Source organism: Nocardia sp. NPDC101769 (assembly GCF_044766925.1).
In the GTDB taxonomy this organism is placed as follows: Bacteria; Actinomycetota; Actinomycetes; order Mycobacteriales; family Mycobacteriaceae; genus Nocardia.
Genome location: NZ_JBIWMX010000045.1, coordinates 1 through 45,259 on the forward strand (window position 1 = coordinate 1; position 45,259 = coordinate 45,259).

Here is a 45,259-nt window from a genome sequence, read left to right on the forward strand (position 1 = left end):
ATGCCACAAGCTGTGCCACGCCTGACACACTTTCAGCGCATGACGCTGAATACGCGGGAAATATGGTGAGCCCGCCACCCCCGTAATGGCCGGTTCGGCCCGGGGCTACTCGGCAGTACACGACGATCCTTCTGCCTCAGCGCGACAAGGGGTCCGGGAGTCCCTGTGCACCCCGCAGCCCATAGGCCGCCCACTGAACCACCCGCAGAATGCACGGAACTCGGCGATAGCGGACGTTCCGCCGGCCTCGGATCGGCACGGCCAGTTGATCTTCCGGCGCCCCGCGCTGGCCGGTTCGGTCAGCGCGGTATGCGGCACTACAGTGCATTCGATACGCGGATAGCGGAACTGCTCGAGAACCTCGATCCTCACGGCTTGCTATTCGATGCCGAAGTCGGCCAGCAAGGAGACGAGCTGGTCGCGCGGGGTGCGGGCCAGTTGTCCGCCAGTGAAGCGCGGATCGTCGGTGACTTCGGCGATGGCATATATCGGTGGAGTGAACGCGAGCATGTCGTCGTCGTTGCTGAACTCAGCTTCGGCGATGACGAGGCCGCGGAGCTGCAAGGCGAAGACGTCGATCCCGAAAGGCGGAATGCTGTAGCGGGTCTTGGTCAGCACGTTGCCCGGAAGTGTGGCGAACAGGCGGTATTCTCCGCCGGTCAGATAGGTGTTGGTGATCAGTCCTTGAACCGGTCCCGGGCTTGGGGCTGGGATCTTTTGGGTCAGCTTATATTGGTGGCTGCCGTCGTGGTCGGCGATATGCCGAAGGCGCAGTGTGGTTTCGGGCCAGTAGCAGTCAGTGATCGCACGTATGGTGGTGGGCGTTGGATTGCTGGGGAGGTTGGCGAGAAGGAACCGGCGTTCTCGCTCGATACGAGCGTATTTGCCGGGCTGGAGCAGGCTGTCACCGTTCACCACGCAACGGTATCGGGCCGCCGGACGAAGCACAGGCGTCGAACCGTCTACTGGCACACGCCATTCGGCAATAGCGGACGTTCTGTGCCGCACCAGGTTCCGGGTGCCGTGCCCCGCGCTGGCCGGTTCGGTCAGCGCGGTATGCGGCAATATCGGACATCGCGAGATCGGCCGATGGCCTGTGTCCACGGGGTTCCTACAGTGCGTTCAGGGCGTCGATGTTCTTCCCCGGACCGGCAGGAAAAGGTGGCGCCGACGCGCGTGAGACCGACGGGCAGAGGTTGTTCAGGATCAGCGCGAGGGTGAATGCGAAGCGGTCGGGCCCGGTGCCGGAGGTGAGTTCGGCGGCATAGCGCCGGGTTTGAGGGAAGGTGTCGGCGGGCAGCGCGGTGAACCGGCGCAACAACGCGACTGCCGTCATCTGCGACGCTGCTGATGTTCACGAGATAGCGCTGAACGATCTGGACCCGCGGTTCACCGTCATCGACGTCAGCGGTGATGGAATCGTTGTCGGAGCATCGAGTATCCCCTCCGTCGGCGTCCATGCCCGGACATACGCGGGTTCCTGCCCGCGGAGGAACTCGACTGGGTATCCGCGCGGATCGCGGGGGCAGGTTAGTTAGGGAGCTGGTAGGTGCAGGCGCGGACGGGAGCCCGGCCCCCTCCCTTCTCCAGGCGTGTTTGTCTCTTGTCTTTTCGTCCTCGGGTCTTGCCGCTTTTACGCGAGGGCGGCGTAAAGGTCGACCCCATTCCCGTCCGGGTCGAGGACTGTGGCATACCGCTGGCCCCAGAACGCATCGAACGGCTTCAGCTCGGCTCGGTAGCCTGCGCCGACCAGCTCTTCGAACTTCTGGTCCACCCCGGCCGGCGAGCCGCAGTCGCACGCGAGGCCGATTCGCCCGGCTCCGGGCACGGCCTTCCAGTCCGGATGGAATGACCGAACTGTTTCCTCGGTGTCGAGCATCAGCTTGATACCGCCGCCAAGGTCGGCGTCCACGTGTGGCTGCTGCTCGGAGCCGTCGGCGAACTCCACTCCCAGCCGCCGATAGAACTCCAGCGACGCACCCATGTCCGTCACCACGATCCCGATCACATTCAGTCGAATAGCCATACCCGAACGGTATGCGCCCCCATCGCGATCGGTCTTGAAGAAATCGGACAGTCACCGAGCGTGGACCGCGGCCAGCCGTGCGGCCCGGATCGCGTTCCAGAGTGGTCGGAGTAGCGCCTCCTGTGCGGCCACGGCGGTCGCGGAGGTCGGGGCGGAGGCTGGTTCGCGTTCGGCGACGGTGAGGATGGCGGCCACCTGGTCGGCGGTGTCGAGGATCCGCTGGGCGCGCAGGGGCATCGAATCCGGGTACTTGTGTTTGGTATGTCCGGCCAGTTCGGCTTCGACGAGTTCGCGAGGCCCGACTCCGCCGGACCCGAGCCTGGTGGTCTGGAGCTGCTGGAGTGCGTCGGCGGCGTCGCGGACCGCCTCCCGCATGGTGTATTCGGCTTCGCCCAGCGGCATTTCGGGTACGTGCGCGAAGGGGATCGGGGTCGAGTAGACCCGCCATTGCAGTGCGTCGTCGTGGGTCCAGACCGGGACCAGCCCGGTGCCGGCCGACCCTGCGGTCCCGATCAGAATGCCTTCCTCGGCTTCGGTTGCGGCGGCGGCGAATTCGGTGCCGACCGGGAGTCCGCGCACGTCTCCGGGAATCGGCAGCACCAGCCGCATCTGCGCCTCGGGTCCGTCGATCGCTTCCCGGATGACCTTGAGCAGCACCATGATTCCCGCCCCGGCCACCGCGGCGGGCTCGTCGTCGGATGCCCACGGTAATCCGGTGTGCCCTCCGGTCACGGGATCCCCGGCGGCCACCGTCTGCTGGGGAGCCCAGGTACGCAGCGCGTCCAGCACGTCGTCGGGGGCGCTGCGGCCGGCCAGCCAGGCGCCGGCCCAGACCGTCAGCGATGCACTCGGGGAACTCATGCATTCGAGGATAACTGGCGGGCTACTCCTGCTCCGTGACGAAATCGATCAGTCGTTCGACCGCGCCGATGAGCGGGGTCTCCAGGTCGCGATAGGAGTTGACCGCGTTGTAGACGCGCCGCCACCCCTCCTGCGGCGTGCCCCAGCGTAACCGCTGGCAGATGCCTGTTTTCCAGTCCTCCCCGCGCGGGACGTCGGGCCAGGCGGGGATGCCGACGGCCTGCGGGCGGACGGCCTGCCACACGTCGATGTAGGGGTGGCCGGTGACGAGGACGTGCGCGCCGAGGCCCTGGGTCAGGCCGGATTCCTTGGAGCCGGTGACCAAATGGTCGACCAGGACTCCGACGCGCCGGGTCGGTCCGGGCTGGAATTCGGCGAGTTTGGCGCCGAGATGGTCGAGGCCCTCGAGTTGTTCGACCACCACGCCCTCGACCCGCAGGTCGTGTCCCCACACCCGTTCGACCAGCGCGGCGTCGTGCACACCCTCCACCCAGATGCGGCTGGCCTGCGCGACGCGCGCCTTCAGCCCTTCGACGCGGGTGGATCCCGAGGCGGATCGGGTGGGCTGCTCGGGCGCGGCTGCGGTCGGCTTCACGAGTGTCACCGGCTGCCCGTCGATCAGAAACGCGGCTTCCCGCAGCGCGAACAGCCGGACCCGCCCGCCGCGATCCTCGAGTTTGACGAAGTCGCCGTCGTAGCTGCGATCGAAACCCACTACGGCGCCGCAGAATCCGGTGGCCGCGTCCTCGGCGACGAGGTCGCGTTCGGCGACCACGCGGGGCACCTCTCGTTTCTGCTTGCGCGCGTGCCCGGAGAAGATGTCGCCGTACCGTTGGTGCCCACTCACCGCGTGAAGGTTACCGGCGATGAGCGGGAATCCCCCTCGCGCCGCGCCCATTCCGGTATGTCGGGTACGAAGCGCGGAGTGATCACGAATACCGGCCGTAACCCGCGATTACGGTTACTGTTGGTGGCGTGGCCGCAATAGTTTGGCTGGTCGCGGGGATTCTGCTCGCGGCAGCTGAGATGCTCACGGGCAGTCTCGTGCTGATCATGCTGGGTGTTGCCGCGCTCATCACTGCGGGCGCCAACGAGCTCACCGGCTCGTCGGTGCTCATCGACGCGGTGGTATTCAGTGTCTCGTCGATCGCCCTCCTGGTGCTGGTCCGCCCATTCCTGTTGCGGCGCTACGCAATTCCGCCGCCGCATCAGACCGGGGTGGACGCGCTGCCAGGAAAGACCGCGAAGGTGCTCGAAACGGTCGACGAGCACGGCGGTCGCGTGAAGCTCGGTGGCGAGGTGTGGAGCGCGCGTCCCTATGACGCCGCGGAGTCCTATCCCGTCGGTTCGACCGTGTACATCATGAGGATCGACGGCGCCCACGCCGTCGTCATGAAAGGGCCGTGATGGCTGTACTGATAGTCGCCGTCGTACTCATCCTCCTGGTCGTGGTGGTGGTCTTCAAATCGGTGGCCCTGGTGCCGCAGGCCGAGGCCGCCGTGATCGAGCGGCTGGGCCGCTATTCGCGGACGGTGTCCGGGCAACTGACCTTCCTGGTGCCGTTCGCCGATCGGGTGCGCGCCAAGGTGGATCTGCGCGAGCGGGTGGTGTCGTTCCCGCCGCAGCCGGTCATCACCCAGGACAACCTGACCGTCCAGATCGACTCGGTGGTCTACTTCCAGGTCACCAGTCCGCAGGCCGCGGTCTACGAGATCTCCAATTACATTGCCGCCGTGGAACAGTTGACGATCACCACGCTGCGCAACGTGGTCGGCGGCATGACCCTCGAAGAGACCCTGACCTCCCGCGACCAGATCAACAGCCAGCTGCGCGGGGTGCTCGACGAGGCCACCGGCCGCTGGGGTCTGCGGGTGTCGCGCGTCGAGCTCAAGGCCATCGATCCGCCACCGTCGATTCAGGAATCGATGGAGAAGCAGATGAAGGCCGACCGTGAGAAGCGCGCCATGATCCTCACCGCGGAAGGTCAGCGGGAGGCATCGATCAAGACGGCCGAGGGCCAGAAGCAGGCGCAGATCCTCTCGGCCGAGGGCTCCAAGCAGGCGGCTATCCTCTCCGCCGAGGGTGAGCGGCAATCCCGCATCCTGCGCGCGCAGGGTGAGCGGGCCGCCGCCTACCTCCAGGCGCAGGGCCAGGCCAAGGCCATCGAGAAGGTGTTCGCCGCCATCAAGAACGGCAAGCCGACCCCCGAGCTGCTGGCCTACCAGTACATGCAGACCCTGCCGCAGGTGGCCAAGGGCGATGCCAACAAGGTGTGGCTGGTGCCCAGCGATTTCGGCAAGGCCCTCGAGGGCTTCGCGCGCGGTTTCGGCAAGCAGGGTGAGGACGGTGTGTTCCGGTACGAGCCGTCTGAGGACGGTGCGGCCGCGGAAGCGCCCGAGAACGATGCCGACGAGGTGGCCGACTGGTTCGAAACCGCCACCGACCCGGCCACCCAGCGGGCCGTCCGGGCGGCCGAGGCGGATGCACGGACGCCGGTCGAGCCGGTCGGTTTGCCGCAGACCGCGACACGGCCCAATCTGGAGCAGCGGCCACCGCAGCAGCAGCCGGTACAGCCGCAGTACCGCCAGGAGCCCCCGGACCAGCGCTGGCAGAACCCGCCTCCGCCGCCGCGTCCGCTGGGCCGCTGACGGTCCGGGGATCCAAGCAGAATCGAATCAGGAACTGAGCGGGGCCCTCTCGACACTGTCGAGAGGGCCCCGCTGATTCCGCGGTGAGCGCCGCGGGATCAGTCCTGCGAGCCGCCGAAGTGCTCACCGGCGATGGAGCGTGAAGGCTCGCCGTCGACGCCGACCGGCACGTCGCCCTCCAGGGTCGTGCGGTAGAGCACGCGGGTCACGTTCAGGTGGGTGAGGTCGCCGGGTGCGAGGTGCGCGGTGGCCCGGTTGTCCCAGAACGCGACACTGCCCTTCTCCCAACGGAATCGGACCGTGTACGCCGGATCGGAGAGTTCGGCGTACAGCAGTTCCAGCAGCGCGTCGCTCTGGCGCGGGCTGAGGCCGACGATGCGGGTGGTGAAGCCCGGGTTCACGAACAGCACGCGTTCACCGGTCACCGGATGCACCCGCACCACCGGGTGTTCGGTGATCAGCGGTGCGGCCGCGACCCGCTTGGCGTAGTCGCTCTCCGTGTCCCAGGCGGGCAGCTTGCCGCCGAATCGGTGCTCGGCGCGCAGTCCGTCGAGGAAGGATTTGAGCGAATCCGGCAGGCCCGCGTAGGCGGCGGCGAGGTTGGTCCACTGGGTGTCGCCGCCGCGCTCGGGCGCGATCTCGGCCCGCAGCAGGGAGGCCGCCGGCGGGTTGATGAGCGGCGAGACATCGGTGTGCCAATGGTTGGTGTAGCTGAATTTCTTCTTCCCGAACCGCTTTTCGTACAGGCGGCTGTCGACGGCGAGGATCTCGGGGTACTCGGTGGGCGCGTCATCGTCGTACGGATGCGAGGGCGTGACTGCGCCGAATCGCCGGGAGAAGGTGATCTGTTCGGCGTGCCCGATGTGCTGATCCCGGAAGAACAGCACCTTGTATTGGTGCAGCGCGGCGGTGAGTACCGCGATCTGCTCGTCGGTGAAGTTGCCGCGCAGGTCGATGCCGGTGATCTCGGCGCCGATATGCCCGGCGACGGGTTCGATGCGGAAGGTGCCGACCGGGTTCTCGGTTGCGGTGGTCATGAGCGGTCCTCTCAGATCTCAGGCGGTCGCCTGGGTACGGGCGGGGGCGAATTGGCTTTCCACGGGCGCGAGTCCGTAGTGGCCGCGCAGGGTCGGTGCGGTGTAGTCGGTGCGGAACAGCCCGCGCTCCTGCAGGATCGGGACCACGCGGTCGACGAAGTCCTCGAGCCCGCCGGGCAGATAGGGCGGCATGATGTTGAAGCCGTCGGCCGCGCCCTGGTCGAACCAGGACTGGAGTTCGTCGGCGATCTGCTCGGGCGTGCCGGCGAAGGTGCGGTGACCGCGGCCGCCGCCGAGTTTGCCGATGAGCTGGCGGACGGTGAGGTCCTCCTTTTCGGCGAGCTCCTTGACGAGGGTGAATCTGCTCTTGCCGCCTTGGATGTCGCTTTCCTGTGGCAACGGCGGCAGCGGTGCGTCGAGGGCGTGCTCGGTGAGGTCGACGCCGAGCAGGGTGGACAGTTGCCGCAGCGCGTAGTCGGGGGAGATGAGGTCGGTGAATTCCTGTTCGAGTGCCCGGGCTTCGGCCTCGGTGTCGGCGATGAAGGGAACCAGGCCGGGCAGCACCTTGAGGTCGTCGGCGGAGCGGCCGTACTTGGGCAGCCGGGACTCGAGGTCGCGGTAGAACCGCCGGCCCTCCTCGAGGGTGCGCTGCGCGGTGAACACCGCTTCGGCGTGGCGGGCGGCGAATTCCTTTCCGCTCTCGGAGGATCCGGCCTGCACCAGCAGCGGCCGGCCCTGGGGGCTGCGGGGCGAATTCAGCGGGCCCCGGACCTGGAAGCGTTCGCCGCGGTGGTCGAGGGTGTGGACCTTGTCAGGGTCGGCGAAGATGCCGGTCTCCGGGTCGAGCACGATGGCATCGGATTCCCAGCTGTCCCAGAGCCGTACCGCCAGGTCGACGAACTCGTCGGCGCGCTCGTAGCGGCGGGCGTGCTCGGGGATGGCCTCGTAACCGAAGTTGAACGCCTCGTCCTCGCTACCCGAGGTGACGATGTTCCAGCCGGCCCGGCCGCCGCTGATGTGGTCCAGGGACGCGAATTTCCGTGCCAGGTTGAAGGGTTCGTTGTAGGTGGTGGAGGCGGTCGCGATCAATCCGACGTGCTCGGTGACGGCGGCGATGGCGGCGAGCAGGGTGATCGGCTCGAAGACGGAGAGCGCGTTGCGCTTGATCCGGGGTCCGACGGCCAGCCCGTCGGCGAAGAACACCGAGTCGAGCTTGCCGCGTTCGGCGATGCGGCCCAGTTCCTGGAAGTGCTTCACATCCAGGACCCGGTGTTCCTCGGTGCGCGGATGCCGCCAGGCGGCCTCGTGGTGGCCGACGCCCATGAGGAAGGCGTTCAGATGGAAGGTCTTGCGTGTGTTGGACATGGAAGAGGTTCTTTCGACGGATTTCAGTGGGCGCGCCAGCGGGACAGCCGTCGCTCGATGGCCACGAGCACGCCGTTGTAGGCGAGTCCGACCAGGGCGATGGCCACGATCCCGGCGTACATGTCCGGAATCTGGAAGTTCTGCTGGGCGGCGGTGATCAGGTAGCCGAGCCCGGAACGCGCCCCGAACATCTCGGCGGCGATGAGCACGAGTATCGATCCGGAGGCGGCCATGCGGATGCCGGTGAAGATCGACGGCACGGCGGCGGGCAGGATCACCTTCTGGAACAGGCGGATCGGTGAGAACCCGAGCGAGACGGCCGATTTCACGAGCAGCGGATCGACCGTACGCACCCCGCTTATGGTGTTGAGCAGGATCGGGAAGAATCCGGCGTACACCACCAGCGCGATCTTGGAGGTCTCGCCGATGCCGAGGATCAGGATGAACACCGGCAGCAGCGCGAGGGCGGCGGTATTGCGGAACAGTTCCAGCACCGGGCTCAGGAATTCCGCGACCGGTCGGTACCAGGCAATGGCCACACCCACCGGAACGGCCGCGACCAGGGCGATGGAGAAGCCGATGAGCGAGCGGGTCACGCTGGTCGAGACGTGTTCCCACAGTTGGCCATTGCGGATGAGCTCCAGCCCGGCCTGCACGACCGCCGAGAACGGCGGCAGGAACACCTCGTCCACCAGCCCCAGCCGCGGCGCGGCTTCCCACAGGGCGAGAAAGGCCGCGATCACGATGGCGGGCTTGCCGATTCGCCATGCGATTCTGGCGACGGCGGTCAGCACGGCCGCAGCGTGCCGGGTTTTCGTGCGGGTCGCATCGCCGGTGGCGGCGGGCTCGCCACGGAGATCGATGGATGCTTCGACGAATTGCAGTGCGCTAGACATGGGAACTCCTCTTGTCGCCGGTGAGCGCGGCCTGCTCGAGGTCCTGTGCCCGCGCGACCTCGTCGTGCAGCAGGGACCAGACGTGATGGCGCAGTTCGCGGAATCGTTCGCTGGAACGGATATCCGGATCCCCGTCCCGGTCGAGGTCGATGTCCACGACCGCCTTGATCCGCCCGGGCCGCGAGGTCAGCACCGCCACGCGCTGCCCCAGGTACACCGCCTCGTCGATGCCGTGGGTGATGAACAGGACCGTCTTACCGGTGGCCCGCCAGATTCGTAACAGCTCGTCCTGCAACGACTCCCGGGTCTGGGCGTCGAGGGCGGCGAAGGGCTCGTCCATCAGCAGCACCTCCGGGTCGAAGGCCAGGCTCCGGGCAATGGCGACCCGCTGCTTCATACCGCCGGACAATTCGTGCGGATAGCGGTTCCCGAATCCGGCCAGGCCCACGAGCTCGAGATAGTGCTCGGCGATCTCGCGGCGTTCGCGACGGCGAATGCCCTTGGCCTCCAGCCCGAATTCGATATTCGCCCGAGCGGTGCGCCAGGGCAGCAGCGCATACTGCTGGAAGACGATTCCGCGGTCCAGGCCGGGTCCCGTGACCGGTGCCCCGTCCAGCAGGATCTGCCCGGAGGTGGGTTTGCCGAGCCCGCCGAGCAGATCCAGCAGGGTGGACTTGCCCGAGCCGCTCGGCCCGACCAGGACCAGGAACTCACCGTCGCGCACATCGACGCTGATATCGGCGAGCGCGGTGAAACTCTCCTGCTCCCCGCGCACGGGGAACTCCTTGCGGACCCCGGTGAGCGCGAGTTTGATGGTCGCGGAACTCATTTCGCCACCGCCTCGCCGCTGGGACCGCTGGTGGCCGGGTAGGTGCCGTTGGCGTACGGATTGTCCCTGTTGGTGTAGAGGTCCTTGGCGGCGAGCTTGCCCGCGGGCAGTTCCCCGTTGCGGACCAGCCAGTCGATCCAGATCTGCAGTTCGCGTTCGGCGATCACGCCGCCGGGGACGGGGATACCCGAGCTCTTGTAGTACTGCAGCAGCGCGGTGTTCTCGTTGCGCCCGCGCTTGTGGATGATGTCGGCGAACCGCGCCACCACCTCGTCGCGCGGCGTGACCTGCAGCCAGCGGGTGGCGCGTGCGGTGCCCTGCACGAAATCGGCGACGGCCGCGGCATGGGACTTCAGGTAGTCGTTGCGGAAAACGTAAGTGCCGTAATCGAACTGCCCGAACAGATCCTTGTCGGTGTAGAGGGGGTGCACCCCGCCCCGCCCGACGGCGGTGTCCCGGAAGACGCCGCCGAGGGCGGCCACGTCGATCTGCCCATTGCGCAGCGCGTCCTCGGTACTGGCGGGCGGCAGTACGACCAGCTGGACCTGTTTGATCTCCTGATCGCTGAGCCCCTGGTCGTGCAGCCACTGCCGGGTGATGAACTCGTGGTGCGCGCCCAGGGTATTGACGCCGACCTTCTTGCCGATGAGGTCGCGCGCGGAGGTGATGCCCGAATCGTCGCGCACGAAGTAGCCGGTGAAGTTGAGTTCGTCGGCCCCGTAGGAGCTGAGTACGGCGGTGACGGGAGCGCCGCCAGCGACCAGCTTGATGACCGCGCCGTTGAAGGCGCTGCCGAATTCGACCTGCTTGGTGGCGGCGGCCTGAATATTGGCCGGGCCGCTGGTGGTGTCGCCCTCCCAATGGAGGTCGATCTTGCTGAAGTAGCCGAGGTCGGCGGCCAGTTCGAAGGCGGAGACCTGGCCGGTCGATCCCTGATAGCGGATGACGGTTCTACCGTCGGCGGTCGTGCCCGGGTCGGTTTTCGCGCAGCCGGTGAGCAGGACGACCGCACTGGAGACGGCGAACGCGGCGGCGAGGGCGCGGCGCACCCTGGTCCGGCGGGGAGGGAATGCCATGGGGGAGTCTTTCGGTGAATACGACTGTCGCTCGGTGGGATTCGAGGGCGGGGCGACAACAGAGCGTCATGGGGATTCCTTTGCCGGACAGGGGAACTGGCGATGATTCGGCGGTGGTCACATGCTGCGATGGGGGCCGCGGCGCGGCAACCGGCTTTTCACCATGTGGAAATCAGCGTGAGCGAAACCCGGCGGCGGAGGGCGCCGCGCCGTCGGTGGTCTGGAACAGCGGTGCGATCCGGCCCGCGGCGATCCGCATGGCGGGCACGACGGCCCGGATCAGCTCACCGTCCAGGCGGGCCGAACGGGCCTGCACCGCCAGTGCCCCGTGCACCTGCCGGCCCGGCCCGACGATGGGCACCGCCAGGGCGCGGATGGGGTCGTCGGTCTCGATCAGCTCGGAGGCGAAGCCGGTGCGGCGGACCCGGTCCAGGTCGATGTCGGCGGCGGCGCGGGCGGGGGAGTGGGCCAGCAGGGCGTGGCCCGCCGCGCTGGCGTGCAGGGATTGCCGGGACCGCGGCACCTGGTGGTGGCAGAAGTGGATCGGCGGGCGGGCCTGGAAGACGGTGAGCGCGTCGCTGTCGTCCATCACGCTCACGCTGACCGTGATCCGGATGCCCGCGGCGAGCGCGTACAGATGCGGCGCCGCGGACTCGAGGCCCAACCGGGCGAGGGCGGGCCGGGCCAGGGTCGCCAACCCGTGCCCGACGCGGTAGCGATCACCGGCCGGCCCCTGCTCGAGCAGGCCGCCGCGCACCAGCGCCTGGGCGAGACGGTGTGCGGTGCTGACGGGCAGCCGGGCCCGCTGGGCGAGTTCGCTCAGCGACAGCTCCGGATCGTCGCCGTGGAAGCAATTCAACACCTGGATCGCGCGGTCCACAGCGCGTGCTCCGGAACGGGGTTCATCGGCCATGTTGGCACTATGGTCAGGGCTCTGACCTGGAGCAATGGTTGTGCGCACCGCGATCCGAGCCGGTCGGAAGGCGATTTCCGACGGGGATCGTTTTGTTTCGAGTTTGTATTGCGCGATCGAGGTCACTATCTTCGCGTGACCTCCGTCACAAAATTGTTTACGAATTCCAGAAATGTCATTCGTCAAAACGGCGATGCGAACAGCGAAAACGCATTGAGTATCCTCGATATCGATCCGTCAACTGGCCGTGATCGTTACGTGATCTAACGTGATTGATCCGTTACCGTCGGTCTCGGCTCGGATTCAACCGGGCCCGAACTCGAATCGACGAACACCGGCAACTCCGTCCCGCGATTCGAGAGCAACCGATAACCCTGGGGACGGGGACCCGCAGCCGAGAGCGCGGGCCGGCGGGCGCAGGCGAGGAAACACTCTATGCATCGCAACCGGAAGCTCACCACCCGCACATTCGCTGCCGCCGCGGCCATCGGTGCGCTCGTGTCCGTCCCGTTCGCGCTGTCCACCGCGACCGCTTCGGCCGCCGGGCACAACTGGGACGCTGTCGCGCAGTGCGAGAGCAGCGGCAACTGGGGCGCCAACACCGGCAACGGGTTCTTCGGCGGTCTGCAGTTCACCCAGAGCACCTGGAACGCCTACGGTGGCGGCGGCAGTGCCGCCAACGCCAGCCGTGAGGAGCAGATCCGCGTCGCGGAGAACGTGCTCGCCGGTCAGGGTCCGGGCGCCTGGCCCGTGTGCGGCGCCTACCTGTAATTCAGGTTTCGCGTCGATTCGAAACGTCCGATGGCCCGTCCCGCAAATGCGCGGCACGGGCCATCGTCGTATTCATGATCAGACGTGGGCTGCGTGGATCGCCTTCGTCAATTCGGTTTCGAGGGCCTGGAATTCGGGTGTCGCGGTGACAGTGATGGCCCGGACGCCCACCTCGTCATCGCCCGGTAATACCACCTCCCGGTACACGATGATCAGTCCGGGACGGGCACTCATGATCAGGACCCGGGTGGGCGGGAATGCCTCCTCCACCGAATGCGTCACGAACGCAATGGTTTTGCCCGATTTGGGCCGCGGTCGCTGCGGCTCCACCCGCGGCCGCTCCCGAGTGAGTTGATCCAGCGCCCCGAATGGCTCGTCCATCGCGGACCGTCGGCCACGGGTGGAGGGTGGCCTGGAAGACCGCATCGCGTTCGGGGCTCGGCCCGGCGATGGGGCCGTGGCCGACCATCAGCGTCCCGTCGCTGGTTTCGAGGAAGCCGCGACGATGCTCACGAACTCCGGAGTCGGCCCTCTTTCCGCGGTCTCCGCATGTGGCTAGAGTAACCGCGTTACTCGAGTAACGGTGTTACTCGCGAGTCCGCAGAGAAAGCAGAAAATGTCTGGACAACGCCGTCCGAATCCTCGGAAGCGACAGACGTCCCGGAAGATCGATCACGCCCTCGCCATCACGGCGGCGTTGTGCGTGACCGCTGCCGGTGCCGCCGCCGTTCCGGGGTCGGCCTCCGCCGATCCGGTCAACGACTTCTATGTTCCGCCGTCGCAAATCGATGCGACACGCGGAGCGATCATCAAGACCACCGATATCTCGGCCTACCTGGCGCAGGCGGCGGACAGTGGGACCTGGCCGTTGCCGGCCGAACAGGTCATGTACACGACGCAGATGCAGGACGGCATGCCCGTCGCGGCGACCGGTGTCTTCCTCGATTCCACCCAGCCCTGGCGCGGGTCCGGGCCGCGGCCCACCATTGTCATCGCGCCCGGCACCACCGGTCAGGGCGATCAATGCGCGGTGTCGCTGGCCTTCTCGACCGGGATGTACGCGAGCATCACGCCGCCGACCTTCTCCGCGAACCAGGAGGCGATCTCGGCGCTTGCGTGGAATTCGCTGGGCGCCCGGGTCTTCGTGGCGGACTACATCGGCATGGGCACACCGGGGACCCATACCTATGTCAACCGCGTCGAAGAGGCTCATGCCGTCCTCGATGCCGCGCGTGCGGCCAACAACCTCGCCGGTTCCGGCGATGACACACCGCTGGCGTTGTGGGGGTACTCCCAGGGCGGCGGCGCCACGGCCGCCGCGGTCGAGATGCAACCCGACTACGCGCCCGAACTGAACCTGAAGGGAACGTGGGCCGGCGCGCCGGTCGCGGATCTGACCGAGGTGCTGAAGAGGGCCGACGGCAGTCTGATCAGCGGCGTAATCGGGTTCGCGCTCAACGGTTTCGTCGCGCGCTACCCCGATCTGCAGTCGATTCTGGACGAACGCACCACGCCGGAGGGCAAGGCGCTGCTGAGCGACCTGGGCAACGAGTGCATCGGTGACGTGATCCTGAAGCACCCGTTCCTGCGCAGCACCGAATTCACCGTCGATCATCGGCCGATGATCGACCACCTGCAGGAGGTCCCCGAGGCCGAGGACATCCTGCGGCAGCAGCACATCGGAAACCTCACTCCGGCAAGCCCGGTCCTGATCACCAGCGGTCGCAATGACGACACTGTCCCCTACGGTCAGGCCCGCCAACTGGCCATCGACTGGTGCGGCAAGGGCGCCACCGTGAGCTTCCGGACCGACGAGCTGCCCCCGATCCTGCCCGGGGCCACCCTCCCGAACCACTTCGGCCCCGAGTTGATCGACGGCTTCGGCACCAACAATGCGATCGGCTACCTGGTCGATCGCCTCAACGACGTACCGATCTCGGGCTGCACCCTCGGCTGACTCCCGCCGCGAAAACCCCCGCGCTGCTGTCCATTTCGTCCTGACCGCAGTGGCGCGGGGGCGCAGTGCGGGGTTGGGACCGGCTCGCGAATCGCGACCGTGCCGGACACCCACGGGGGAACGGAAAGCGCCGCGTTATGCCCACGGTTGGCCCGTCCTGCCGGACCGCCTGGCGCGCAGCGGAACCCACCCGTTGGCGCTGGGCGCGGCGGACCCCGGCTGCGGCCGGTGACCGCAGCCGCTGTCCGATCAGGCGACCGGCTCCGGCTGAGCCTCCGGTTCCGAAACGGTCACCCTCGCGTCCACGACCAGCCCGATCACGCCAACCGCCAAACAGGCTGCCGTGACGATCAATTGGGCGGGGGAGGTGCGATTGGTGAGGGCGTCGCCCAGCAGCACCGTGCCCACGGTGCCCGGGATGATGCCGATGAACGTGGCGATCAGGTACGGGGTGAACCGGATCGAAGACAGTGCCGCGCAATAGTTCACGATCGAGAACGGCGCGAACGCGATCAGCCGCAGCGATCCGATCGCCAGCCAGCCCCGCCGCGCCAACCGGGTGTCGACCGCCTGCACGGTCGGATGGGTGAGCCGCGCACGCACCCGCTCGTGATCGAGGGCGCGCACCAGCCACAGCGCCAGCACCGCACTCAGTGTCGTGGCGGCGAGGGCCAGCGTGAGCCCCTCCACCGAGCCGAACAGCATGCCCGCGCTGAGGGTGAAGATGGTGCGCGGGAAGGGCGCGACACAGATCAGTGTGTGCACTGCGAAGAACACCAGCGGCAGCAGCGGCCCGACCGAGTCGGCCCACTGCCGGACCTGCTGGGGCGCCGGGTGCGGTGCGAAGGCGGCCAGCGCGAAAAGTAGCCCGCAGCCGATCAGCAAGGCCAGATTTCGCGGTTGACGGAGGCGGCTGAGCAGCCCGGATACGCGCTCGAGCGGCACACGCACGGTTGTTGGCACCGCGCCAGGTTACCCGCTGGTAGTGAGACTCCGGAGACCGTTATCTCGAGGCTGCCGCTAGCATCAGGGGAAAGACGATGAATGCTCGTTAACCAAAGTGGCCGTTGAGCTGGGTGAATGCCGGTGCAACGGCCATCCGGTCAGGGAGTGGAAGAAGGAACAGCAGCTATGCCGATTGCTTCCGACTCGGACACCGATCCGGTGCCCGAGTATGCCGCCTGGCGCAAGGGTGTCGCCGGGGTGCTGGCGAAGGCCCGCAGGGTGGATGCGAGCGACTTGCCGGATGAGCCGGAGAAGCTGCTCGCGGTCACGACCTATGACGGCCTGACCGTCAACCCGCTCTACACGCGCCGCGACGAACTGCCCGAGCAGCCGCTGCCTGGGCAGTTCCCCTACGTGCGCGGTGGCGACGCCACCCGCGACGTGCACCGTGGCTGGTTCGTCAGCCAGCGTTTCGGCGGCCCCGATGCCGAGGCCGTCAACGCGGACATCCTCTTCGCGCTCGACAACGGCGTGAGCGCGGTGTGGCTGGGCGTCGCCGAGCGCGGCGTGCCTGTCGACGGGCTGGCCACCGCAGTGCAGGGCTTCCTGTTCGAGCTGGCGCCGCTCACCCTCGACGCCGGGCCGGCCGCCAATGAGGCTGCGGCCGCACTGTTCTCGGTGCTGGACGGCTATGAAGCCCCGAACCGCAAGGACATTCGGGTCTCGCTGGGCGCCACCCCGCTGACGAGCCTGTTCGCCGGCTCCTCGGCCATCGACCTGGACGGCGCGGTCGCGTTGGCCCAGCAGGCGGTGGCCCGCACCGAGACGGTCCGCGCGATCACCGTGTGCGGCGTGGCCTTCCACAATGCCGGCGCTTCCGACGCCCAGGAGCTGGGTGCGGCTGTGGCCGCGGGCCTGGAGTACCTGCGTTCGCTCACCGACGCCGGGGCCGATATCGCGGATGCGCTGGAGCAGCTGGAGTTCCGCTTCGCGGCCACCGACGACCAGTTCGAGACCATCGCGAAATTCCGTGCCGCCCGGCGACTCTGGGCGCGCGTGGCGCAGGTCTGCGGGGCCCCGGCCTTCGGCAACGCTCCCCAACAGGCGATCACGTCCGCGGCCATGATGAGCCAGCGCGACCCCTGGGTGAACATGCTGCGCACCACCCTCGCCGCCTTCGGCGCGGGCGTCGGTGGCGCGGACATCGTCACCGTGCTGCCCTTCGACGACGCGCTGCCCGCCGGGGAACTCGAGGTGTCCAAGGCGTTCTCGGAGCGCATGGCGCGCAACACCCAGCTGTTGCTGCTCGAGGAATCCCGCCTCGGCCACGTGCAGGACCCGGGCGCGGGCTCCTGGTTCGTGGAGTCGCTGACCGATGAGCTCGCCGCCAAGGCGTGGGAGTTCATGCAGGAGATCGAGGCCGCCGGCGGCTACCTGGCCGCGCTGCAGGCGGGCCTGCTCGCCGAGCGCATCGGCGCGACCAAGGCGAAGCGCGATTCCGATGTGGCGCACCGCAAGACGGCCGTCACCGGCGTCAACGAGTTCCCGAACCTGAGCGAGAAGCCGCTGTCGGAGGCCGCGCGTGCCAAGACCTCTCCGGCCCGCTACGGCACGGCCTTCGAGGCGCTGCGCAACCGCTCCGACGCCTACCTGGCCGCCAACGGCGCGCGCCCGCAGGTGCGCCTGGTTCCGCTGGGCCCGGTGTCGGAGAACAATGTTCGTGTCACCTTCACCACCAACCTGCTGGCCTCCGGCGGCATCGAGGCGGTCACCGACACCGGCCCGTCGATCGCCGTGCTGTGCGGCTCCGACACCCGCTACGGCACCGATGCCGCGGCGGCCGTGGACGAATTGCGGGCGGCCGGTGTGACCACCGTGCTGCTGGCCGGACCCGAGAAGGCGGTCGCGGAGCTGACCGGCGTGCAGCGCCCGGATGACTTCGTGACGGCCCGCATGGATGCTGTGGCGGCTCTGACCGGCCTGCTCGAAAAGCTGGGAGCGTAGAGATGAGCGATATCAAACATCGCATCGGCAATTTCGCCGAAGTACCGCTGACCGAGGGCGACACCGCGCCCGCCGACGTCAGCGCCGCGCAGGTCGACGCCTTCGTCGCCGAGGCCGCTAGCGCGAATCACTATGCGCCCGAACAGCTCACCTGGTCGACCCCCGAGGGCATCGAGGTGCCGCCGGTGTTCACCAAGGCCGACCGGGACGCCATCGCCGCCGCGGGCTACCCGCTCGACAGCGTGCCGGGTGTGGCGCCGTTCGTGCGCGGTCCGTACCCGACCATGTACGTGAACCAGCCGTGGACGATCCGCCAGTACGCGGGCTTCTCCACCGCCGCCGACTCGAACGCCTTCTACCGCCGCAACCTGCAGGCGGGCCAGAAGGGCCTGTCGGTCGCGTTCGACCTGGCGACCCACCGTGGCTACGACTCGGACCACCCGCGCGTCACCGGTGACGTCGGCATGGCCGGTGTCGCCATCGACTCCATCCTGGACATGCGGGAACTGTTCGATCAGATTCCGCTGGACCAGGTTTCGGTGTCGATGACCATGAACGGCGCGGTGCTGCCGATCCTGGCGCTCTACGTCGTCGCCGCCGAGGAGCAGGGCGTCAAGCCCGAGCAGCTGGCCGGAACCATTCAGAACGACATTCTGAAGGAGTTCATGGTCCGCAACACCTACATCTATCCGCCCAAGCCCTCGATGCGGATCATCTCCGACATCTTCGCCTACACCTCCGCGAAGATGCCGAAGTTCAACTCGATCTCCATCTCCGGCTACCACATCCAGGAGGCCGGAGCCACGGCCGACCTGGAGCTGGCCTATACCCTCGCCGACGGCGTGGAGTACATCAAGGCCGGTCTGGACGCGGGCATGGAGGTCGACAAGTTCGCGCCGCGACTGTCGTTCTTCTGGGCCATCGGCATGAACTTCTTCATGGAGGTCGCGAAACTCCGTGCGGGCCGGCTGCTCTGGAGCGAGCTGGTCGCCAAGTTCGAGCCCAAGAACTCCAAGTCGCTGGCGCTGCGCACCCACTCGCAGACCTCGGGCTGGTCGCTGACCGCGCAGGACGTGTTCAACAACGTCGCGCGCACCTGCGTCGAGGCGATGGCCGCCACCCAGGGCCACACCCAGTCGCTGCACACCAACGCGCTGGACGAGGCGCTGGCCCTGCCGACGGACTTCTCCGCCCGCATCGCCCGCAACACCCAGCTGCTCATCCAGCAGGAGTCCAACACCACCCGTCCGGCCGACCCGTGGGGCGGCTCGTACTACGTGGAGTGGCTGACCCACCAGCTGGCCGAGCGCGCCCGCGCCCACATCGCCGAGATCGAGGCGCACGGCGGTATGGCGCAGGCGATTTCGGAGGGCATCCCGAAGCTGCGCATCGAAGAGGCCGCGGCTCGCACCCAGGCGCGCATCGACACCGGTCAGCAGCCGGTGATCGGCGTCAACAAGTACCTGGTCGAGGAAGACACCCCGATCGAGGTGCTCAAGGTCGAGAACTCGCGCGTGCGCGCCGAGCAGAACGCCAAGCTGGAAAAGCTGCGGGCGGAACGCGATTCGGCCGAGGTCGAGAGGGCGCTGGCCGAATTGACCCGTGCGGCAGCCTCTTCGGAGGGCGGCATGGACAACAACCTGCTCGCCCTGGCCATCAACGCCGCGCGCGCCAAGGCCACCGTGGGTGAGATCTCCGACGCGCTGGAGCAGGTATACGGCCGCCACCAGGCCGAAATCCGCACGCTCTCCGGCGTTTACCGTGAGGAGGCCGGCAAGGTGACCAACATCAGCAAGGCCATCGAACTGGTCGAGGCCTTCGCCGAGGCCGAGGGCCGCCGCCCGCGCATCCTGGTCGCCAAGATGGGTCAGGACGGCCACGACCGCGGCCAGAAGGTGATCGCCACGGCCTTCGCCGACCTCGGCATGGACGTCGACGTGGGCCCGCTGTTCCAGACCCCCGAGGAGGTGGCGCAGCAGGCGGCCGACAACGACGTGCACGTCGTCGGTGTCTCGTCGCTGGCCGCAGGCCACCTCACGCTGGTGCCCGCCCTGCGGCAGGCATTGGCCGATGTCGGACGCCCCGACATCATGGTCACCGTCGGCGGCGTCATCCCGCCCGGTGACTACGACGAGCTGTACGCCGCGGGTGCCGCCGGCATCTTCGGCCCCGGCACCATCATCGCCGACGCCGCGATCGACCTGATCAAGAAGCTGGCCGCACAGCTCGGCCACGAGATCGGCCCCGGCGCAACGGAATGAGCGACGCCGCACGCGGGACCGAGGGTGGCGGAGTCCACCCTCGGCTCGGCACCACCGCCGGCGTCGGCCTGCCCGGCCCCGCCGGCGCAGAAACGCCCGGCCCCGGCACCCAGCCCGCCACTCCGGTGGCGCGCCGAGTGATCGACGTCGACCAGCTGGCCGCGCAGGTCCGGGCAGGGGAGCGGGCCGGCCTGGCGCGCGCCATCACCCTGGTCGAATCGACCCGCACCGACCACCGGGAACTGGCCCAGCAGTTGCTGCTGCGGCTGACCCCCGAGGCGGGCAGGGTGGTGTCCAATCGCGTTGGCATCACCGGTGTTCCGGGTGTCGGCAAGTCGACGTTCATCGACGCGCTGGGCATGTACCTCATCGGCCAGGGCCACCGCGTGGCGGTGCTCGCCGTGGATCCGTCCTCGACCCGGACCGGCGGCTCGATCCTCGGCGACAAGACCCGCATGGCGCGACTGTCGGTGGAACGGGATGCCTTCATCCGCCCGTCCCCCACGGCCGGAACCCTCGGCGGCGTGGCGAAAGCCACCCGCGAGACCATCGTGCTGCTGGAGGCGGCAGGCTACGACGTCATCCTGGTGGAGACCGTCGGTGTCGGCCAGTCCGAGGTCACCGTCGCCAATATGGTCGACGTCTTCTGCTTCCTCACCCTGGCCCGCACCGGCGACCAGCTGCAAGGAATCAAGAAGGGCGTCCTCGAACTCGCCGACCTGGTGGCCGTGAACAAGGCCGACGGCCGCCACGAGCTGGAGGCCAAGGCCGCCGCCCGGGAACTTCAAGGGGCCATGCGGCTCATCCACCCACGCGAATCCCTGTGGCGCCCACCGGTTCTCACCATGTCCGGCCTGAACGGCATCGGACTGGATTCGTTCTGGGACACGGTCCTCACCCACCGTCGCGTCCTCACCGAAGCAGGCGAGTTCGCCGAGAAGCGCCGCCGCCAGCAGGTCGACTGGACCTGGACCATGGTCCACGACAACCTGCTCCGTCGCCTCACCGAGAACCCGAACGTCAAGGCCCTGCGCACCCAGGTGGAAAAGCAGGTCCGCGACGGCTCACTGACCCCCGCCCTCGCCGCCGAAGAAATCCTCCGGGCCTTCGACGAGCGGGCATGAGCCCCATGGACATTCGGATCCGACCGGGTACCGAATCCGACGCGGAAGCGGTCGCCACGCTGCACACCGCCAGCTGGCGCACCGCCTACGCGAGCATCATGCCCGAGGGTTATCTGAACGGTGCGCTCGCCGCCGACCACAAGGCGCTCTGGCACCGACGCCTGACCGACGACCGATCCGAAGGTGATCTGTTCATCGCCGAATCCGGCTCGGAAATACTCGGATTCATCTACCTGGCACCCCGCGCGGATGGCCGCGTCCTCATCGACAATCTGCACGTCAGCCCGACCCTCGTGCGGGGCGGCATCGGTTCCCGCCTCCTGCATCACGGATTCGAATGGGCCGCTGCCGAATACCCGGGTCGCCCCGTCTACCTCGAAGTCCTCCAGGCCAATACACCCGCCATCGCCTTCTACGAGCGCCACGGCGGTCGCCTCGCCGAGCCCCGAATCGCCCACTTCCCCCAGGGCTTTGATCTCCAGGAGCTGGAAATTACCTGGTCACGCAGCTGACGCGGGCATCGCGATCAGTCGATGCCTTCACCATCACCAGAGTCGGCGTGATCGCTCCGGTGGCGCGCATCCATACCTGCTCATCCACACGACCGTTTTCACCGTGACGGTCCGTACTGTGCTCAGGCCGGGTGGATCGTAAGAGTCTGCGAGCCGATCCACCCGACCGCCGAGCACGGTGCCCGCTCGAGTTGGTGAAGCGGGCACCGATTCCGGAGCCGTCCAACTACGACCCCGGCCGGATGATCCGAAGTGAGAGTGCGCCGGGTCGACCGCCGCGTTCCACCATCAGCTCACCCGCTCCAGCACAGTAATGAGTTCCTGTGCGGAGCGGCCCGAATACCGCGCTGGTGGCACGAATCGAGAGTGTCCAGGCACGGAAGGTCGCAGATATCTCCGAATTAGCTGCGTGATCGAGCATCCGTCCTCGGCCGGACCTCTGGATATTCCGTGTAGGCATCACCTACCGGAACAGCCTGGAAGTGTGGCCGCTGAGCGCGGAAACAGTGCCGGCCGACCGGGCGGTTGTCAGATCATGGCGCGCAGCGGGCCCTCGGGCTCGATGCCCATGATGGTCAATGCCGTTGAGTGGTACAGCGATCCGGGCGTGTGGATGGCGTGTTGCAGGCCCACGTGCGCGTCCCGCCAGAACCGCTGCATGACGTTCTGCCGCCGCACCGCATTGCCGCCGGACCGGGCGAAGATCTCGTCCACCGCCGACACCGCCCGCCAGGCGCAGCGAACTTGATTGCGGCGCACCAGGGAACGATCCTCGAAGGTGATGGTCTTCCCGGCCTCGGCCTGGTCGTAGAGACGGCTGATGCCGTCCAGCAGCTGAGTGCGTGAGGCCGCGATATCTGCCGCCGCCTCGGAGATGGCCGACAGCACGTACGGATCGTCCTTGATCTTGGTGCCCATGGCCGTGACCCGGTCGCGCTGATAGTCCAGGTGCGCCGCGAGCGCGCCCTCGGCGATGCCGATCACCGCGGAGGTGATGCCCAGCGGGAACATGGCCCAGAACGGCAGCTTGTAGACGGTCTCGGTGCGGCCCGCCCGCTCGGCCGCGATCTCACCGGCCGCCACGGCATCGAATTCGATGGTCCGGTAGGCCGGAATGAACGCGCCGTCCACGATGACGTCCTTGCTGCCGGTGCCCTGCAGCCCGATGACATCCCACGAGTCGTCGACGATCGTGTAGTCCCTGCGCGGCAGCACCACGTGCAGCACGGTCGGCGGCATGACCGGATTGCCGTCGGCGTCACTGAGCAGCGCGCCCAGGAAGATCCAGTCGCAGTGATCGGTGCCGGAGGAGAAGTTCCAGCGGCCGCGCAGGGTGTACCCGCCGTCGACCGGCGTCGCCACGCCCTGGGCGGCATACGGCGAGGCGATCCAGGTGTCGGGGTTCTCGCCCCACACCTCGTTCTGCAGCCGCCGGTCCATCAGCGCCATCTCCCACGGGTGCACACCGCCGACGCCACATACCCAGCCGGTGGATCCACAGTGCTGGGCCACGGCCATGACCGCCTCCGCGAAATCCCGCGGATGCGCTGCGTACCCGCCGAAATCGGCGGGCTGCAGCAGCCGCATCACCCCGGCCCGACGGATCAGCTTGACGCTCTCGTCGGAGAGCTTGCCCAGCCGCTCGGTCTCCTCGGCAGTCGCCGCCAACTGGCCCGACAGCTCCGCGACCCGGCTCACTACCTCGTGCGTCATCGCAACTCCCACTGGTTCGGTGTGCCCCTATTAGAACGCGTTCTAGCGGTGGTGTCCGGGAATCCGCCTGCCCGCGAGCGAGATTCCCGATGATCGGAACCCGCCCTGCGGTCGGGTCCGGGCGATGTTATCGCCGGGTGTGACGGAGCATACGGTCAGATAGATTGTGCACAATATAATTGCTGGCTACCGTATTGGACATGACCGATGAGCTGGCGCTGGAAAACCAGCTGTGCTTCGCGCTCTACTCGGCGTCCCGGGCCATGACCGCCATGTACCGGCCCCAGCTGGACGCCCTGGGCATCACCTATCCGCAATACCTGGTGCTGCTCGCGCTCTGGCAGCGCGACGACCGCACCGTCGGCGATCTGTGCTCGGCCCTGGAACTGGACTCGGGCACGCTGTCGCCACTGCTCAAGCGGCTCGAGGCGGCGGGTTTCGTGGCACGCCGCCGCTCGACCGCCGACGAACGCCGCGTGGAGATCACGCTGACCGACCGCGGACGCGAATTGCGTTCGGCCGCATGCCGGATCCCGGCGCGATCGGCCGAGATCGCCGGTCTGCCCGGCGAGGAACTGATCCAACTGCGGGAAACCCTGCACCGACTCACCGAAGCGCTCACCGCGCACACCCGATCCAAGGAGATCCCTCGATGAACGTGCTCTACACCGCCGAAGCCCTCGCCACCGGCGACGGCCGCAACGGCCAGGTCCGCACCGACGACGGCAAGATCGAGGCCACGCTGTCGATTCCGAAGGAGATGGGCGGCAACGGTCTCGGCACCAACCCGGAGCAGCTCTTCGCCGCCGGCTACGCGGCCTGCTTCCACTCGGCGCTGCGCACCGTGGCACGGTCGCTGAAGGCGAATGTGGACGACTCGGCCGTGGGCGCGAAGGTCGGCATCGGCCCCAATGACGCCGGCGGATTCGGCCTGGCCGTTACCCTCGAGGTGTCGCTGCCGCACCTGCCCCTGGACGAGGCGCGGGTGCTGGCGGACAAGGCACACCAGGTGTGCCCGTACTCCAATGCCACTCGCGGCAATATCGAGGTCGACGTCATCGTGGTCGAAGACTGAGGAGGCTGAGCATGCGTGCGGTAATCATCGAACAGTTCGGCGAGCCCGAGCAGGTCCTGACCACGGCCGAGCGGCCGGTGCCCGAGCCCGGGCCGGGTGAGGTGCGGATCGCGACCACGCTGGCTCCGATCCACAATCACGACCTGGCCATCATCCGGGGCGTCTACGGCTACCGGCCCGAGCTGCCCGCCATCCCGGGCACCGAGGCCGTCGGGCACATCGACGCCCTGGGCCTCGGGGTCACCGGCCTGGAAATCGGTCAGCGCGTGACGGTTTCGGGTGTGCAGGGGGCGTGGGCGGAGTACTTCGTGGCCAAGGCGGGCGGGATCGTCCCGGTGCCGGATACGGTGTCCGACGCCACCGCGAGTCAGCTGCTGGCCATGCCGCTGAGCGCCCTCATGCTGCTCGAGGACCTCGATGTCGAACCCGGCCAATGGATCGCGATCAATGCCGCCAATGGCGCGGTGGGACGACTGGTGAACCAGCTCGCCCGCGCCCGCGGTGTCCACGTCCTGAACCTGGTGCGTAGCGCGGCGGCCGCGAAGTCGTTGCGGGAGCTGGGCTTCGAACCGGTGCTGGAAACCGAGTCGGGGGACTGGCAGCGGCAGGTCGCGGAGGTCACCGGCGGCGAACCCATCGCCCGCGCGGTGGACCAGGTCGGCGGGCCGGCCGCCAACGACCTGCTGTCGGTGCTCGGCCCGCGTGGTGAGCTCATCACCTTCGGCGCGCTGTCGGGCCAGCCTCTGGTGCTCAACCCCGGCCCGATCATCTTCAAACAGGCCGTGGTGAAGGGCTTCTGGGGTTCCAAGCGCGCCGAGGAGATCGGCGGCGACGAACGCCGCCGCCTCATCACCGAGCTGGTGACCCTGGCCGCCCGCGGCGAACTGGACCTGGCTGTCGAGGCCACCTACCCGCTCGCGGAGGCCGCTGAGGCCGCGGCCGCGAGCGAACGCCCGGGCCGCAATGCCAAGATCGCGCTCAGCGCGGCGGCGCTACCCGGCCAGTAGGACCGCGATCAGCGTGAGCGCGCCGGGCAGCGCCTGCCCGAAGAAGATCCGGCGGCTCGCGGTGGCCCCACCATAGAGTCCGGCCACCACGACGCAGGCCGCGAAGAAGATCTTCGCGGCCTGGCCGACCGGATCGGCGGCGATCAGACCCCAGATCAGCCCCGCCGCCAGAAAGCCGTTGTAGAGGCCCTGATTCGCGGCGAACACCTTGGACTCCTCGGCGAACTCGGCCGTGACGCCGAAGCCCGCGCGCACCCGCGGCGTGGTCCACAGGAACATCTCCATGATCAGGATGTAGATGTGCAGCGCGGCGAGCAATCCGACCAGGATGTCCGCGACCAAACGCATGACCGACCCGCCTTCCGTGGGGTTTCAGCCGACACCGGCCATCGCGTCTCATCGTGTCAGACCGGTCCCGCTGGAGGCCCGAGCGCATCGCCGGAACGCGGAGTGTCGCGCGCCCGGTGCGCTATCCGATGGCGAAGAGGTCCGCGGCATTGCGGTAGCAGACCGCCCGCAGCCAGTCGTCACCGAGACCGAGCCGTTCCAGAGCGAACAGCGCATGGCCGTAGGAATAGGGAATGTTCGGGAAGTCGCTGCCGAACAGGATGCGATCCCCGAAGTCGCGCAGGCGCCCCAGGTCGGTGGCGGGGAAGGGGTCGCCGGCTTCGAAGAAGTCGGTGAAGTTCATGGTGGTGTCGAGTAGGACGCCGGGGTTGTCCGCGGCGATGTCGAGGAACTCGCTGTACTCGGGCGCCCCCATGTGCGCGATGATCAGGCGCAGTCGCGGGAACCGCCGCAGCAGTCGGGCGATCGGCTCGGGTCCGGTGAATCGCCCGGCGGCAGGCCCGGATCCGCAGTGCGTGACCACCGGAATGCCAGCCTCCTGTACCAGTCCCCACACCTCGTCCAGCAGCGGATCCGCCGGGTGGTAGTTGCCGACCTGGATGTGCAGCTTGAAGATTCGCGTCCCCGACTCGATCGCGGCACGCACATAGTCGGCCGCACCCGGCTCCGGATAGAAGGTCGACGTGTGCAGGCAGTCCGGGGTGCGGGCGGCGAAATCGGCGGACCACTCGTTGAGCCAGGCCGCCATCTCCGGCTTGTGCGGGTAGACCATCGAGGTGAAGGCGCGAACGCCGAAGCCGCGCAGCGTCTTCAGCCGCACCTGCTCCTCGGCGCGGTAGGTGATGGGCCACGCGCGGTGGCCGAGCAGTGGGCCCGCCGAATCGAAGTAGCCCCACACCTTCCGCAGCACCTGTTCGGGCATGAAATGCGTGTGGACGTCGATGATCCCGGGCAGGCCCAGTCGCGTATGGAATCCGGTGACGTAGTCGAGGTCTTGCTCGTCGGTCACCGGGTCGAATCTCCTTCCGCGAACACGGTTCGCGCGTAATCCCCGACGCGGTCGACGAGCCGCTCGAAGAACAGTTCCGGATCGGTCCCGATCACGATGTCGGCGTTGGGTTCCCGCCCCCACATGCCCGCCCAGTCGGCGACCGTGGTGGCGCGGGTGATCGTTCCGGTCAGCTCCACGTCGACGGTCGCGGGTTTGGTGACGGCCAGGCTCGGGTCCAGTGCCACGGCCGCCGCGAACGGGTCGTGCATGTGCGCCAGATACCCCTGGTCGTAGAGCTTGTGGAAGTCGAAGTAGAAGCGGATCGCATCGGTCAGGTACCGCACCAGCGGATTGCTTGCCGCCGACCGTGCCTCCGGCGGATCGTTCTCACTGACATGCTCCACCGGTGTGCTCCCGGCCCGTTCGGCCAGTAGCGCCAGGTGTTTGGGCTTCATCTCGATGGTCTCGGTGATGTCGAGCGCGCACACGATGGGCCGGCGGTCGGCGGGCGTGGTGGAGAAGGCGTCGAACACCTCCTTGGCCGCTTCCGGATCGACGTGCACGTTCCACTCGTTGGTCGGGGTGGTGTTGCCCGGATGGTTGAATGCGCCGCCCATGATCACCAGGCGTCGGAGCAGCTGCGGCAGTTGAGGTTCCATCCGCAGCGCCAGGGCGAGATTGGTGAGCGGCCCGGTGCACAGCCCCACGATCTCGCCCGGATGCTCGCGCACCAGGTCCACCCACAGCTGGGCCGCCGATCGGCCGGACAGGGTCCGGGTGGTCGGCGGCAGCTCGGCGTAGCCGACGCCCTGGGGCCCGTGGGTGTCCTCGGTCGTGCGCAGTGGCACGGACAGAGGTGTCAACGCGCCCTGGGCTACCTCGAGCTCCGGGGCCCGCACCAGCTCGAGCAGCGCGAGATTGTTGGCGGCCACCTGCGGCGCAGGCACATTGCCCGCGGTGGAGGCGATTCCGACGATCTCGGCCTCGGGGGAGGCGAGGAGGTAGAGCAGGCCCAGGGAGTCGTCGATGCCGGTGTCGTTGTCCATGAGGATCTTCTGCCGCACGGGTTCGAGGGTAGCCGTATCGGTGCCGGCCGCTCCGTGGGGAGCATGCGCCGGTCCTGCCGGCTCGTGAAACACTCGTCTAGGACGTCCGTCTAAGACGCTGGTAGGGTGGTCCTATGGGAAATCGAGAAGACCTCCTTGTGGGCGCCCGCAAGGCCGTCCTGGAACGCGGCCTGGCCAAGGTGACCGCCCGGGACATCGCCACCGCCGCCGGAGTGAGCCTGGCCGCCATCGGCTATCACTTCGGTTCCAAGGACCAGCTGGTCACCGAGGCCATCACGATGGGCGTCGGCACCCAGATCGGTGACGACATGGAGGCCGCCATCCGGGACGCGGGGGAGGGCCGCACGCTGTGGGAGTCGCTGGCCGCGATCTGGAACGGCTTCGTCGACGTGGTGCAGCGTAATCGCGACGGCCTGTTGCTGAGCACCGAGAACGGCATCCAGATCGCGCGCGATCCCGCGCAGCAGGTCTACATGGCCCAGGCCAGCGCGGTCGCGCATCGCGATATCGCCGCGGCCGTCCACTCCGCGCACCCGGATCTGACCGACGACCAGGCCGCAGCGGTCGGGCAGCTGCTGTTCCTGCTGTTCCAGGGCCTCGCCATCCAGAAGATGATCGCTCCGGGTGCCGAACTGCTGGACGGTGGTTCGCTGGTGACCGCCATCGAAGCCATCCGGAGCAAATGAACTCACCGTTCGGCCGGCCGGGTGAGCTCAGCCCGGCGGCACGTGCCGCAGCCGCGTCATGGCGATGACGGCCAGCAGTAGCGCCGCGCCCGCCGCGATGGCGGCGGTCAGGTGCATGCCGGTCAGGAAGGCGTGCTTGGCCGCCTCGGCCATGGCGCTGCCCACCTTTCCCGGCATCGTCCGGGCGACTTCGAGTGCCGCGCCCAGCGTGTCGCGCGCGGCGCGGGCGTCGGGCTCCTGCACCCCGTAGGGCAGGGTGGTGTTGAGCTGGTTGCGGTAGATGGCGATGCTGATGCTGCCGAGAATGGAGATCCCCAGCGCGCCACCGAATTCGGCCCCGGTCTCCGAGAGCCCGGATGCCGCGCCCGCCTGCTCCGGGGGCGCGGTGCCCACGATGAGCTCGGTGGTGATGCCGAAAACCGGTGCCAGCCCGAACGACACCAGCAGCGACGCCGCGATGGTGAGCTCCACGCCGCCGGTCGCGGTGATCCGGGTGAGCAGTAGCAGTCCGCACGCGGCCATGGCCATGCCCCCGCCGATCATGTAGGCGGGTCGCATCACCTTCATGATGCGCGGGCCCAGTTGCGAGCCGATCATGAAGCCGAGGCCCGCCGGGATGGTGGCGAGACCCGCCCGCAGCGGCGACATGCCCAGCACCAGTTGGAAATACTGCCCCACGAACAGGGCGTATCCGAAGGCCACGAAGATCGCGACCATATTGATGGTGAGCGCGGTGCGGAAGCTGCCCAGCCGGAACAGCCGCAGATCCAGCATGGGTTCGCTGGTAGTGAGCTGCCGCCGGACGAAGACCACGCCGATCGCGAGGCCGGCCACCAGTGCCGAGACCGCGGCCGCGCCGGGGCCGTCCTGGGCGGCCTTCTTCATGCCGAAGACCACCAAGAGAATTGCTGTCGTGCACAATCCGGCACTGACCAGGTCCAGGCGTCCGGCGTCGGGATCGCGGAACTCGGGGAGCACGCGGGGCGCGAGAACGATCAGCAACACCATGACGGGCACCGCGAGCAGGAACACCGACCCCCACCAGAAGTGCTCGAGCATGATGCCGCCCGCCAGCGGCCCGATGGAGCCGCCCACCGAGTAGGACCCCACCCAGACCCCGACCGCGATGGAGCGCTGGCCCGGATTGCGAAACATGGTGAATATCAACGAGAGTGTGGACGGCGCCAGGGTGGCCCCGGCGACGCCGAGCAGGGCCCGGCAGCCGATCAGCACCGGCGCCGAGGGCGCGAAGGCCGCGATCACCGAGACCGCGGCGAAGGCGGCCGCCCCGACCATCAGCAGTCGCCGTCTGCCGATGCGATCGCCGATGGTGCCCATGGTGAGCAGCAAACCGGCGACCATGAAACCGTAAACGTCGATGATCCAGAGCAATTGGGAGCTCGTGGGGCGGAGTTTCTCGCTGATCTGGGGGACCGCCAGATGCAGGACGGTGAGGTCCATCGAGTACACCAGGCAGGCCAGCGCCAGCACCGCCAATCCTGCCCATTCCCGTCTCCCCACCGAGATGGCGCCGGCGTCGCTGGCGGCGGTGAGCAAGGGAGTAGGTGTATCCACGATGACGTCCTCCATCCGCATGCCGACATACAGTCGACAATTTTGATGTCGGTTTCAGGGTCTCAAATATTAACGCCGGACGTGGGACAAGTCCGGCGTGTTGAAAGCGCTGTATTGCAAGCCAATTCGCCCTATTCGCCGATGCACTTGCGGGTGTGCGTGCAGCACGTTGTATACATTCGCGCGCGTTACGAACCGTCCGGTCGGGCTTTCCACCCGGGAGCGCTCGAACCGTGGGCCGGAGCGGGCCACGGATGGTCCGGATACTCGCTCAGCGCGGGACCCGCTGTGGTCACCGCGTCGTGGGTGAATGTGTACCGGGCATCGGGCGCCGCGGCGGGTTCGTGGGCGGGCGTCCGGCCCGGCGCGGTGATCAGCCAGGATGCCGTGCGGGCCAGGGCAACCCGGACATCGCGGCCGAGGCCGTCGCCACGGAGGGCGCACAGTGCGTCGAGCACGCCCGCCGCGAGCAGATACCCGCTGGCGTGATCGAGTGCCTGGGCCGGGAGGGCGCCCACGGATGATTCGCCACGCGAATTATCCTGTGTGCCTTCGATGAGCGAAATTCCCGATGCAGCCTGCACGATGCTGTCGAAACCGCGTCGATCACCCCATGGTCCGAGTTCGCCCCACGCCGAAACTCGGCCGTGCACAATTCCCGGACGAATTTCCCCGGGCCGCACTCCGAGCCGTTCCAAGCTGCCCGGTCGGTAACCCGAGATGATTATGTCTGCATTGCTGATCAATTCGCGAAAAACGGGAAGTCCGGTACGCAAATCGACTACAGTAGAGCGCTTCCCCTGACACGTGTCCAGGTACTGCCAGCCGATCTCCGGCAACCCGGGCGGGTCGATCCGCAGCACATCGGCTCCGAGCAGGGCCAATGCCCGCGTGGCCACCGGTCCGGCGATCACCCGGGTGAGATCGAGAACGCGGATCCCGCGCAGCGGCAGCAATTGTGATGCGGCAGTGGGGCACTCGAATCCACCCCGATCGCCGCGCACGTCCACGGCCACCAGCGGGCCGGAGGCGGCAGCCTTGCCCTGCGGGCTGTCGGCCCACTCCCGCTCGGGGCGGACCCGCACCGCGATCGCACCGTGCTCGCCGGCCCGCTGTTCGATATCCGCCGCCGTCAGTGTCGCTGCGCGCCGGGTGAAGTCCTCGCGGCCGGACGTGCCGGGCAACTCCACGGCGGCCAGCAACCGGGCGCGATGATGCGGATAGTTGGCGTGTGTGCGCACCCATGTGTCCGCAGCCCTGAAGAATCCCGACAACTCTGCGAAGACGTCCGGCTGTTCGCCGTGGAGCCGGAACAGGCGCTCACTCGAGAAGGCCGCGGCGACCCGGGCCGGGTCGACCGTGCCGCCCAGCGGTGTCACGCCGCAGGTGGCCCGCCAGCGGTCCGCCGCCGCGGCGAAGGCCGCCACCGCACCGCCCGCCAGCGCCCAGACCGGCAGCGTCGCAGCCAGATTCGCACCCGGATCGAGCACGGGCAACGGTGTCCCCGGGACGCCGATTCCGGCCTCGTACTCACGGACCAGAGCATCGTAGGTAGCCACGATCCGACTGTATCGCCGGCGCCGGGTCCGACCACGGTGGCCTATCTCACGGCATACTCGATCGGATGACAGCCCAACGACTCACCGGAACCGCCTGGCTGCGCGAACTGAAATCCGCTCCCGGCCCCGCAACCGTGCTGGTCTGCTTCCCGCCCGGCGGCGGTTCGGTCACCGCCTACCGGGCACTGGCCCAGCGCGTCGACTCGGATACCGCCGTGTTCGGCGTGCAGTATCCCGGCCGCCAGGATCGCATCGGCGACGCGCCGGTGACCGAGCTCACCGAGCTGGCCGACCGGGCCGCCACCGACCTGCTGGCCTGGCCGCGGGACGTACGCCTGGCCATCTTCGGGCACAGCATGGGCGCGACCGTCGCCTACGAGGCCGCCCGTCGGGTCGAGGCGGGCGGGCGGGCGCTGACCCACCTGTTCGTGTCCGGCCGTCCCGCACCGGCTTTCGTCGAAACCGCACGCCTGCACGCCGGACCCGACGAGGGCCTCATCGCCGATCTCGAACGCCTGTCGAACGATCCGGCGTCGGTGCGGATCCTGCGCGACGAGCCCGATCTGGCCGAGCTGGTGCTCCCGGCCCTCCGCAGTGACTACCGGGCCGTGGAGACCTACCGGCACGAGCCGGGTCCGTTGCTGCGCGCGCCGATCACCGCACTGGTCAGTTCCGCCGATCCGACCACCTCGGCCGCGCAGGCAGGGGAGTGGAGCGACTACACCGCCGCCGGATTCGACCTCGACACCTTCCCCGGTGGCCATTTCTATCTGGATCTACCCGAAAACCTGCCCGCGATAGCCGATTTGATCACCCGCGCGCTGGCCGCCACGGTTCCGGGGCGCTCGAGTTGAGTGCCCCGCATCCCTGCGGGTAGCTTCCTCCGTTGCGTCTTCGTAGCAGGAGGGGGTTCTCAATTCCCAGAACACAATTCGTCGCCGCTCCGCCCCAGGGCAGTGGTCTGAAGCAGATCAACGGGCCCGCGACGCACTGGATCGCCCAGCTGCAGCGGCAGCGGCGTGACACCACCGGGGCCGCCTTCGAGGACGAGGCGGCCTACGGGCCGCTCTACATCCTGAACATGTTCGGCGACAAGTGGATCATCGCCGGTGGCCCGGAGGCCGCGCAGCGCATCCTGATGAACAAGGACCGGGTGTTCGCCAACGGTCCGGCGTGGGCGCCGCTGCAGGGACCGTTCTTCGACCGGGTCTGGTCCGGCTGGATTTCGACGAGCACCGCAGTCACCGCTCGAGCAGCAGCTTCGGATTCGCCTTGCGCACAGCGGCATCCAGCAGCAGGCCCTTCTCGTCACCGACGTTGACCAGGTTGCTGCGGGTACGGGCGAACTTGTCGATGGCCGCCAGCACGCTCTCCGGATCGCCCTGCTCGGCGTTCGCGAGGACATGGTCGCGTACGGCGGTCTCGCGGCCATCGCCGAATTGACCGGTGCGCGTGAAGTTCCCGAGTCCGCGCACGGTACTGACGACCGTGCGCACCGGATACACCACGCGCTCGAGCAAGTTCGACCCGATCGATGTGCCACCCATTGCTTCCCCTTCGTTCACTGTGACGGCCAGCGCGACTATGCCGGGCTCGAAGCGGTTTCGGCTCCGGGGGTGGGAGAGTCGGGGATCAGGATGGTGCGCAGGATGCGACGCCTCCGGCCCGGCGCGGGGGCATTGGCCAGGCGCGGGGCCACCACGCGGCCCAGATCGCGGACGAAATCGGCGAATTCGGCGTCGTCGAGCCAGAGACCCGCCATGCGGTAGCCGACTCCGTCTCGCAGGTAATCGATATCGCCGCCGTCGAGGTACCGGTCGAAGTCGGCCATGAGCCCGGCGACGAAGCCCATGAGGGCGCGACGGTGATCCTCGGGACTCATGGTGTCGAGCTGGTCGGGGGTGATCTGGGCGGCGCTCAGGCGTAGCCGGTAGGTGCGCTCGACGGTGCCGCGCACACGGCGCTCGGTGACGACGTCGAGGACGCCGGCGGTGACCAGCTTGGCGACATGCCGATAGAGGCTGCCGGGCGGAACATCGTCGAGTTCGGCATTGAGCTCGCTCGTGGTCAGGGTCCGGTCGCCGAGGAATGCCTGCATGATCCGCAGCCGAACCGGGTGCAACAGGAGTTCGACGGATTCCACGGTCTCGACACTAGCATGATTGCTATCGATATTGATAATGTTCGCATATCTGGTAGCAATCACGCGCTCGCGCTGAAGAGAGGAATCGCGGTGTCCAACATTCCGGTAGCCGCACTGGTACCCCTGATCGTGGTGGGGCTCGGCTTCGTCGGCTTCTGCTGGTACGACCTGTCCCGCACGCGGGTGAAATACCTGCCGAAATGGGCGTGGGCGATCATTTGCCTGATCAGCATTCCGCTCGGCGGGATCATCTACCTGATCGTCGGCCGGGACGGTGACACGGTCCGTGGCTGAGCCCCACCTCGAGGTCGCCGATGTGTCGGTGCGCTTCGGCGACTTCCTCGCCCTGGACACCGTGAGCTGGACCGTGGACGGTCCCGGGGTCGTGGGGCTGATCGGACTCAACGGCGCGGGCAAGACCACCCTGATCCGCACCGTACTGGGCCTGCAACCGGCGACCGGCGGCGCCGTGCGGGTGCCGATCGGACTGGATGCCCTCGGATACTGCCCGGACACACCGGGTTTCGAGCCCTGGCTGTCCGCACGGGAGGTCCTCGAACAATCCATGGCCATCGGACCGGTCCGCGGCGCCGGCACATGGTCCGCCGAGGCCGCGCTCGCGGCCGTCGACCTGGAACGGCACGCCCACCGGCGCGCCGGAGGGTTCTCCCGGGGCATGTTGCAGCGCTTGGGAATTGCCGCGGCGCTGGTGCGCGAGCCCGAGGTGCTCATTCTCGACGAACCCACCAGCGCGCTGGATCCCGAAGGCCGTGCCGCCGTGCTGGGGCTGATCCGGGACCTGGGCGATCGGATGACGGTCGTGTTCTCCAGCCACCTGCTCGCCGATGTCGAGGATCTCGCCGACCGGCTGCTGGTCCTGCACAGCGGGCGGGCGGTCTTCGCGGGGGAGACAGCGGAGTTCCTCGATGAGCACACCGCCGCGCCGACCCTTCGGATCGTCATGACCGACGGCCGGATCATCGAGGCCGAGCAGCCGCAGTGGGGCCCGGCCCTGGCGGATGCGTCGGCAAACAGCGGGCGACTCGACGACATCCGCATCACCCGTCCGACCTTGACCGACGCGTTCTTCGCTGCCATCGGGGAGAAGCCATGAACCGCACCGTATTCCGGGTCGAGTGGTACCGGTGGCTGCGCACGCGGCGACTGGTCGCCCTGGTGGCCGCCTTCGTCCTGTTCGGATTCGTATCGCTGCTCGGGGCGAAGTACCTGCCGGACCTGATCGGACACTCATCGGAGATTCGGTTGCTGCGCGTGCCCGACTGGCGAGACGGGTTGCAACAGTACGTGAAGAACGCCGGACTGCTGGTCGCGGCGGTGGCCATGATCCTGGCCGCGCAGGCATGCGCCCTCCGCGATACCGATCCGATCGGGATCTACTACTTCAGCCGGGAGGTCTCTCCGGTACGGCTGTATCTGCCCCGGATCCTGGTCGCCGCGGCAGTGATCGCCGTGGCCGCCTCGATCGGGGCCGCGGTCGCGCTGTACGAGTGCTGGGCGCTATTCGGGTCCTACCCGCTGGGTCCGGCCGTGGGTTCGCTTGCGGTGCAAGCCCTCGCGGTGGTGTCGTTCGCGGTGTTCGCCGCGGCCCTGGCAGCGCGGTTCGGCTCGGCAGGCATCGCCGCCGGGGTCACCGCCGTGGTCTACGTGGGCTGCCTGCTGGTGTCGGCTGTGCCATCGGTGCAGCCCTATCTGCCCACCGCCGCCCTGCAACCGGCCATCGCGGCCGCGAGCTGGTCACCGGCCGACGCGGCGAAATCGCTGCTGGCCCTGCTGATCGCGACGGCACTTGCCCTGACGGCCGCCCTGACCGCACCGATTCGCGCGATCAAGACCGCTGGGTAGTGGTCCGGTGCCGCGACAGCAGATACAGACCCACCCACGACACGACGACACAGATCACCACGAGCACCCGCACCTCCTCCAGGGCGCTGTGGGGATAGAGCACGCCGGTGATGTAGTGGTCGATGAACGGATCTGGACCATCCGGCCAGGTCAGTCGCTAGTTTTCGTCAGCAGCGGGAGGTTTGGGGCCGTCAGCCTGCCTCGATGCCGTTGGTGCCGCCGGTCTCCCGCGCCGAAGAGAGAGGCGCCCGCGGCCTTCAGGTCGTGGGGTTGTGCCTGGGAGTAGATGCTCAGTGACATGGCCGGGTCGTGGCCGTGCCATGCCGCGACGATGTGCACCGGGATTCCGGAGGCGAGCATCAGCGACACGGATGTGTTCCTCAGTCCCGCCAGGCTCCTCGGGATCGGACGTTCCACTGTCTATGCCGCAGTGAAATCCGGTGAGCTACCCGCTATTCGGGTTGGCCGTCGAATGCGGATCCCATCCCGGTGGGTTCGCCAGGCACTGCGGGTCGACGCCGAATCGGACAGCGCACAGTAAGGTTTCCGCTGCCGACACGCGCGACCATGGGTTTGGGGCCGACCAGCCCCGAAACCCAGGACCCTACGCCGCCGGTTTATCTACCACCTTTGAGGAACGCAGCACTAGTTAGCTCAGCGGAGCCAGCCACGAAACCGCGTTGTCCTTGAAGCTCTGCCGCTCGGGAATGAGGCCGCTATGGTCATCGAGCGCCATCATGGTCACGCCCATCATCGTTCCGCCATCGTCGATCGCAGCGACCGTTGCGCCGCACTCACCGCAGAACCCGCGCTTGGTCGCCGGGAATGTATGGAACCACTTGGGTTCTCCGCCCGGCCCGGTCCATTCGAACCCCTCGACGGGGAAGTCCACCCACGCCATCACCGGGCAACCACCCAGCCGCTGGCAATGAGGGCACGAACACAAATGAGGAAAATCGGGGTCTCCAGCTGCGGAGAACCGGATATTGCCACAGAGACAGCCGCCGTTCACATGACTCCCCGTCGTTGCGCACAATGCGTGAATGAGTAAGGCTTCACGTCCATTCGATGCCCGAAGAGGTAGATCACAACGCTGGTGTGCCACCTCAATCAGCCGTCCGCCCCGCCTGGCACCGAGTAGACACGACCACTCTGCCATGCGACCAGCCGCCAGCACCGCCGCACCACGCAAAACGACAGGAACAGCGCTGCTGCGGATCGTGCTGAGTCAGCCACCTGCTGAACGCACTATGCCGAGTTCAGCGCACCATGACAGCACGCGTTGCACCGCACCGGCCTGGCAGGACGACCCGGCGGTACCGGTGGGTTCTCGATCTGCCGGTCAGCCTGCGGGCATGCCGATCTGCTCGCGTTCGAGCCTGCTGCGCAGCTGTGAAAGGGCTTGTGCAACAGCCGATAACGAAGAATCTGGGATATCGCTGTCGAACAACTCGGCCAGCCGTTGGGAGAAGGTTCGCTCCGCTGCCTCTATCAGACGCACCCCGTCGGGGGTCAGTGCGAGTAGCGACGACCGGCGGTCCGACGGGTTCGGTTGTCGCGCTACCCATCCCTGCTTCTCCAAACGGTCGACGCCCTTGCTCATCGCCCCGACGCCCGCGGCGAACTCACGCGCGAGGTCGGCCACCCGGGCGCCCGGGTGGTCACGCAGGAAACACAGAGATTCGAACTGCGAAGTGACGATCCCGTGCTGCTCACGAAGGTGATCGTTGAGTGCGTTGTACAGCCGCGTTTCGCACCGGACGAGGTCGGCGAACAAGCTCGGCAGGTCGACGGAGACTCTCATCGGTGTATATTCCATGGCATCTAGTTTATATGAAGATACTTCTAAGGAAGGTACGTGTGAGCAGGGAACAACGCGCGAAGATCGACGCACTGCTATGCCAGCCACGACCGGCCGGACCTCGATCGGTCGAGGAGATCCGTGCGGGGTTCCGTGCGCTGATGGCGCAGATGAACGTGCCGAGCGAAATACATACTCGGACCACGACACTCGGCCTCCGGCCCGCCGTGCTCGTCGAACCCACCGATACCCCGCGCGGTGGGACGATCCTGTACTTCCACGGCGGCGGCTTCGTCTTCGGTTCACCGCAGACGGCGATGTCGCTGACCGCGAACCTGGTGACCCGCACCGGGTTCCGTGCCTTCTCGCTGGACTACCGGCTGGCGCCCGAACATCCCTTCCCGGCCGCGATCGACGACACCCTCAGCGCCTACCGCGCCCTGCTCGACAGTGGTGAGGACCCCTCGGCCATAGTGTTCGCCGGCGATTCCGCGGGCGGCGGCCTGACCGTCACCACCTGTCTCGCGGCCCGCGACGCCGGCTTGCCGCTGCCCGCCGCGATCGTGGCGTTCTCCCCGGGACTCGACGCCACCCGCAGCGGCGAAAGCATGGACACCAAAGCGGGCATCGACCCGATCTTCACCCGAGACGGCCTCGAATACACCGGCGCCATGTACCTCGCCGGACAGGACCCGCACCAGCCGCTGCTCAGCCCGGCAATCCTCGCCGATCTCACCGGCTTCCCGCCAATGCTGCTGCAGGCAGGCGGCAACGAAATGATCCTCGACGACTCCACCCGCCTGGCCGCCCGTGCACGAGACGCCGGTGTCGATGTCATCCTCGACATCACCGCCGACGTACCCCACGTCTTCCAATCCTTCACCGGCTTGCTCGACGAAGCCGACCAAGCCCTGGACCGCGCCGCACACTTCCTCAGTCAGCACCTCCACGGCAACGCACCATAATGCCGCATACCGCGCTGATCAAACCGGCCAGCGCGGGGCGCCGGCGCCCGGAACCTGGTGCGGTGCAGAACGTCCGCAACTGCCGAGTTGCGTGTACTGGCGGCGATATTGACACGAGGCGGCTGTCGGTCGAGCCACGTAGCCTCTCGGCGTGTCACACATCATGCGGGCCTTTCTGATCGACTGGGCGGACCTCGAGGCTGTTATCGGTTCCAAAGACGAACAACTTCTGGCGCGGCTGTGCAGCGACGAGCGCAGGCGCCAGGACGCTCGGGTGTTTCAGGCGATCATCGAGGGCGGCCCTTTCGATCCGAGCAGCGCGGAAGACTACGTCGATGCTCTGGAGTTCATCTGTGAGGCCATCGGTGGTGAGTTTGTACTCGATGCCGACTTCCGTTTCAGCAATGAGGATTTCGATGAGTACGAGCTAGTCAACGGATTGAACAACGGCAGCATTCTGCCTGTGGCCGAGGGAGGTGGCTGGGGCTCGCGGTGCTGGGAGGCGTGTGCCGAGGAGCTCGAGGAGCTAGAGGATGACGACGAATACGACTACGAAGAGGATGAAGACCCCTACTTGGTGGTGGAGTGCATGCTCGCATCTCGGGAGGCCAAGAAGGACCTGGTCTGCTTCTGGTGATACGCCGGACCTGATCAGGAAAGTGGCATGAGACGCACTATTCTGCCGCATACCGCGCTGACCAGACCGGCCAGCGCGGGGCGCCGGCGCCCGGAACCTGGTGCGATGCAGGACATCTGCTACCCGAATCGAGGCAATTCGAGCCGACCCACGGGTCGGCTGTGAGATTGGGCGATCATTCCGCCCGCGCGTATCGGGCTGCCGTGAGCACCGCGTCCATGTCGATCAGCAGACCCGGGTTCTGCTCCTGCACTTCCAGAAACTCCAACACCACGTCATCGATGGTGGTTCGACGGGCCGAAGCGATCAGCTCGTGCCGGACGTAGCCGCTCAGCGACATCCCGGCGGCACCTGCACGGTGGGTAAAGACGCTCCAGATCTCCGCCGAAAGCTCGTAGTCGTGGATCAATGCCATTGCGTCGGCATCGATCTCGGCGATCGGGTGGCCGGGCCGCTCCGCTGCCAGGAACTCGACGACGGCATCCATCGGTACACGCGTCCTCGCAAGCTGTATTAGCTCCTCGCGGATGTAGGCGACCACAGACAGGCCGGCCGCTCGTGCCCGTCGCCGCAGTACATTCGCCGTCAGTGCGGGCAGGTCGTCTATCACGATCATCGCCATGATGACACCGTAAGCAAGCGCGCCGAGCGGCGACAAGGCCTGACGGCAGACATCCGGATATCCGTCATGCCGCATACCGCGCTGACCGAACCGGCCAGCGCGGGGCGCCGGCGGCCCGAACCCTGGTGCGGTGCAGGACGTCCGCTTCTGCCGATGTCAGTGTCATTGCGGCACAGCGCCAACTTCATGACATAGGGGGTCTTGCTGCGGCAATCGGCAGGGACTTGATGAACCAGCGCCCTGATTCGGGAGCGCCGATGTGGACTCACCTTGCGATCGAATCTCCGTACGCACGTGCCTACGTAGACGGCGACCTCGACGCAGGCACGTGAGCGCAGCGCCAGGCTGTGCGCAACCGCTCAGATCGGTGTCGAGTCACGCAGATCTTCGACGCGGATAGGTTCGTGGTTCGCGAAAACCACTGCCACGCCGTGGGGTTCGCAGATCGGTAATCCGCCCTCGGCGAAGCGCAGGAGCCATTCGATGCTGTCGTAGAAGTTGAGCTGGGGGAGGTCGACCGGGAAGGTCGCCGGATCGAACCGCTCGAATCGACGCACGCCCGCGGGTGTCGAATCGAAGGACACGGGGTCGGCGATCAGCTCGGCGTGGAGGAATCGCAGGCCGAGTAGCAGGTAGCGGTCCAGATCGCCGAGCACGGTCGCGATAAGCGCCGGATCGGCGGATCGCCCTTCTGTGAGAAGGACATTCACCTCGACCGGATTGTCGAACAGGCTGCTGCTGATCACGGTCTGTGGAGACCAGATCGTTTCGCCTTCGGGACCTGGTTGTGCTGCGAACGGTCCGATGCCTGCGATGAACACGACGCCATCGTAGGGACCGCGCCAGGTGGACAGGGCCGACTGGCTCGAACACCTTGCGTTTCCCGACCGCCCCGCATCCTGCGTGGTTCAGATGGATTGCAACGTGGATGTCCCCTGCCGACAGCACGAGGGGCCTACTGCACAGAAATGTCCTCTCCTGCCGCATACCGCGCTGACCGAACCGGCCAGCGCGGCCTAGCTCACGCTCAGCGGCCCGGGGCAGGTGGGTTGTTCTGGGTGTTCGCTCGTGGTCGCTGACCGCGCAGTGCGCTCTCCTCGCGAACAGCCAATACTTGTAGGCAAGCCTCTGGACCGATGACGAGCGGGCAGGCGGTGGTCAGCCGCAGAAGTCCATGACGGTGCCATTCGCGATCGATACTCTTGCTGTTTCGAAGAGGTGGACCCAGGTCTCGCGTTCGCGGTAGAAGGGGTGCGGATTGTCCTGGTAGTCGCCTTGTTCCGCGTAAACGCGGGTGATTTCGGCGTCGGAGAGTATGCCGTCGACGAGGTTGATGCCCAAGTACGGTGCGACGTAGACGAGTTCACGAAGCAAAGCCGGGGTCGATCCGACCAGCCCGCCGTCGATGTCGAGGTCTTCCTCGTACAGCGGCTCGTCGAATTCGATTGGCAGGTAATAGCCTTCGCAATCAGAGTGGCAGATAAGGTGCGAGGAGAGGGTGTAGCCGAGTTCTTCGATGGCTTCGTCGGCTACGCGATGATCCTCCTCGGTCTCGACGAGTTTCAGCGGTTGGTCGGGGTAGGTGCGGGCTCGGGCGTAGGCACTGCGCAGATGGTGCAGGAAGGAGTATGGAATCCCACTTGTGCGGTCTCGCGTGTCTGCCGTGCCCCGCACTGCGGGCCTGGCCAGGGCCGGGAGTCCCTCGATTGCCAGCAGTTCGTTGAGGGCGCGCAATTGGCTGTCCAGGTATTCGAGGAACTCTCGATTGTCGGGGTCGCCATCGCGTTCATTCGCGAAGCCCAGTCCGTCATGTCCTGCCGCCAAACTCATGGTTGCGAAGGTAGTCCGACAGGGTGACATGTTCAGCGCACGAAGGCCTTCACTGCGGTGACTCCGGGCCTGTGTCGGCCGATGATGCCGTGCCTCGACGCGTCGACCCTACCCGGCCCCCAGCCGGCGGTCAGCGCCGTTTGGAAGGCAAGGTTGTGGAACGCGCTATTCTGCCGCATACCGCGCTGACCGAACCGGCCAGTGTCGCTCACCTCGGTCGGTGTGCTCCGCCCCTCCGACAGCCCGGTTCGGTATGTGCGCTTAAGGGCCTGGTTACCGAACACGATGCGTGAGCATGAATCTGGCTCGATCCGGCGGCTATCGTGTCGGCATGAGCGAGCGACGCACAGAGTACTTGGGGCGCCTGTCCGATGGCCGCTACGTCTTCGTCAGCTCTGTGCCCGGCGATCGCTACTACGACACATTCCGGCTGTACCTCGGGACGGCCGATCACATGCGCCCTGTGGAGATCGCAGACGTTAAGCGCTATCGAGACGGCGGTACGACGCGGATCGACACGGCAGCGGGGCAGACGCTGTCTGTGCCTTCGCCTTTCAAACGATCCCCAACGGTCTCCCCTCGCTGGTACTCGATGATCGCTGGAGGCAACCCCTCTGAATCCTCCGACCATGAAACCTTCGAGGTCGAACTACTGGACCCGCTGGGCTACGAAATAACCGAGACGCACGAGGGTGTCAACATCCGCGCGGTGCGTAAAGCTTGAGGGTTGTGCGCTCCTGCTGCTGACCGTGCTGACCGAACCCCCAGCGCGGGGCGGCCGGCGGCGAGACCGACGGCGGCCCAGAGACATCCGCTAGCCGAGTGGCGGATGTCGAAGGTGCAGCGGAATCAGAGGGTCGGTAGCCAGCCGGACTCGGCAGTGGGATCTGGATTCAAAGTTGAGCACGGCCCACATGGCTGCGGTGCCAGCGGTCGATGGCATCGGCCACGAGCTGCGGGTTGTCGGCCATCGGGAAGTGCAGCCCCCAGGGCACGGTGACCCTGGTCAGGCACGGGAACAGACGTCGCCAACGGCGAACGAAGAAGAAGTAGTCGCCGAGTCGGCCGAATACCGTCATCATCGGTCGGCCGGCCAGCGCGGTGACCGTGCTTTCTGCGCGTGTGGTGGTGGCGCGGTCGCGGGTCGCGTCGCGAAACATTCGGTGCAAGAACCGGCGACGGTCGCGGTCGCGCAGACCACGTCGCCACGCAGTCTTACGGGTGCGGTTCCATCGTCTGCCGACACCGAACCTTGTCGCACTCGTCCAGGCGAGCAACCCGAGCCATGCGTTGACCTCCCGCATCAGTTCCGAGCCGAAGAATCGCAGTGCGAGCCACAGCATGCCGCGGGGCCGCCAGCCGAAGGTGTTCATGGCTACCAGTGCGGCCACGCGGTCGACTCGATCGTGTACAGCAGCGAGTGTGGCCAGGCCCCCGAGGTCGTGTACGACCAGTGTCACGGCGTCGAGGTCGAGATGGTCGATGAATGATGTGATCGTGTGCGCGGCCGATGCCACCGTGGCCTCGCCGGGATCGGAGAGTCCCGTTCCAGGCAGATCGAGGGTCACGCACCGGTACCGGTCCTCGAGGTGGCTGATCAGATCAGCCCACAGCAGCGACCAGAGTCCGGCGTGGACCATGAGCAGGACCGGACGGTCGCCGCCGGTATCGGTGTAGACGACGCGGCGCCCGTCGAAATCGAACGCGTACAGCGGGTGGGGCCAATCCTGCGTGGTAAGCCAGTCAGGCCGAGCGGGTTTGGTAGTAAGGGTCATATCTCTAAGGACGTGTCGGCGCGGTCGTGTGTGACGGTCACGCTTCACCAGGCTCATTCGTCGGAGGTATGTATGAGCGACATCATCGAGCAGGCTTGGCACCTGCACCGGCGGCGGGTGCTCGACGTCTCCTACCGCATGCTCGGTACCCTCGTCGACGCCGAAGACGCCGTGCAAGAGACCTTCGCCAGACTCACCCGCCACGGCTGCGAGGGCATCGACGATGTCGAGGGCTGGCTGGTCACCGTTGCGGGCCGAGTTTGCCTCGACCGGCTGCGCGCCGACCGCACCCGGGCCCGCTACGTCGGGCCGTGGCTGCCCGAACCGCTCGTCGAGCCGGCCGGCACCGATCTCGACCCGGCAGATCAGGTCACCCTCGACGACAGCGTGCGCCTGGCGCTTTTGGCGGCGCTGCACGCCCTCAGCCCCGCCGAACGCGTCGCGTTCGTGCTCCACGATGTCTTCGGAGTGAGCTTCGAGGAGATCGCTGGGGTGGTCGGCCGCTCACCGGCCGCGGCCCGGAAGCTGGCCAGTCGTGCTCGAGCCGCGCTGCGCGACAACCCTGAGCCGCGGTTCGAGGTCTCACCAGCACAGGCGCGCGTGGTTGCCGAGAGATTTGCACACGCCTGCACCACCGGCGACCTGGCGGCACTGATGGAGGTACTCGCTCATGACGTGGTCGGCGAATTCGACTCCGGCGGGCGAGTCGCCGGCGCCCCCCTCGGGCCACTGGTCGGCGCCGAGCTGGTCGGCGTCACGCTCGCCAGAACACTGTTCGGAGCGGGCGCCGATTTCCGGGTCGTATCGGTGAACGGCGAGCCAGGGGTGGTCGTGTCACTCGTGGGCCAAGTCATGGTCGTGATCGCGTTGGAGTCCCATGACAACCACGTGGTCGCGATCCGCGGCATCGGCAATCCCGACAAGCTAGCACGCCTCAATGCTCGCTGAAACGAGACATGAGCGCTCTCGAATTCTGCTGACCCTTCCCCGCCTGCCCGGCCCCTCCGGCGCGGCGGAGAACATCCGCACATGCCGCATACCGCGCTGACCGAACCGGCCAACGCGGGGCGCCGGCGGCCGGAACCTGGTGCGGTGCAGAACGTCCGCTAGCCGAATGCAGTGCGCTTCTGGCGTTCCGCGGGTTAGATCCTCCAACCGCTGCTTGCCTACAGAAGTCGACTCAGCTCCAGGGTGAAGACGATCCGAGGCTGTCCTGGCCCGTTGTAGTCCTCAACAACGCGGGCGTCGAAGCCGAGGCTCCGATGAAAGGAGATCGATCCTTGGTTGCCCGGTGAGGTGATGGCCTTGAGCCGCACCGCGCCTTGCTGGTTCGCCGCCGTCGCGAACGCGGTGTAGAGGCGGCGACCCAGGCCAGTCCCTCGAGTATCATCACGCGTCGCGATCAGATGGGCATATGCGATACGCGCTGGGGTGACGAATCCCAAGATGTACCCACGGATTCCGTCGTCGCCCTCCACTGTCAGGCAGGTCTCAGGAAATTCGTGCACCAAAGCAGACACGTGCAGGGAGCGCAAGTCTCTCTCACCCCAGTAGCGACCGTGATTCTCGATCACCCCGCACAAGTCCTGTACGGTCGCCTGCCTGAATGTCTCGTCTGGCTTGCCGAACTTATCCACTCAAGGATGCTTGCACCTCCCCACCCTTCCCCTCTACCGCGAGCAGGACGCGAACACACTGTCTTGCCGCCTTGTGCGTGAAGATCGTGTATTCAGAAGAATTGTCTGACAAGGCTTTACAGCGCGTGGGCATCTGGGCGTGCCAGGATTGGGCACATGACTCCAGTTCCAGAAGGCGCTGCACTTCCCACCGATCCCGCCCAGGAGTACGACTACGACAGCATCGCCGAGAGGTATACCGCCGAGAACGAGGCCAGCCTGCTGAACGCGTATTACGAACGACCCGCGATGCTGGGACTCGCCGGAGACGTAACCGGACGGCGGATTCTCGACGCCGGTTGCGGCTCAGGTCCTCTCTTCACCGAGCTACGCGATCGGGGTGCCATCGTGACCGGAATCGACTCGAGTGCCAGGATGCTGGAGCTCGCTCGGCAGCGGCTGGGCGCCGACGCGGACCTGCGGATCGCTGACCTCGTGAGCCCGCTGCCGTTTTCCGACAACGCATTCGATGACGTCGTCGCCTCGCTAGTGCTGCACTACCTACAGGACTGGGGCCCGACACTGACGGAGTTGCTGCGCGTTCTGAAGCCCGGCGGCCGACTCATCGTCTCGGTCGAGCACCCCTTCGCCATCTGGATCACTGAGTGGAGATATTGTCAAATCCTGTGGATGAGGTTGTTTCAGGCGACTTCCGTTGCGCCTGAACGGCCTCCGTCCTTTGGGGTGATGTCGATGGGTCG

At 67.2% G+C, this 45,259-nt stretch carries 51 protein-coding genes and 1 pseudogene; 22 read left to right on the forward strand and 30 right to left on the reverse strand.

Annotation, left to right across the window (positions count from 1 at the left end; translation table 11 throughout):
* Nucleotides 1-378: 378 nt before the first annotated feature.
* The 5 genes from ACIRRA_RS40780 to ACIRRA_RS40800 form a co-directional block, all read right to left on the reverse strand.
* On the reverse strand, nt 379-915 hold the full coding sequence (locus ACIRRA_RS40780) for a hypothetical protein (protein WP_402779906.1): 537 nt from the start codon (nt 913-915) through the stop codon (nt 379-381).
* Nucleotides 916-1,111: 196 nt separating this feature from the next.
* Entirely contained in the window at nt 1,112-1,336 is a 225-nt protein-coding gene (locus tag ACIRRA_RS40785; protein WP_402779908.1) for a hypothetical protein, read from the reverse strand.
* A gap of 297 nt (nt 1,337-1,633) precedes the next feature.
* Nucleotides 1,634-2,026 carry a VOC family protein gene (locus ACIRRA_RS40790; protein ID WP_402779910.1) on the reverse strand — a complete coding sequence of 131 codons (393 nt, stop codon included), beginning with the start codon at nt 2,024-2,026 and terminating at the stop codon, nt 1,634-1,636.
* Between the two features lie 51 nt (nt 2,027-2,077).
* The gene (locus ACIRRA_RS40795) at nt 2,078-2,887 is read right to left on the reverse strand and encodes a hypothetical protein (RefSeq protein ID WP_402779912.1); all 810 of its coding nucleotides are present in this window, start codon (nt 2,885-2,887) and stop codon (nt 2,078-2,080) included.
* 22 nt (nt 2,888-2,909) lie between these two features.
* A complete protein-coding gene (locus ACIRRA_RS40800; protein ID WP_402779914.1) occupies nt 2,910-3,734 on the reverse strand; it encodes a DUF3097 domain-containing protein in 825 nt (274 codons plus the stop codon).
* A gap of 128 nt (nt 3,735-3,862) precedes the next feature.
* On the opposite strand from ACIRRA_RS40800, the gene ACIRRA_RS40805 reads away from it, so the two are divergent.
* Together ACIRRA_RS40805 and ACIRRA_RS40810 are read left to right on the forward strand one after the other, a co-directional pair.
* Nucleotides 3,863-4,294 carry an NfeD family protein gene (locus tag ACIRRA_RS40805; RefSeq protein WP_357007533.1) on the forward strand — a complete coding sequence of 144 codons (432 nt, stop codon included), beginning with the start codon at nt 3,863-3,865 and terminating at the stop codon, nt 4,292-4,294.
* Nucleotides 4,294-5,535 (forward strand): SPFH domain-containing protein, encoded by a 1,242-nt coding sequence (locus ACIRRA_RS40810; protein WP_402779916.1) that lies wholly within the window; start codon nt 4,294-4,296, stop codon nt 5,533-5,535. The genes ACIRRA_RS40805 and ACIRRA_RS40810 overlap by 1 nt, the downstream gene beginning before the upstream one ends.
* A gap of 98 nt (nt 5,536-5,633) precedes the next feature.
* On the opposite strand, the gene ACIRRA_RS40815 is transcribed toward ACIRRA_RS40810, so the two are convergent.
* The 6 genes from ACIRRA_RS40815 to ACIRRA_RS40840 all read right to left on the reverse strand — a co-directional run bounded on the left by ACIRRA_RS40815 (nt 5,634) and on the right by ACIRRA_RS40840 (nt 11,651).
* The gene (locus tag ACIRRA_RS40815; protein WP_402779918.1) at nt 5,634-6,572 is read right to left on the reverse strand and encodes a TauD/TfdA dioxygenase family protein; all 939 of its coding nucleotides are present in this window, start codon (nt 6,570-6,572) and stop codon (nt 5,634-5,636) included.
* Nucleotides 6,573-6,590: 18 nt separating this feature from the next.
* On the reverse strand, nt 6,591-7,937 hold the full coding sequence (locus ACIRRA_RS40820; RefSeq protein WP_402779920.1) for an LLM class flavin-dependent oxidoreductase: 1,347 nt from the start codon (nt 7,935-7,937) through the stop codon (nt 6,591-6,593).
* A 23-nt stretch (nt 7,938-7,960) separates the two neighbouring features.
* A complete protein-coding gene (locus ACIRRA_RS40825; RefSeq protein WP_402779922.1) occupies nt 7,961-8,833 on the reverse strand; it encodes an ABC transporter permease in 873 nt (290 codons plus the stop codon).
* The gene (locus ACIRRA_RS40830; RefSeq protein WP_402779924.1) at nt 8,826-9,662 is read right to left on the reverse strand and encodes an ABC transporter ATP-binding protein; all 837 of its coding nucleotides are present in this window, start codon (nt 9,660-9,662) and stop codon (nt 8,826-8,828) included. Before ACIRRA_RS40830 ends, ACIRRA_RS40825 begins: the two co-directional genes overlap by 8 nt.
* Nucleotides 9,659-10,738, reverse strand: coding sequence for an ABC transporter substrate-binding protein (locus ACIRRA_RS40835; RefSeq protein ID WP_402779926.1), 1,080 nt, complete (start codon nt 10,736-10,738; stop codon nt 9,659-9,661). The genes ACIRRA_RS40830 and ACIRRA_RS40835 overlap by 4 nt, the downstream gene beginning before the upstream one ends.
* A gap of 172 nt (nt 10,739-10,910) precedes the next feature.
* Entirely contained in the window at nt 10,911-11,651 is a 741-nt protein-coding gene (locus ACIRRA_RS40840; RefSeq protein ID WP_402779928.1) for an IclR family transcriptional regulator, read from the reverse strand.
* 435 nt (nt 11,652-12,086) lie between these two features.
* Between ACIRRA_RS40840 and ACIRRA_RS40845 the strand changes: the two genes are divergently transcribed.
* Complete coding sequence (locus ACIRRA_RS40845) at nt 12,087-12,422, forward strand: transglycosylase family protein (RefSeq protein WP_402779930.1); 336 nt, start codon at nt 12,087-12,089, stop codon at nt 12,420-12,422.
* Nucleotides 12,423-12,500: 78 nt separating this feature from the next.
* On the opposite strand, the gene ACIRRA_RS40850 is transcribed toward ACIRRA_RS40845, so the two are convergent.
* Entirely contained in the window at nt 12,501-12,704 is a 204-nt protein-coding gene (locus ACIRRA_RS40850) for a hypothetical protein (RefSeq protein WP_402779932.1), read from the reverse strand.
* 421 nt (nt 12,705-13,125) lie between these two features.
* Here ACIRRA_RS40850 and ACIRRA_RS40855 point away from each other — a divergent pair, with 421 nt between their 5' ends.
* Nucleotides 13,126-14,379, forward strand: a complete 1,254-nt coding sequence (locus ACIRRA_RS40855; RefSeq protein WP_402779934.1) for a lipase family protein — start codon at nt 13,126-13,128, stop codon at nt 14,377-14,379.
* A gap of 249 nt (nt 14,380-14,628) precedes the next feature.
* Here ACIRRA_RS40855 and ACIRRA_RS40860 read toward each other — a convergent pair whose 3' ends face one another.
* The gene (locus ACIRRA_RS40860) at nt 14,629-15,300 is read right to left on the reverse strand and encodes a TVP38/TMEM64 family protein (protein WP_402779991.1); all 672 of its coding nucleotides are present in this window, start codon (nt 15,298-15,300) and stop codon (nt 14,629-14,631) included.
* Between the two features lie 210 nt (nt 15,301-15,510).
* On the opposite strand from ACIRRA_RS40860, the gene ACIRRA_RS40865 reads away from it, so the two are divergent.
* The 4 genes from ACIRRA_RS40865 to ACIRRA_RS40880 all read left to right on the forward strand — a co-directional run bounded on the left by ACIRRA_RS40865 (nt 15,511) and on the right by ACIRRA_RS40880 (nt 21,225).
* Nucleotides 15,511-17,328 carry a methylmalonyl-CoA mutase family protein gene (locus tag ACIRRA_RS40865; RefSeq protein WP_402779936.1) on the forward strand — a complete coding sequence of 606 codons (1,818 nt, stop codon included), beginning with the start codon at nt 15,511-15,513 and terminating at the stop codon, nt 17,326-17,328.
* A 2-nt stretch (nt 17,329-17,330) separates the two neighbouring features.
* A complete protein-coding gene (gene scpA, locus ACIRRA_RS40870; protein ID WP_402779938.1) occupies nt 17,331-19,589 on the forward strand; it encodes a methylmalonyl-CoA mutase in 2,259 nt (752 codons plus the stop codon).
* 125 nt (nt 19,590-19,714) lie between these two features.
* A complete protein-coding gene (meaB, locus tag ACIRRA_RS40875) occupies nt 19,715-20,713 on the forward strand; it encodes a methylmalonyl Co-A mutase-associated GTPase MeaB (protein WP_357007619.1) in 999 nt (332 codons plus the stop codon).
* The gene (locus tag ACIRRA_RS40880; protein ID WP_402779940.1) at nt 20,710-21,225 is read left to right on the forward strand and encodes a GNAT family N-acetyltransferase; all 516 of its coding nucleotides are present in this window, start codon (nt 20,710-20,712) and stop codon (nt 21,223-21,225) included. The genes meaB and ACIRRA_RS40880 overlap by 4 nt, the downstream gene beginning before the upstream one ends.
* A gap of 528 nt (nt 21,226-21,753) precedes the next feature.
* Here ACIRRA_RS40880 and ACIRRA_RS40885 read toward each other — a convergent pair.
* On the reverse strand, nt 21,754-22,938 hold the full coding sequence (locus ACIRRA_RS40885) for an acyl-CoA dehydrogenase family protein (RefSeq protein WP_402779942.1): 1,185 nt from the start codon (nt 22,936-22,938) through the stop codon (nt 21,754-21,756).
* 200 nt (nt 22,939-23,138) lie between these two features.
* Between ACIRRA_RS40885 and ACIRRA_RS40890 the strand changes: the two genes are divergently transcribed.
* The 3 genes from ACIRRA_RS40890 to ACIRRA_RS40900 are packed head-to-tail and all read left to right on the forward strand — an operon-like array spanning nt 23,139 to nt 25,020.
* Nucleotides 23,139-23,594 (forward strand): MarR family winged helix-turn-helix transcriptional regulator, encoded by a 456-nt coding sequence (locus ACIRRA_RS40890; RefSeq protein ID WP_402779944.1) that lies wholly within the window; start codon nt 23,139-23,141, stop codon nt 23,592-23,594.
* Nucleotides 23,591-24,013: an organic hydroperoxide resistance protein gene (locus ACIRRA_RS40895; protein WP_402779946.1), complete on the forward strand. Its 423-nt coding sequence runs from the start codon at nt 23,591-23,593 to the stop codon at nt 24,011-24,013. Before ACIRRA_RS40890 ends, ACIRRA_RS40895 begins: the two co-directional genes overlap by 4 nt.
* A gap of 11 nt (nt 24,014-24,024) precedes the next feature.
* Nucleotides 24,025-25,020, forward strand: coding sequence for a zinc-binding dehydrogenase (locus ACIRRA_RS40900; RefSeq protein WP_402779948.1), 996 nt, complete (start codon nt 24,025-24,027; stop codon nt 25,018-25,020).
* Here ACIRRA_RS40900 and ACIRRA_RS40905 read toward each other — a convergent pair.
* The 3 genes from ACIRRA_RS40905 to ACIRRA_RS40915 form a co-directional block, all read right to left on the reverse strand.
* On the reverse strand, nt 25,006-25,368 hold the full coding sequence (locus ACIRRA_RS40905) for a DUF1304 domain-containing protein (protein ID WP_402779950.1): 363 nt from the start codon (nt 25,366-25,368) through the stop codon (nt 25,006-25,008). The genes ACIRRA_RS40900 and ACIRRA_RS40905 overlap by 15 nt on opposite strands.
* Before the next feature lie 121 nt (nt 25,369-25,489).
* A complete protein-coding gene (locus ACIRRA_RS40910; protein ID WP_402779952.1) occupies nt 25,490-26,377 on the reverse strand; it encodes an amidohydrolase family protein in 888 nt (295 codons plus the stop codon).
* Nucleotides 26,374-27,405: a nucleoside hydrolase gene (locus ACIRRA_RS40915; RefSeq protein ID WP_402779994.1), complete on the reverse strand. Its 1,032-nt coding sequence runs from the start codon at nt 27,403-27,405 to the stop codon at nt 26,374-26,376. The genes ACIRRA_RS40910 and ACIRRA_RS40915 overlap by 4 nt, the downstream gene beginning before the upstream one ends.
* A gap of 134 nt (nt 27,406-27,539) precedes the next feature.
* On the opposite strand from ACIRRA_RS40915, the gene ACIRRA_RS40920 reads away from it, so the two are divergent.
* Entirely contained in the window at nt 27,540-28,112 is a 573-nt protein-coding gene (locus ACIRRA_RS40920) for a TetR/AcrR family transcriptional regulator (protein ID WP_402779954.1), read from the forward strand.
* Nucleotides 28,113-28,139: 27 nt separating this feature from the next.
* Here the strand turns inward: ACIRRA_RS40920 and ACIRRA_RS40925 are convergent, their stop codons facing one another.
* Nucleotides 28,140-29,708 (reverse strand): MFS transporter, encoded by a 1,569-nt coding sequence (locus tag ACIRRA_RS40925; protein ID WP_402779956.1) that lies wholly within the window; start codon nt 29,706-29,708, stop codon nt 28,140-28,142.
* Between the two features lie 167 nt (nt 29,709-29,875).
* Nucleotides 29,876-31,246, reverse strand: a complete 1,371-nt coding sequence (locus tag ACIRRA_RS40930; protein WP_402779958.1) for a CoA transferase — start codon at nt 31,244-31,246, stop codon at nt 29,876-29,878.
* Nucleotides 31,247-31,311: 65 nt separating this feature from the next.
* Here ACIRRA_RS40930 and ACIRRA_RS40935 point away from each other — a divergent pair, with 65 nt between their 5' ends.
* On the forward strand, nt 31,312-32,100 hold the full coding sequence (locus tag ACIRRA_RS40935) for a thioesterase II family protein (protein WP_402779960.1): 789 nt from the start codon (nt 31,312-31,314) through the stop codon (nt 32,098-32,100).
* A 393-nt stretch (nt 32,101-32,493) separates the two neighbouring features.
* On the opposite strand, the pseudogene ACIRRA_RS40940 reads toward ACIRRA_RS40935, so the two are convergent.
* Nucleotides 32,494-32,754 (reverse strand): annotated as a pseudogene (locus ACIRRA_RS40940) (O-methyltransferase); the annotation flags it as partial.
* 74 nt (nt 32,755-32,828) lie between these two features.
* Nucleotides 32,829-33,389 (reverse strand): helix-turn-helix domain-containing protein, encoded by a 561-nt coding sequence (locus ACIRRA_RS40945; protein WP_402779962.1) that lies wholly within the window; start codon nt 33,387-33,389, stop codon nt 32,829-32,831.
* Between the two features lie 90 nt (nt 33,390-33,479).
* Between ACIRRA_RS40945 and ACIRRA_RS40950 the strand changes: the two genes are divergently transcribed.
* Genes ACIRRA_RS40950 through ACIRRA_RS40960 form a run of 3 tightly spaced genes read left to right on the forward strand, consistent with a single transcriptional unit; the run spans nt 33,480 to nt 35,252 of the window.
* Nucleotides 33,480-33,683 (forward strand): PLDc N-terminal domain-containing protein, encoded by a 204-nt coding sequence (locus ACIRRA_RS40950; protein ID WP_354849218.1) that lies wholly within the window; start codon nt 33,480-33,482, stop codon nt 33,681-33,683.
* The gene (locus ACIRRA_RS40955; RefSeq protein ID WP_402779965.1) at nt 33,676-34,503 is read left to right on the forward strand and encodes an ABC transporter ATP-binding protein; all 828 of its coding nucleotides are present in this window, start codon (nt 33,676-33,678) and stop codon (nt 34,501-34,503) included. Before ACIRRA_RS40950 ends, ACIRRA_RS40955 begins: the two co-directional genes overlap by 8 nt.
* Complete coding sequence (locus ACIRRA_RS40960; protein WP_402779967.1) at nt 34,500-35,252, forward strand: hypothetical protein; 753 nt, start codon at nt 34,500-34,502, stop codon at nt 35,250-35,252. The genes ACIRRA_RS40955 and ACIRRA_RS40960 overlap by 4 nt, the downstream gene beginning before the upstream one ends.
* Here the strand turns inward: ACIRRA_RS40960 and ACIRRA_RS40965 are convergent.
* Nucleotides 35,236-35,406 carry a DUF2784 family protein gene (locus ACIRRA_RS40965; RefSeq protein ID WP_402779996.1) on the reverse strand — a complete coding sequence of 57 codons (171 nt, stop codon included), beginning with the start codon at nt 35,404-35,406 and terminating at the stop codon, nt 35,236-35,238. The two genes, ACIRRA_RS40960 and ACIRRA_RS40965, sit on opposite strands and share 17 nt — an antisense overlap.
* Nucleotides 35,403-35,621 carry a hypothetical protein gene (locus ACIRRA_RS40970; protein ID WP_402780002.1) on the reverse strand — a complete coding sequence of 73 codons (219 nt, stop codon included), beginning with the start codon at nt 35,619-35,621 and terminating at the stop codon, nt 35,403-35,405. The genes ACIRRA_RS40965 and ACIRRA_RS40970 overlap by 4 nt, the downstream gene beginning before the upstream one ends.
* Here ACIRRA_RS40970 and ACIRRA_RS40975 point away from each other — a divergent pair.
* On the forward strand, nt 35,584-35,793 hold the full coding sequence (locus tag ACIRRA_RS40975; RefSeq protein WP_402779998.1) for an excisionase family DNA-binding protein: 210 nt from the start codon (nt 35,584-35,586) through the stop codon (nt 35,791-35,793). The genes ACIRRA_RS40970 and ACIRRA_RS40975 overlap by 38 nt on opposite strands.
* A 108-nt stretch (nt 35,794-35,901) precedes the next feature.
* Here the strand turns inward: ACIRRA_RS40975 and ACIRRA_RS40980 are convergent, their stop codons facing one another.
* Together ACIRRA_RS40980 and ACIRRA_RS40985 are read right to left on the reverse strand one after the other, a co-directional pair.
* Complete coding sequence (locus ACIRRA_RS40980; RefSeq protein WP_402780000.1) at nt 35,902-36,411, reverse strand: GFA family protein; 510 nt, start codon at nt 36,409-36,411, stop codon at nt 35,902-35,904.
* Between the two features lie 183 nt (nt 36,412-36,594).
* A complete protein-coding gene (locus tag ACIRRA_RS40985; protein ID WP_402779969.1) occupies nt 36,595-37,029 on the reverse strand; it encodes a MarR family winged helix-turn-helix transcriptional regulator in 435 nt (144 codons plus the stop codon).
* Nucleotides 37,030-37,112: 83 nt separating this feature from the next.
* Between ACIRRA_RS40985 and ACIRRA_RS40990 the strand changes: the two genes are divergently transcribed.
* Together ACIRRA_RS40990 and ACIRRA_RS40995 are read left to right on the forward strand one after the other, a co-directional pair.
* The gene (locus tag ACIRRA_RS40990; RefSeq protein ID WP_402779971.1) at nt 37,113-38,018 is read left to right on the forward strand and encodes an alpha/beta hydrolase; all 906 of its coding nucleotides are present in this window, start codon (nt 37,113-37,115) and stop codon (nt 38,016-38,018) included.
* Between the two features lie 151 nt (nt 38,019-38,169).
* Nucleotides 38,170-38,655, forward strand: a complete 486-nt coding sequence (locus ACIRRA_RS40995; RefSeq protein WP_402779973.1) for a hypothetical protein — start codon at nt 38,170-38,172, stop codon at nt 38,653-38,655.
* Between the two features lie 175 nt (nt 38,656-38,830).
* On the opposite strand, the gene ACIRRA_RS41000 is transcribed toward ACIRRA_RS40995, so the two are convergent.
* The 3 genes from ACIRRA_RS41000 to ACIRRA_RS41010 all read right to left on the reverse strand — a co-directional run bounded on the left by ACIRRA_RS41000 (nt 38,831) and on the right by ACIRRA_RS41010 (nt 41,107).
* On the reverse strand, nt 38,831-39,277 hold the full coding sequence (locus ACIRRA_RS41000; protein WP_402779975.1) for a hypothetical protein: 447 nt from the start codon (nt 39,275-39,277) through the stop codon (nt 38,831-38,833).
* 359 nt (nt 39,278-39,636) lie between these two features.
* Nucleotides 39,637-40,098: a hypothetical protein gene (locus ACIRRA_RS41005; RefSeq protein WP_402779977.1), complete on the reverse strand. Its 462-nt coding sequence runs from the start codon at nt 40,096-40,098 to the stop codon at nt 39,637-39,639.
* A gap of 337 nt (nt 40,099-40,435) precedes the next feature.
* The gene (locus ACIRRA_RS41010; RefSeq protein WP_402779979.1) at nt 40,436-41,107 is read right to left on the reverse strand and encodes a hypothetical protein; all 672 of its coding nucleotides are present in this window, start codon (nt 41,105-41,107) and stop codon (nt 40,436-40,438) included.
* Between the two features lie 295 nt (nt 41,108-41,402).
* Here ACIRRA_RS41010 and ACIRRA_RS41015 point away from each other — a divergent pair, with 295 nt between their 5' ends.
* Entirely contained in the window at nt 41,403-41,831 is a 429-nt protein-coding gene (locus ACIRRA_RS41015; protein ID WP_402779981.1) for a hypothetical protein, read from the forward strand.
* 169 nt (nt 41,832-42,000) lie between these two features.
* Here the strand turns inward: ACIRRA_RS41015 and ACIRRA_RS41020 are convergent, their stop codons facing one another.
* A complete protein-coding gene (locus tag ACIRRA_RS41020) occupies nt 42,001-42,882 on the reverse strand; it encodes an alpha/beta fold hydrolase (protein WP_402779983.1) in 882 nt (293 codons plus the stop codon).
* A gap of 72 nt (nt 42,883-42,954) precedes the next feature.
* Here ACIRRA_RS41020 and sigJ point away from each other — a divergent pair, with 72 nt between their 5' ends.
* Complete coding sequence (gene sigJ, locus ACIRRA_RS41025) at nt 42,955-43,830, forward strand: RNA polymerase sigma factor SigJ (RefSeq protein ID WP_402779985.1); 876 nt, start codon at nt 42,955-42,957, stop codon at nt 43,828-43,830.
* 218 nt (nt 43,831-44,048) lie between these two features.
* Here sigJ and ACIRRA_RS41030 read toward each other — a convergent pair whose 3' ends face one another.
* Complete coding sequence (locus ACIRRA_RS41030) at nt 44,049-44,519, reverse strand: GNAT family N-acetyltransferase (RefSeq protein WP_402779987.1); 471 nt, start codon at nt 44,517-44,519, stop codon at nt 44,049-44,051.
* A gap of 156 nt (nt 44,520-44,675) precedes the next feature.
* Here ACIRRA_RS41030 and ACIRRA_RS41035 point away from each other — a divergent pair.
* Nucleotides 44,676-45,259, forward strand: a 584-nt coding sequence (locus tag ACIRRA_RS41035; RefSeq protein ID WP_402779989.1) for a class I SAM-dependent methyltransferase, incomplete at its 3' end; no start/stop codon positions are given.

Bases quoted from the DNA above. Each gene is read 5' to 3' on its own strand.
- ACIRRA_RS40980 (WP_402780000.1), bottom strand. From the start codon at position 36,411: ATGGCAGAGTGGTCGTGTCTACTCGGTGCCAGGCGGGGCGGACGGCTG.
- ACIRRA_RS41020 (WP_402779983.1), bottom strand. From the start codon at position 42,882: ATGACCCTTACTACCAAACCCGCTCGGCCTGACTGGCTTACCACGCAG.
- ACIRRA_RS40785 (WP_402779908.1), bottom strand. From the start codon at position 1,336: ATGACGGCAGTCGCGTTGTTGCGCCGGTTCACCGCGCTGCCCGCCGAC.
- scpA (WP_402779938.1), top strand. From the start codon at position 17,331: ATGAGCGATATCAAACATCGCATCGGCAATTTCGCCGAAGTACCGCTG.
- ACIRRA_RS40840 (WP_402779928.1), bottom strand. From the start codon at position 11,651: ATGGCCGATGAACCCCGTTCCGGAGCACGCGCTGTGGACCGCGCGATC.
- ACIRRA_RS40920 (WP_402779954.1), top strand. From the start codon at position 27,540: ATGGGAAATCGAGAAGACCTCCTTGTGGGCGCCCGCAAGGCCGTCCTG.
- ACIRRA_RS40895 (WP_402779946.1), top strand. From the start codon at position 23,591: ATGAACGTGCTCTACACCGCCGAAGCCCTCGCCACCGGCGACGGCCGC.
- ACIRRA_RS40900 (WP_402779948.1), top strand. From the start codon at position 24,025: ATGCGTGCGGTAATCATCGAACAGTTCGGCGAGCCCGAGCAGGTCCTG.
- ACIRRA_RS40825 (WP_402779922.1), bottom strand. From the start codon at position 8,833: ATGTCTAGCGCACTGCAATTCGTCGAAGCATCCATCGATCTCCGTGGC.
- ACIRRA_RS40835 (WP_402779926.1), bottom strand. From the start codon at position 10,738: ATGGCATTCCCTCCCCGCCGGACCAGGGTGCGCCGCGCCCTCGCCGCC.
- sigJ (WP_402779985.1), top strand. From the start codon at position 42,955: ATGAGCGACATCATCGAGCAGGCTTGGCACCTGCACCGGCGGCGGGTG.
- ACIRRA_RS40865 (WP_402779936.1), top strand. From the start codon at position 15,511: ATGCCGATTGCTTCCGACTCGGACACCGATCCGGTGCCCGAGTATGCC.
- ACIRRA_RS41015 (WP_402779981.1), top strand. From the start codon at position 41,403: ATGAATCTGGCTCGATCCGGCGGCTATCGTGTCGGCATGAGCGAGCGA.
- ACIRRA_RS40915 (WP_402779994.1), bottom strand. From the start codon at position 27,405: ATGGACAACGACACCGGCATCGACGACTCCCTGGGCCTGCTCTACCTC.
- ACIRRA_RS41000 (WP_402779975.1), bottom strand. From the start codon at position 39,277: ATGGCGATGATCGTGATAGACGACCTGCCCGCACTGACGGCGAATGTA.
- ACIRRA_RS40845 (WP_402779930.1), top strand. From the start codon at position 12,087: ATGCATCGCAACCGGAAGCTCACCACCCGCACATTCGCTGCCGCCGCG.
- ACIRRA_RS40795 (WP_402779912.1), bottom strand. From the start codon at position 2,887: ATGAGTTCCCCGAGTGCATCGCTGACGGTCTGGGCCGGCGCCTGGCTG.
- ACIRRA_RS40925 (WP_402779956.1), bottom strand. From the start codon at position 29,708: ATGCGGATGGAGGACGTCATCGTGGATACACCTACTCCCTTGCTCACC.
- ACIRRA_RS40880 (WP_402779940.1), top strand. From the start codon at position 20,710: ATGAGCCCCATGGACATTCGGATCCGACCGGGTACCGAATCCGACGCG.
- ACIRRA_RS40890 (WP_402779944.1), top strand. From the start codon at position 23,139: ATGACCGATGAGCTGGCGCTGGAAAACCAGCTGTGCTTCGCGCTCTAC.
- ACIRRA_RS40935 (WP_402779960.1), top strand. From the start codon at position 31,312: ATGACAGCCCAACGACTCACCGGAACCGCCTGGCTGCGCGAACTGAAA.
- ACIRRA_RS40790 (WP_402779910.1), bottom strand. From the start codon at position 2,026: ATGGCTATTCGACTGAATGTGATCGGGATCGTGGTGACGGACATGGGT.
- ACIRRA_RS40975 (WP_402779998.1), top strand. From the start codon at position 35,584: ATGTGCACCGGGATTCCGGAGGCGAGCATCAGCGACACGGATGTGTTC.
- ACIRRA_RS40960 (WP_402779967.1), top strand. From the start codon at position 34,500: ATGAACCGCACCGTATTCCGGGTCGAGTGGTACCGGTGGCTGCGCACG.
- ACIRRA_RS40820 (WP_402779920.1), bottom strand. From the start codon at position 7,937: ATGTCCAACACACGCAAGACCTTCCATCTGAACGCCTTCCTCATGGGC.
- ACIRRA_RS40905 (WP_402779950.1), bottom strand. From the start codon at position 25,368: ATGCGTTTGGTCGCGGACATCCTGGTCGGATTGCTCGCCGCGCTGCAC.
- ACIRRA_RS40815 (WP_402779918.1), bottom strand. From the start codon at position 6,572: ATGACCACCGCAACCGAGAACCCGGTCGGCACCTTCCGCATCGAACCC.
- ACIRRA_RS40830 (WP_402779924.1), bottom strand. From the start codon at position 9,662: ATGAGTTCCGCGACCATCAAACTCGCGCTCACCGGGGTCCGCAAGGAG.
- ACIRRA_RS41010 (WP_402779979.1), bottom strand. From the start codon at position 41,107: ATGAGTTTGGCGGCAGGACATGACGGACTGGGCTTCGCGAATGAACGC.
- ACIRRA_RS40810 (WP_402779916.1), top strand. From the start codon at position 4,294: ATGGCTGTACTGATAGTCGCCGTCGTACTCATCCTCCTGGTCGTGGTG.
- ACIRRA_RS40885 (WP_402779942.1), bottom strand. From the start codon at position 22,938: ATGACGCACGAGGTAGTGAGCCGGGTCGCGGAGCTGTCGGGCCAGTTG.